Raw genomic sequence first — 56,130 nt, forward strand, 5'->3', positions numbered from 1 at the left:
AGCTCTGCATTTTTCGTGCGCTGCGGAAACGTGAGTGCGCCGGGCCACAATCCCCCCTGCATCTGTGGGGGTTTTCGGGAAAGGAAATGGGCGCGATTGTCGGTGCCTGATGAAATCCACACTCCTGTCTGTCGTTCTTTTCGCCACCGCGCTGCCAGCCTTCGCGGAGGACTCCACTACTTCGAAAACCTCCACTGAAGCAGCCGCTTCGCTGTCGAAGGAGTCGGAAGACTCCGAAAATGAGGAAGAGGCCAAGAAGGCTGAAGAAATGAAGAAGGAGGAAGAGTCGAAGCGAGAGGAGTCGGAGGAATCCAAGAAAGCTGACGAAGCGAAGAGGGCCGAAGAGGCCAAGAGGGCTGAAGCCGCCAAGATCGCAGCCACGAAGGCGGCGGATGACGCGAGGAAGGCCGAAGTCGCCAAGACGGCTGCGGCGAAAGCTGCGGATGAAGCCAGGACTGCGGCAGCGAAGGCGGCCGAAGATTCCAGAAAGGCCGAGGAGGCCAAGACTGCCTCCACAAAGGCGGCGGATGAGGCCAGGAATGTGGCCGCGAAGTCTGCGGATGAAGCTAAAAACGCGGCATCGAGGGCCGAGGATGAAGCCAAGAAAGCCGAAGAAGCCAGGATCGAAGCAGAGAAGGACCCGAAAGACACCAGGAAGGCGGATGAAGCCAAGGTGGCAGCCACAAGGGCGGCGGATGACGCCAGGATGGCCGAAGCCGCCAAGGGGGCAGCCACGAAGGCGGCGGATGATTCGAAGCGGGCCGAAGAAGCCAGAATGACGGCCACGAAGGTGGCGGATGACGCCAAGACGGCGGCAGCACGGGCTGAGGACAGCGCCAAGGAAGCCGAAGAGGTGATGTTTGCCGCAACGAGGGCTGCGGATGACGCCCAGAAGACGGCGGACTCGACGATGGCGGTTTTCCTGGCGGCTGCGGGCGCAGGCTGGACTTCGGGTGCTGGCACGGCGGCTGACGCGACCCTGGCCACCTCGGCGGTGGGTGCGGCTCCGGGCGCACCGGCTCCTCCGGTGGCGCTGCTGGCGGCCTTTGCCGGCGTGCTGGGCCTGCGCCAGGTGCGCACGCGACTGCGCAAGGCGGCGTGATTTTGCTGCGGTGAGTTTTTAAGCTGATGTCACATTCTACTTTATTCTACCACATCATGACTTTTCGTTTTTCATCTGCCGGCGTTCGAACGGGCGTGGCGGCCGCAGTGGTGGCGGGTGCGGTGCACCTGGCGCAGTCGCGGGATGTGGTGGTGGACTTCACGCGCCCGCTGGTGCTGGGGACGCTGAGGTGGTTTGGCAATGAGGCGGTGGACTGCGGGGAGGAGCTGCGGGTGGGCAGGCTGCTGGTGCCGTGGACGCGGGACTGCGCGGGGATCAATCTGCTCTTCATCCTGCTGGCGCTGGCGGTGTGGGTGAACCGCAAGGAGAGCCGCGCGTGGCGCTTCTGGCTGTGCATGCTGGGCATGGTGCCGGCGGCGGCGGTGGCGAATGTGCTGCGGGTGCTGACGCTGCTGGCGTACCGCACGGTGGCGTATCCAGGGGTGGAGAGTCCGCAGACGCATTACTTCATCGGTTTCATCTGGCTGGTGCCGTTCATCTCGCTGATCACGCCGCGTGACGGGCGCGCGCTGCGGGCAGGGCTGATGGAGACGCTGCATGCGGCGGCGGTGGTGGCTCTGCTGGCGCCGATGGCGGGCACTCCGAATGCGCTGCTGCTGACGCTGGCGGCGGTGGTGGGCCTGGCGCAGTGCCGTGTGCGCGATGATGCGGCGCGCGCGCGTGCGTGGCCGCTGGCGGCATGGGTGACGGCGGGCGCGGGAATCGCGGTGGTGGGCATGGAATCTTTCTGGCTGCCGTGGCTGCTGCTGTGCCCGCTGCTGGTGCAGCCGCGCTGGATTGTGAGCGTGCCGGGCCTGGCCTGCGTGGCGTGCACGAATTCGCTGGTGGTGATGCAGCCGTGGTCCTGGGCCGTGGCCGCCGCTGGCGTGGCCTGGGTGATGTTTTTCGGCGAGGGCGCGGAGGAGACTGCGAAGGCGGCTGCGAGCGCCAAAGCTGCTGCGGGTGACCTACAGGCTGCCGATGACAGGGTGGCTGCGACCGAAATGGAGACTGCGGATGACAAGGCGGCGGCGAGTGACCTGAAGGATAAGTCCGCTGTGCCTCATACGACTTTTGAGCGTGCCGCTGCGAATGCAGATGCCGCTCTGCGCAATGAATCTGCGGCCGCAAGCAGACATGATGCCGCTGCGCGCAGTGCGGCTGAGGTGGCTGCTCAAAAGGCGGATGCCTGCGCTGCTGATGAAGCCGCCGCCGCAAGTGGGCATGACGCCGCTGTTTTGACTGCGGATGCCAACGCTGCTGCGCCACGGACACCTGGGGGCGTGATGAGGCCACGGCGGCTGGGCTGGGCGGTGCAGGTGGCCTTTTATGCCTGCCTCACCTTCCCTTTCCTGGCGTCCACGCTGCTGGCGATCGGTCAGACGAGCTGGGAGCCGCCGGCGGGCGTGATGTCGCGGTGCATCTCGCCGAACTGCTTTGAGGTGCGTCTGCACGGTCAGCCCAAGGAGATCGGGCTGGCGTGCTACAGCTCCGCGAGCCGCGACCGGCACCACACGCTGGAGGTGTGCCTGAAGTACCGGGGCATCGAGCTCAGCGCGGTGGAAAACTGCCCGCAGGTGATGACGGACGGCAAGCACTGGTTTCGCGAATTCTTCATGCAGGACGGCCACATGCTGGCGGACTACCCATCCTACGTGCGCAGCACCTTCTGCCCGTGGAGAGACCCGGGAGTGCACCTGATCTTTGTCTCCGCCAACGAGGCGCACAGCGCCGCCGAATTCAACACGGCCTGCGAGGCGCTGGCGCAGCGGTTTTTTGAGGAGTGTGCAGGCGACACGGATGCGCGGGTGGCGGTGGTGAAGGAGTGATACCACAGACATTTGAAAACGAGTCTGAGCATCGTCAAAGGCAGGCGGCTGGTGTCGTAGGACGGTTGTGGCGACAGCCCGCCCGTCTGTGAGCGTACTGCAAACACTCCGGCTTGCGAATGCCCTCGCAGTCGGGCGGTTTGGCGAACAAGGCGGTGGAAGATGGCATGGTTTCGACGCCAAACACACCCAACCTACACCCGGGCGCCGCGCTGCCCGCCTGTTCGAGAACAGGTCTGCTGAGACCGGATGACAAACCTGATTTCAACAGATCATGGCATGAGTAGAGCGGGCGAAGCCAAGTTGTCCAGTTACGCCGTAACGGGAGTGTCGGCGAATTTTTGGAGAATGGCCCCGGTTATTTCGACCCCAGAATACGCTGCCAGATTTTCATCAAGCTGCAGGAATTGCGGCCAGAATATTCTGCGTATGCTCCACCTCCCGCTGCCGGTCCAACTGCTGAAACCCGGCCAGCGAGCGTTGCAGGATTTTCCACCCTTCCTCCCTCTGCCCGGCGGCGCAGAGGAGTTGACCCAAATCCAGGCCCACAAAGCAGATGCCGTCCAGGCGGCCCAGTTGGAGATTGATGGTATAAGACTCGGTCAGCTTCTCATAGGCGGCCTTCCATTGCTGCTGCTGCATTTCGATCTTTGCTACTGACCAAAGAGTTTGGGCCTTTTCACTGAGGTCGCCCAAGAACTCGAAGATACCGAGTTGTTCCTCGTGCAGCTTGAGTGCGGCATCCACCTCACCCTTGGCCGCGCGAATGCTCGCGATGTCCCCCAGCGTGACCGCGCGCGAGCGCTTGTCGCCCAAGTCTTCGTAAACGGCCAGCGCCTCCTCCTCCAGCTTGAGTGCGGCGTCCACCTCACCCTTGGCCGCGCGAATGCGCGCGATGTCCCCCAGCGTGACCGCGCGCGAGCGCTTGTCGCCCAAGTCTTCGTAAACGGCCAACTCCTCCTCGTGCAGCTTGAGGGCAGCGTCCACCTCACCCTTGGCCGCGCGAATGCGTGCGATGCCCCCCAGCGTGACCGCGCGCGAGCGCTTGTCGCCCAAGTCTTCGTAAACGGCCAGTCTTTCCTCGTGCAGCTTGAGGGCGGCGTCCACCTCACCCTTGGCCGCGCGAATGCGTGCGATGTCCCCCAGCGTGACCGCGCGCGAGCGCTTGTCTCCCGAGGCTTCGTAAACAGCCAGTTCCTCTTGGTGCAGCTTGAGGGCAGCGTCCACCTCCCCCTTATCCGCGCGAATGCGCGCGACCTCTCCCAAGACCACCGCACGATTTTTCTCTGTTGTGGCGAAGCGGCGGGCCTCTTCAAAGTAAGCCAAGGACTGCTCGATTTCACCAAGTTGCTGCAAGGCTCTGGCGTGAGCAAGTGACAAGGCACCTCGGTCAAAGTCTGACACGACAGCCCCCTCTCGCAGCAGGTCGAAAGCACGCTCACGGTACTGCGCGGCTTGCGCGACCTCTCCCACTTGTTCCACGCTTTCAGCCGCCACGTGCAGCAGGCGCACCGAGGCGGGCACGCCTGCCGCATCCAAAACGGACATAATTTCCTGGGCCCAGACCGCCGCTACTCGATATTCAAACTGATGATCCAAAGCTCGCAGCGCATCAACTCCAGAACAGGCCAGCACGCGGGGTTCTGGAGCCTGCAGGGCTAGTCGGGTGAGTTCCAGGTCCTGGGAATACTGACGCTGGTCGGCCTCAGCCTCCGCGCCCCAGGCCTCAAAGAGAGGCAGGCTGGCGGTGGCGGCGTGCTGGCGCTGCTCATCAGGTGTGAGATCGTCCACGATAGGGCGCACCAAGGCATTGACGGCGAGGGCGCGCTGCTGGGGATCGTGCAGGTCTTCGTAGGCTTCCCAAAGGCCGAGTTCCAGCAAGCGGGCGATGGCATGCTGGTCGCTGCCGATGGCGGGAGAATGCGCCAGAGCTGCCATGACGGCCACGGGCACGGGAAGACGGAAGAGGGTGGAGGCGCGCAGCAGGTTGCGCACGGGCGGGGTGAGGAGGTGCAGCAGGCCGGTGATGGCGAGGTTTTCGAGGAACTGGCGCAGCCGGTCGGCATCGGGCTCGTGGCCGGTGGCGCTGTAGGCGGCCATCTGCGCGAGGCAGGTGTCGCAGGCGGCGGGGTCATCGAGGCAGAGGCTGAAGAGGAGATCCTGCAGGCCAGGATTTCCCAGGGCGGCGGCCATGATGGGGCCGAGGCGCTTGTGCAACTCGGGCAGATTTTTGGTATGCTGCTTGGAGAGGTGGGTCTGCTGGCGCAGGCGGGCGAAGGCCTGCTTGTGCGCCTCGCGGTCGGTCATACCATGAAGTGGTAGTTCGAGCAGGCGGTCGGTGAGTTCCCTGCCCTGGCTGTCTGGCAGGGTGAACTGGAAGCGGCTGGTGAAGAGCAGGCGGGAGTCGGTCTCGGCCTGCTGGAAGGCGTGGATGAGGGCGCGGGTGCTGTCCACAAACTCGGGCCTGACTTGATGCCGGGCATCGGGCTGGGGCAGCAGCGCCTGCTCAAAGTCATCCACAATGAGGAGCACGGGACGGTGTTTTTTGGCGGAGTCGGGCTGGCTGCAGGGGCCTGTGAGCAAGGCGTGGAGGGCCTGTCCCAGAGCGCTGGGGTCCTGCTCAACGCGGGGCAGGTACTCGGCCACGATGGCGGCGACTTCTGCCGTGCCGATGCGATCGCGCAAGGCGGTGAGAATGGCAGGGGCATCGTAGCGACCGAAGAGGACGACGACATCGTAGCTGTGCTCCAAGCGGCGGGCGACGCGAGCGGCGAGGCTGGATTTGCCCTGACGGCCCATGCCATGGATGATCACACCAGCGTGGCGGTCGGCGGTCGGGGCGCGGAACTCGCGCAGGATGGTTTGCACCTCCCGGCGGCGGCCAACGAACTCCAGATCTCCGGCCACGGGCACCTGGCTGCCTTTGACATCGAGGAAGGTCTTGGAGGCCTGCCCCTGCCCCGCGAGCCGACGCGGCCCGCCGGCGGTGGCCAGCACGCCGCCGCCCCGGGGCGCGAAATACAGGCGGGCGAGATGCCAGTGCCGGGCACGGGGGCTGCCATCGGTGGTTTCTTCCAAGCTAGCGTGCTCTGCCAGCGCCCGGCGTGCGTAGGCGAAGGCCTGGGGCAGTGCCACGCCCTCTGAGAGGTGGCTGAGAAGCAGGGAGCTGAACAAGGTGGCCTCATGGTCCAGCACGGAGGCGGCCCAGCCGAGGAGGGCCTGCGCGCCGGAGCGCACGAGGTCCTGCGCCAGGGAATTGAGCTTGGCATGAGCTTCTGCGGTCTCGCAGGCGGAGAGAAAGAGCAGGCGGGGCTGGTGGGCGGCAAGCTTCTGGATGAGCTGGTCGGCAGGGACAAAGGCCAGGTCTCCCACATCATCCTCCAGCAGGAGGCCGGGGGTGGGCTTCAGGGTGCCGTGGCAGGAGATCTGCACGACGTCGGGCTTTTCACGCGAGACGCAGGCGGCGAGGAGATCGAGCGTGCCGCTTTCCTCCACGACGAAGTCCAGGGGCATGGCTTGCGTGGCGTTGAGGATGGCGGTTTCCTCGGCCTCCCAGTTGAGATTGTCGGCGTTGCGCGGGGCGGCGGCCATGAAGACGACGCCGAGACGATGCTGCGAAGGCGGGGGCGGAGGCTGCGCGAGACCGATGCGGCGGATGACGGTGAGCACGACGTCTGCACGCAGGGCAAGGTGACGATCATGCCCCGGCAGTGCGAGCAATTCCCAGGGCGCGTCAAGAAAAGCACGGGCGATGTCCGTCTTGTCCATGCGGCCGATGCAGCACTCCAGAACCAGCGGAACGTGGGCGGCTTCGAGGAGGCGGGTGAAGCCGGAGCTGGCACTATCGAGCCATTTGCCCATTTCCTGCCCCAGAGCCAGCAGGGCCGGCGCGGTGGCGTCATCATGCTGGCTGGCGAGCAACAGGTGCCGGGAGGCCCACTGCTGAAACTGCTGCACATCGGCATCGGTCAGGGCGCGATCTTCGCGGACATTTGCGTCTGTGTACCGCAGCTCTAAGCGGCTGTCTTTGAGCGTGAGGGTGGCAAGACTGAAAAGCGGAGAGGGATTCATGGCCAAAGCGAACCTAAAAGATGCACGCGATATACCGATGGATCTTTAGGAGGCAACCTCTGGTCTATGAGGTGTCGCTTAAAACGCCAGAGTGAAACGCCGCGATACGGATGGAGCGCAGCGGGGACGCCTTCGCGGCGAATCCGGGCTACTTTGCCTGAACCGCTCAGGGCGGTGTGAGGAGCTGGGCGTCTTCGAGATTGAGCTGGAGCTGGCGGACGCCCTGGGGGGTGGTGATGATGTCGATGCGGGTGATGGTGCCGCTCATGGTGAGGGTGGCGCCGAGGCCGGCCTTGGCGATTTCTGCGGCATTGGCGGTGGGCATGTAAAGATGCACCCAGTGCTGCTGGAGGGCGGGGTATTTGCCGCTGAGGAGGCCGGGGGCGGCGCGGATTTGGAATCTCTCTGGGCTCTTGGGGAGCGCGGCGGCGGCTTCGGTCTTGAAGGTGAACTTGAAGGGCTTGCGCAGGGCGAGGGTGGAGAGGGCGGCATTCAGCGCGGGGATGGAGTCGGCGGCCAGCGGTGCGGTGCTGAGGGTGGCGCGCGAGGCTTCGGGGAGGGCATCGAGGATGCGGTCGAGCGGGTAGTCTGCGGTCTGGACTGGGGCAGCCGGCACGGGTGCGGGCACCGGTGTGGGCATGACGGCGGGAGCGGCGGGTTTGGCGCCGGGCTTTTCGGCGGTGGCTTTTTCGGCCGCGCCTTTGCCGTTGTTCATGACGGGGACGATGAGATCGACATTGAGCCGGGGATTGTCGATGGCGGTGAGTTCGGCGCGGTTGACCGTGCCGGTGACGGTGATTTCATCGCCGAGGCGGATCTTGGGGATGAGGCCCTGGGGATCGGTGTGGACCATGACCCAGGAGAAGACGAGGAGGGTGTCGCCACCGCGTTTGAAATTTTCCTCCACGCCGAGACGCCAGCCGACGAGGTTCTCATTGCGAAAGGAGTAGGGGTCGAGCTTGGTGACTTTGCCACGGTAGGTGCCGACTTTGCCAACTTCCTTGGTCTCGATCTGCCGGGTGATGCTGAGGGCGACCTCGGCTTTTTTGTCGCTCCAGAGTTTCAGCATCTCCTTGGCGGGGATGTCCTTGAGCATGTCCTTGAAGGCGCGCACGCCGCCGGCGTTTTGCGCACGGGCGTCATGCAGCATGAGCAGCGGAGCGAGGAGGACGAGAAGGAGGCGGGCCGGTTGCTTCATGCGGGTGTACTAGGTGGGAAACACGTACGCACAACGCGTATCGCCAGAATGATTGATGGTTCGTTTTCCTAGCGCACGCTGTTTCAGTGGCGGCTGCGCGGCAAGCAGGCAAGGGTGTGCGCGGCTTCTTAAAGGAAACCGGTCACGCGTGTCCCCTGCCCTGGGCCTGCCTGGAACTTCACAGTCCGCCGAACCAGCGTTCGATGGTCTTGTCCTTGGCAAGAGAGGCAGTGAGGACCAGGAAGAGGCCAAACAGGCCGACAAATAAGCGCGGTAATAGATCAAGCTCGATAGGAGTCATTGCTGATCCTAAAGTAAACATGGAACCAATCGCGCCTCCTAATGTTCGTAGTATAATCACGCTTATAGGATGAGCCCTAAATTCAAATTTATCAATACAAATTTCTTACAATATTGAATAAGTGTTGAAATCTTCTCTGGGTGAATGATTTAAGCGTGAACGAGTATTAAGGCGCTGTGGCGGTGGGCGCGATTGAATCCTGCTGAAGCAGGCGGATGCTGCGTGTTGGGGGGATCTGGCCGGGGAAATTTTAGACGCTGTGAGGGAGCGAGGACTGGCGTTTCAGCGGGTGAGCGGGCGATGCTGCTGTTCCGGTATTGAGCGCGGCTTTTCCTGAGGCCGCTGCGGTGGCATTCGCGCTGCTTGCTCGTGCTGCGCTGCCTCAGAGCAGTCGGGGATCAAACGAGAAGGGCACGGGCTTGCCGATGACGATTTTCTTGAAGTCGGGGTGCGCGGGATTGAGGAGGTAGTTGGGCTCGCCGGGGATGATGGCGCTGGGGAGCTCCAGCACGGCGGAGCGGGCTTCTTTGGCCCAGAGATCTCCCAGCGCACGGGTGGAAGGAGGGGCTGGCGAGAGCGCCCAGCCGGGGGGCAATGCGGTGACTTTTTCCACGAGCGCGGCCTCGAACTCGAGCGGGATGGCGGCGTAGGTGAAGATGACGGGCGGATTGAGATGCACGAGGGACTCCAGCGCGGCCAGCGCCTGGGTGCTGCTGGTGTACACGAGGCTGACGCCGGGGGAATTCCACCGGCCGCCGTAGAGCCGCGCGCCTTCGCCGCTGAAGGCGGTGGCGGCGTGCTTTGCTTTCACGATGCGCCAGGCCTGCAGCTTCATGAGTACACGCTGTATTCAATGCGGCCGAGGAGATCCTCCACTTCACGGGCGCCGACCTCTGTCTCTGCGTACTCCAGCGGCACCGCACCACCGAGGCCGCGCTGCGCGGAGGTGAGCCATGCACGTGCATTCTCCACGGACTCCATGACCTCCACGGCCTTGCCCATGAGCCGGGCAAAGCGCACGACGCGATCTGATTCTGCGGGATCCAGCCTGCCTGCCGCCATGCGCCGGTGCAGCGTGGCCTTGGAGATGCCGAGCATGGGCACGAGCCTTTCCATGGAGACGTCCAGGCAGCTGCGCAAATCATCCAACTCCTGCACGGGAAGCCCGATCTTGAGGGACTGGATGAGCCGGGCCGTGGTGAACTCAAACGGTGCATGCCTGCCTGCAGCGCCATGCGCCAGGTAAGCCACGATGCCGCCGCCGACTTTCCGCGCACCCACGCCGCCTTCTGCGCGGGCGTGATACACGGGGGCGATCTCTTGGACGAGGGTGGAGTCTTTTTTCATTTGATACTTATTTATGTATCATTTGACACCAAAGTCAATCACGTTTTTGAGGCACCACAGGGGCCTTGCCTTCTGGCGGCGGAAGGGGGCAGCATGGCCTCACGGTTGTGGTGCATCCACTGGTACTCGGATGATGTGGGATCGGGAGCTTGGGGTGAAAATGCAGGGGGTTTGAACCGCTGATGAGACGCTGACTTGACGCTAATACTGAGCCGAGCGAAGCGAGTCAGACGACCGCAGGGAGCCCGAAGGGGGCGCGAAGCGAATCAATCCGGAATCCGTCATTTCTGACTTCAACTATCAGCGTCTTGTGAGCTTCACGTCAGCGGTCAGGGATCTTGGTTCGGCAGATGGATCCTGCATGCGCAATCCACGCTTTGACTCTGATTCAGGCTCTCTGCTCCCTCTGCCTCTTTGCTTCTCTGCGGCAAAGACGAGCGTCCCTGCCGTGGGCTAGCAAACAGCGGGCGCAGGCGGGTTTCCCCTGCCCTGCCTCCGACGGTCTAGGCGCGGTGGGCTGGAATGAGGGCTGGTGTTTTTCCCGCCGGTCAGGTAAAAGGAGCATCACTTATGAACGGCTTGTACCTGGCTTCATCCATGGCGGCGGCGGTGTATCTGCTGTGGGTCATTGTGTGGATGAAATCGCGGGTGTGCCTCCCGGCGCTGGTGCTCGCCTTGATGCTGGCGGTGCATGTCTCGCGCATCCTGGGGGTGATTGTCACCCACAAGACGTGCGATGCGTGGGACGTGGCTTTCAATGCGGCCTACGCGGCGCTGGCTTTCGTGGTCGTCTGGGTCTTCAAAAAGCAGCAGCGCATTTGATTCAAGCTGGTGGGGCGCGTCGTGGAGTGCGTGAGGTGGATGATTCTGCAACGCAAGGCGGGCGCGCTGCGGGCCGCCGTGTTGTTGCCTGACCCCTATTGCGGCCAGCAGATCCTGCGGGGCGGCGGTTCATTGTAGGGTTTCACCCCATGGTGAAGGCCGCGCGGGCTTTGTAGCATCCGAGGGTAAGCAACGGGGATCGCCCCCGAAGCCGGCCCTGAATCAGCACTCTCCGCACATGAACACATTCGCCCCCACTCTTGCCAGGAACAACGCAACACAGCAGTCTTTGGCTCCCTCTTTCAGCCCTGAAAGCCCGCAGCCGCCTGACGAAGAACTCATGGCCGCCATCCAGCGGCGCGATGCCTCGGCGCTGGAAACGCTGATCGAGCGCCACCGCCGCATGCTCAAGAGCGCCATCCTGCGCACGGTCGCGGATGAGGCGGGTGCAGACGATGTTTTGCAGGAGTGCTTTCTCTGCCTCTGGCGCCAGGCCCACCATTACTCCCCCGACAAAGGCCGCGCGCTGGCCTGGCTGACGACGCTGTGCAAGCGCCGCGCGATCGACCACGTGCGCCGCTCCATGGCCTACTGCCGCGCCGTGGGCCGCATGGAGGAAGAAGTCCAGCAGACCGAGTCCTACTCCCAGGGCCGTGCGGATGAATGCGTGCAGGCAGATCTGGGCCGCGTGCTGGGAGAGCACCTGACGCTGCTGCCCGTGGCGCAGAAAAAAGTCATCGAGCTGGCCTTCCTCCAGGGCATGAGCCAGCGCGAGGTGGCCCACACCATGCAGACGCCGCTGGGCACCGTGAAAACCCGCATGGAGCTCGGATTGAAACGGCTGCGCCAGGTCTTCCGCACACGCAATGCCATCCACAGCCTGCAGGCGGCGTGATGAGACTGGCGGATGCCTGCCGTCCGCCGCGCTCATGCAAGCCCCTCCCCTCACCCGCCCGACGCCCTCGATCCACCTCATTTTTCCTCCCGCACGGCCCGTCCGCTGCACCCTCATTTTTTCACAGTCACCCCGCATCCAAACACACACCCACCACCTACTACCATGAAACCTTATCTCCTCCTCGCCCTCGCCCCTTTTCTCCTGATCGCCTGTGACGCACGGGTCAACACCTCCGCCCCCGGTCCGGACAAAGTGATCGAGAAAAACACCACCATCGTCACCCCGGCAGCGGAGAAGACCGTGGAAAAAACCACCGTCGTCACTCCCACCGCCGAGAAGACCACCACGACCACCACCGAAACCAAGAAATAAATCGTCCACCTCCATGAAACACCACCCACTCTTTTACGGCTGCCTCGCCGCAGCCGCCTTCACCACCCTCTCCAGCTGCGACACGATGGACGACGACGATGACCGCCGCCCGCCGCCCACCACGATCACCACCACGGAAGAAACAACGACCACCCGGATGCCCATGTCCCAGGTCCCCGTTTCCAGCACGACGGAGACCACCACCACCCGCTCTTACTGAGCGCCGTCCGTCGCTTTGGGCCGGGTTGTCTTCCTCTGGAGGCATCCCGGCCTTTTGCTGGGCGCATTCCGTGGTATTTACTGGTAGCGTCAGGCGGTGTGGATGGGTGCAGCGGGGAATGGCGCGGATGCCAGAGAAGGCATCGCGGGATCAAGTGCCGAAGATCAAAGCGTCCAGGAGCGCGGACTTCAGTCCGCAGCACTCCGCGAAGACACATGGCTCCGCACCTCCCTCGAGTTCGCTGCACCGCATGCACGCCGAATTCCGAAACGGCCCTCCGCCCCTCGCTTTCACGTGCCGAAACACCCGCGTTTGCGAACTTCCACCTGCAGCGACATGCGCTTATTGAGACTTGCTCAATAGACTGACGCACTTGTCTTGAAGGCCAACGGCCTTCCGTCATACAGCCCAGGGGTGCCGAGCATTAGCGAGTGCTCCCCTGGGTTCTGGCAGCCAGGCTGGGAAGCAAACCCAGCACTCCGCCACACTTCAAGCCTGCCAGCAGCGTCTGCAATGAGCCCCGCAGCAAGTTTGCCGCATTCAGGCACCGAGTCCACTTCCACCAGGAACGCTCTTCTTGTCAGTCAATTGCGCAAGGCTCAATAGTGAAAGCGACCTGCTGCGGACTGGAAGTCCGCGCTCCGGGGGCGCTCTTACTGAGCGCCGTCCGTCGCTTTGGGCCGGGTTGTCTCCCCTGGAGGCATCCCGGCCTTTTGCTGGGGGTGTGCCGTGGTATTTAGTGGTAGCGTCAGGCGGTGTGGATGGGTGCAGCGGGGAATGGCGCGGATGCCAGAGAAGGCATCGCGGGATCAAGTGCCGAAGATCAAAGCGTCCAGGAGCGCGGACTTCAGTCCGCAGCACTCCGCGAAGACACATGGCCCCGCACCTCCCTCGAGTTCGCTGCACCGCATGCACGCCGAATTCCGAAACGTCCCTCCGCCCCTCGCTTTCACGTGCCGAAACACCCGTGTTTGCGAAATTCCACCTGCAGCGACATGCGCTGAGTGAAAGCGACCTGCTGCGGACTGGAAGTCCGCGCTCCGGGGGCGCTGTGGCCTGAGGCGCTCTAACCACCCGCTCTTACTGAGCGCCGTCCGTCGCTTTGGGCCGGGTTGTCTCCCCTGGAGGCACCCCGGCCCTTTGCTGGGCGCATGCCGTGGTATTTGGTGGTATCGTTCGGCCGAGGGTGTGTGATGGGTGCAGCGGCGGGTGGATGACAATGCCAGGCATGAATGCCCCAAGGTCGGGTTACACCCCATCGCTATTCGTCTCCCGCTGGCACAGAGTGGTGGCATGCGGATCCGCGAAAATTCCGGCCGCAGAACCACCCACACCCAACCCACACGACCATGACAACACTCGAAATCAAAGGCGACTGGAACATCATCAAGGGCAAGCTGAAGCAGAAATGGGCCACGCTCACCGATGACGATCTCCAGTTCATCGAAGGCAAGCAGGATGAACTGGTGGGCCGCATCCAGAAGCGCACGGGTGAAACCCGTGAAGCCGTGGAACAGGCCATCAAGGGCACCTCATCCAGCTGCTGCAATTGAGCGCGCAGCACAGAGCAAACACATGAAACCAGAGCCACCAGCAGCCGAAAAGAAACTCGGCACCGATCTGAAGACGTTTGAACAACTTCCCGCCAAGACCAAGGAATTGGAACTGCTGCAGGATCAAGCGGAGAAGACGGCCGGTCCGGAACACACCGCCCTGCATCAAAAGATACGGGACAAATCCAGCTAGGCACGGCATACCAGCGGATGCCACGCCGGCAGGCGGCGCCTGGGCCTGTGCACCTCACGGCCCAGGCAAAGCCCCCTGCCCGCACGTGCCCGGTGCCAGCGGGACTCGACGTCCTCCCAAGGAAAGAAAAACATCCACTTCTTCAAGGGGCCGGCCCCACGCGGGTGTTTCACCCGATGGCCGCCTGATGTCATTGCGTCCTCCCTTCAAACCAAAGTTTCTCATGAAATCCATCCTCATCCTCCTCTCCAGCCTGTTCCTCGGTGCTGGCATCGCCTCTGCCATAGAAGGCGTTCCTGCCACCTACCCGCTCAACAAATGCGTCGTCTCAGATGAAGATCTTGGCGGCATGGGCAAACCCGTCAAAGTCACGCACGATGGCACGGACGTCTATCTGTGCTGCAAGTCCTGCCTGAAGGACTTCAACAAGAACCCTGCCGAGTATGTGGCGAAGGTGAAGGCGGCGCAGAAGAAGAAGTAATCGCGGCAGCGAACTGTTTGAAGAGCGTCCATCGCGGGATCGAGCACCGCAGATCAAAGCGTCCAGGAGCGCGGACTTCAGTCCGCAGCACTCCGCGAAGACACATGGCTCCGCACCTCCCTCGAGCTCGCAGCACCGCATGCACGCCGAATTCCGAAACGGCTCTCTGCCACTCGCTTTCACGTGCCGAAATCCTCGTGATTGCGAACTTCCACCTGCAGCGACATGCGCCGAGTGAAAGCGACCCGCTGCGGACTGGAAGTCCGCGCTCCGGGGGCGCTGTGGCCTGAGTCGCTCTATTATGCGATCCGCTCCTTCCCCGAATGCCATTCATGCCTGGCCTTCTATAAAACATCCCGCTTCCAATCATGCATTCCCCACGGGCTTGAAGCGACGAACTCAAAACAACTCACGGATCGCTCTTCCACCATCTGACAGAGGCACGGCGACGCCGTTGGGCCTTGCAAGGCGCTGGTTCTCGCTGAAGCCGAGTTTGCGGTAGATCGTTTCGGCGTAGTCGTAGGGCGTGTAGAGGGCATCGGTCACATCGCCGCCTTCGCGGTCGGTGGCGCCGATGACGGCACCGCCGGGACAACCCGCACCGGCAAAGGCGATGGACATCGCACGCGCCCAGTGATCCCGCCCGCCGTTCTTGTTCATGCGCGGGGTGCGGCCCATCTCGGTGACGAAGCACACGAGCGTTTCGGCCAGCAGGCCGCGTTCATGCATGTCTTCGATCAGCGCGCTGAAGGAGCGGTCCAGACTGGGCATCATCACCGGATGCGGCAGGCCGTAGCGCTCCTGATTGCTGCTGCCCTGCGGGCCGCCGCAGGGGCCGTTGTTGTAGATGCCTTCGTGGTGGTCCCAGTTCAGAAACACACCGCCCGGCTGGCCGATGCCGGGGCGCTTCACATGCTCCGGCGGCTGGATGCACGTGACGGTGACAAAGCGCACGCCGGACTCGATCAAACGCCGCCCGAGCAGGTAGCAGCTGCCGCGATGATCGCGCCCGTAGCGGTCGCGCGTTTTCTTGGACTCGCGCGAAAGATCAAACGCATGCTTCGCTTCGTCGCTCGTGAGCAGATCCAGCGCATGCTTGGTGTGCCCCTTCATCAACTGCCCTGCGGTCGATTGTGCGATGGCTCCTGCATCGAGCGATTCCAGCAGGCGGTAGCGCTCGAGCAGCCGCTCGCGCCCGAGCCCTGCCTGCAGTTCCAGGGAGCGCACCTTCCACGCGGGATCGCTGAGGTCTTCGCCGAGCTGTTTGGTGCCGAGCTTCCAAGGCGCGCGGCTCGCGGGCAGAAACCCGGTGCTGGTGATGGCATTGGGCATGTTGATGCCCGGGCAAAAGATGTAGCCTGGCATCTCGGGGCGATCCGTGCCCATGAGTTCCGTCACCACCGCGCCGATGTCGGGAAAGTCGAAGGCATTGGTGTTGCGGTAGCCTTTGAAGAATTCCTGGCAGCACTCCTTGTGCCCCGCCGTGGGCGCGGATGTCATCGAGCGCACAACGGCGAGCCGATGCGCCTGCTTGGCCGTGAGCGGCATGAGTTCGGAGAAATGCGTGCCCGGCACGCTCGTCGGGATCGGCTTGAACGGCGACCGGTGATCCAGCAGCGCGTCCGGCTTCGGATCAAACGAGTCCATCTGGCTGATGCCGCCCTCTTCATAGATGACCAGCACGCGCTTCGCCTGCCCTGCTTGAACGGCACCGCTCGCATTGCCCGCCCTCGCCTGCAAGGCCAGCCACTCAGGCAATCCCAGCCCGAGCACGCCCGCCGACATCGACTTCAAAAGCCGACGCCGATCAGGACAAAGCGCCGGAGCGCTGCGCTGCTGGAACCAGAGGTTCATGGTGTGAGTCCTACAGCGGCAGAGCGGGTGATGTTGCAAAACGGGGACGGATTCGTGGCGGGAAGGAAGCGGAAGGTGGAGGCGCGGGCGTGGGGGGAGGCCCTGTCATACGGTCATGAGGTCATAGGGAGACAGACATGTGGGCGCAGGATGAGAGCCGTGGAGATCATGAAGAAAGAGGCCGGGCATGAATGGCGCTTTGTTAAGGGCATGCATCATGGGTTTTGAAGTCTGGCCAGTCGATCAACGCGGCAGCGTCTTGGACTGCGGTGGCAGAGATGCACGGCGCAAGCCTGCATCGGCGACACCGCTTTCGCGAGGTGTGGCATGTTCTTCGGCCTTGGCACACCATCCGGCCTGCAAAAGCGGCGTCGCGCCCAGGCTTGCCGCACGCACTCCAAGACGCTGTCGCGTTCGCGTGAGCACTGGGCCTCAGAACACTGCCAGCAGCCTCTCCAAAAAATCACGATCTCCCCCCTTAACCAAGTGCCATTCAGGCCGGGCATGAATGGCGCACGCTTAAGACGGGGGCGTCTTTTGTGGGCCAACGGCCCGCAGGAGTCAGCCCAGGGCGCCGCGAGGAACGAGCAAGCCCTGGGTTTGGTGACAACGCGCCGCCTCGCCCAAGGCCGCGCTCTGAAGGAGCGCAGGAGAAGTGGCGAACGGTCTGCACCGTGCATGGCCGCTTCTCGCGTGTCGCACGCCCTCCCGCGCCCATTCAGGGCGCGCCCTTTGCGTGAGACGGTCGGTGTGCGCAGGTTCCCAGGGCAGCACTCGCCAAGGCTCGGCCCGCCCTGGGCTGACTCCTTCGCGCCGTTGGCGCGGCAGCAGGCTCGCGCGCCTCAGGGAAAGACCGTTTCTTCAGCGATGGCTGGCCTTAATTGAGTGCCATGCGTGGCAGGCATGAATGGCACTTGGATTCATGAAACTGCGATCCCCCCCTAGGCGGTCTTGCCCCGCTCCCGGAGAGCCGTAGCGAAGCGAAGACAGCCGAAGGCAAAGCACGGAAGGCAGCCGGTGGTGAAGCGAGAACCACCAGATCACGCGAACCCGCCCCCAAGATCAAGGGCGCAGGCCGGAGGTATGCGAGAGGCGTGCGCGGGCTCCTCGTTGGCGCTGCGCGGTTGAACGCTTCCTTCGCTAGAACACTCCGAAGCAGTAAAAAGAGAGCGTCACCAACGGCGGGGTAAAAGGAAATGAATCTGTCATGCTTGACACATTTCCCACTGACTCAATCCCTGCATGACCAAAACGGTGAGGCTGGGGCCCACTTGATAAACAGCCTCATCCTCGACGCCGGAGTTCATTGTAAATCTGCCATTTGCATCAATAAGGGCACCATCGTGGAAATCTTTGCGAGCGAGATCCCCACCAGATTAAACCAGAGTTGCGCAAAGCTTGATCTGTGGCACACTTTGGCACACAATCACCCATGCCAGCCGCAGCCATCCATCGCCGATCCGACCGTCTCGTTGCCCGCGTTACACCGGAAGACAAGGCTCTTTTGGAGCGTGCCGCAGGGCTGGAGGGATGTTCCGTGGCAGTTTTCGTCGTATCTCATGTTCGGGCGGCGGCTGAGGAAGTGGTTCAGCGCCACAATGTTGTCCGGCTGAACCAAGCTGAATCTCAGCGTTTTGTGAAAGCACTCACCAGCCCTCTCAAGCAACCCACCAAGCGGATGCGAGAGGCGTTGGCACTCCATCGCGCATCGGTCACCGAGCGTTGATCCATCCAGCCGCCTGTTTCATGGGCAAGAACATTCGATCAGCAGTCAGCGGCTGAAAACCAAAACTGGCATAAAACTGCCGGGCTTTGTCATCCTTCGGATCCGTGACGACCGCCCAGGATGCCACCTCTTGAGAAGCTGCAACCGAACGACGCAGCATGCTGGCCATCAGGAGCTCGCCAATATTTTGCCTCTTGAATCGAATATCGCGAGCAAGCCGGCCAAGCAGCGTCGAAGGAAGTTCTTCGTAACGCGGCAGCTTTTTGGTAAGAGCCTCCGGCAAAGCGGTACGAACCACCGTCGCCGCAGAAAGTGTATAGTAACCCGCTATCATACCAGGATCAGACTTCGGCACGATGACAAAGCACGCTGACGTTCCGGCATCCATCTCCTTGCGCGCCCGTGTGCGCAGGAAATCATTCAGTGCAGGGACTCCACAATCGAACTCATCCCGGCGATGGATCGCAGGGTTGAGAGTTTCGATGATGAAAGCTGGCTTCTGGGGTGTCATGGGTAATTTTTATTCTAGTCTCCTGGACATCAAAACCAAAGAAATTCCAGGTGTTACATCCACGGTTGACACAGATCCCGAGAATACTCACGGGTGAATGAGAAGCGCTTCAAAATCTCTGGATCGATGAGTGGGCCATCTTCACTCCAGAAGGTGGGGTGAATCGGTGTTTCTCCCCGGCGATGATGAAGATCATCCCCCTGCCCCCCCTTCACTTCCCCGGCTGCTTCAACTGCTTCGCCAGTCTCTCCCCCATCTGCGCGAAGCCTTGGTCATTCGGATGCACCGCAACCGCGTCAAACAGCTTGGGATCATGATCGATGAGATCAAGCCCTTCGATGAGGTGGAGGTTCGGGTCTTTGCGGGTGAGGACGATTTCGCGGGCGACCTGGCGGTAGGCTTCGAGGTCGGTGATCTGGGACTTGGGGCTCCAGGCGGGGGGCACCCAGAGGGAGGTGATGAAGTAGATGGGCACGGTGGGCTGCACGGCGCGGAGGGCATCGAAGAAGCCCGTCATGTTTTTGCGGTAGCGCTCCACGGGGCCGCCGCCCTGCCAGTCGTTCACGCCCATGAGCACGGTGATGACGTCGGCCTTGAGGGTTTTCAGGACGTGGGCATCGACCACGTTGGAGGCGCGGCCGCCGAGGCCGAGATTGATGAGCTGCCAGCCCCTGTTTTGAGCTACCAGATACGGGTAGGTTTTGTCGATGGCGCTGGCGGTGAAGCCGTGCGTGACGGAGTCGCCATAGGCGACGTAACGAACCGCGGGTGCGGCGGGCGGTGGCTGCATCTTCGCGGCGGCATTGACCGCCAGGCCCTGGAAATCGACGGCGTCGCCGTAGGGCAGGACGATCTCGTAATCGTGGAATCCGGGGGCGACGGCGGGCATCTGCACCTCCACGGTTTCGGGGGCGCGCTTGGGCGTGGTGGCCTTGGTGTGAAAGGTCCACGCGGGCTGGGTGGCGCCGTCGATGAGGTAGATGCCGTGGCTGTTGCGGGCGCTGGCGGAGATGTGGAGCTCATTGAAGTGGAGCAGCGCCTTGATGTGCGTGGCATCGGTGCGGAAGCGGATGCGCGCGCCGGGGTTGTCCCAGCGGTAGCCTTTGCCGGGGATGTCGAGCATGCGGTCAAAGCGCGCGATCTTGGGGGCGGACAAGAGATCCTCCTTCACGTACGGCACGAACTCCATGTGCACGTAGCCGGAGTAGCCGATGCTGGTATCATCTGCTGGGATGAAAGCCTGTGCTGTGCTTTGGGCCTGCTGCGCGGCCAGCGGCGCGCTGAGGAGGCTGAGGGAAACGAGGAGGCAGGTGCAGCGAAGAAGATGGCGCAGGGAGAAGCGGCTGCGGCGTGGCTGAGACGCGGGTGGCTGGGTGGTGGGCATGGTGTGCCGCAGACTGGCCTGCGCGGGTGGGACGTCAAATTTTTGAGAGAGAAGGGGGCTGCAAATAGTTAGCGGAGGATTGGTTGACGAAAGCGAATCAACAGAAAGAGCGCAGTGAAGGCGCAAGAGAAGCTTTCACCCCCTTTCCCGAGCTCTGAACAATTGACGGCACCACTCTCAGCTTTGTGCTAATTTTTTCATAACGTATATTTTTTAGCACATAATTGTTGTTCACCTCTCATTTTTGCGGTAGATTTTTTGTGCGAATACATGGAACTTTACAATACAATTAGCACAAAGCTCATTAGCCAATTACTCTTGAAACTTGTTGAGGAGGGGTTGGCAGGAAATACTCAACGCCTTGAGTTGCTTTCGTTAAATGCGGTCAGGGCTTTGAAATCCGAGGCACCGGACCTGGCTCAGGCATTGGGAACGCTAGTCGCTAAATTCGCTGGAAACAGCTCGGCATTGCGCCTGCGAGGGGCCAGTCCTCCACCAGCTGACGCGGATGCCGGTTTGGCACTGCTTCGAATACAGCCAGTAGATGACGCCAAGGAACCAGTGCTCGCCCAGTCAACACATTGTCAGATTGAGCGCTTTTTAATTGAGCGCATTGAGTGCGACAAATTGCTCAAGCAGGGCTTTACTCCACCAAGAAGCTTGTTGCTACAAGGCAGACCCGGAACAGGAAAAACGATGCTAGCGAAATGGATGGCTCACAAGCTCGGCTTGCCGCTTGTGGTCCTCGATCTCGCAACGTCAATTTCAAGCTTCCTAGGAAAAACCGGGTCGAATCTCCGTCGCAGCCTAGACTACGCTAGAGCAACACCATGCGTACTGCTGCTGGATGAATTCGACGCCATCGGCAAGAGGAGGGACGATTCCACCGAGGTTGGTGAATTGAAAAGGATCGTGAATGTTCTCCTCAAGGAGTTGGAAGATTGGCCGTTTCATTCAGTGCTTGTGGCCGCCACCAATCACCCCGAACTCCTCGATCCTGCCATCAACCGTCGATTTGATGTTGTGATCGAACTGTTGTTGCCCGGCCAAGCCGAGCGTTTAGCGATACTTGAACGAGCCTGTGGCCAGTTCACACCAAACTTTCCAGAGGGTTTCCTTGCAGCGATTTCTCGTTGTCTTGACGGCTGCAACGGTTCTGAGATCGACACGCTCTCTCAGTCAGTTGTCCGCCGCCATGTGATTGAAGGCAAAGAACTGGCCCTGCTTTTTACTGATGCCGTCGTTTCACGCAAACAGGGAATGCGGAAGGAAGAGTCCGCCTCGCTGAGCAGACTCCTCAAAGAAACAACCAACCTTACCGTCAGAGAAATCGGCCATGTTGTGGGGAAAAGCCCATCAGCAGTTCAATATCAACTAACCAAAAAGCGCAAGCCAAGGGGAAAGCAAAATGCCTGAACAACCAAGACGTTTGATCCTTGCCAATGGCGAGCTGTATTTGACCCAGATCGAAAAGCCAGGGCACGGCAGACCCGGAGAACTGCCGCGCACTTACGAGGATGCAAGATCTCTAGTGAAGAGTGAATTAACTGCGTCGTTGGAAAAATTCGCCTCTCTCCCCGAACGGAAACGTTACAACGATGAGGCTGTATTCTGCCTTCGTCTCCATCCCGACCGCATGGCGAAGACGTATGATCCCAAGGGGCTTTTCGCCACCGTCCGCGATCTGGAAAATGTAGGCTCTCGAAACTACAAGGTGGCAGCTCGGGATGTCGCACAAACTAAACGGATCAAGAAGCAGCTTGAATCGAGTATAGAGGAGGTCACTGGACGGTTGGTCTTCGTCCGCAGCAATGATGCAGGATTCAAGCGCCTGCTTCGAATCCTCGATCAACCGGAGAACCTATTACCTGAACCCTTTCGAACTGATATTCAGGGGATCGAGAGATTTGATTTGCTTCACCCAACTGAGCAACTCCAATTTCCAACAGACTGGGGTGGTGGCCGAGTCGAGCTCGTTTTACACCCCACGCTGCATTCGCAAGCTGAGCAGATGGATTTCCTGCGCAGCCTATTCGGCAGGAAGGATGCGCCAAAGTTTCGGGCTGCACCATATCCAAACGGCCCCACCTTCATTTCGTGTGTTCTGACGCAGGAGGCTCTCATTGCGGTCACCAACGCAAATCCGCTTCGGTCGGCCCACCCTTTGGTGCTTGGAGGCCTCGAAGATTTGAGAGCAGCTCCTCACCTTCCATCACCACCTCCGCCAATAAGTAATAAGCCATCAACAATCCGAGTAGGCATATTCGATGGCGGAATCGACACTTCACATCCACACCTGAAACACCACGCCGAGCAAGATGAACAACTATCCATCGACACGCCTCCAAACGCACATTGCATCGCCCATGGAACGGCAGTCGCTGGCACAGTTCTATACGGACCTCTCAACGACCGGCCGACCAAGGAGCCACTACCTACGCCTCATGTTTCTGTAGTCAGTGTTCGAACGCTTCCGACTTCGTCGGTCTCTGATCCCGACCTCTATGAGTGCATTGATGTCATCGAAAATGCCGTCCCTATAAGGAATGATGTGAAATTTTGGAACATCAGCTTTGGCCCTCGGGGCCCGATCATGGATGATTCCATTTCTCGATTTACATATGCACTGGATACGTTGGCGGTAGAGCACAAAGTCGGTTTCTGTGTTGCAGTCGGCAATGATGGGGATGCCGGAGAGGAATTGAACCGAATTCAGGCACCCTCCGACCTTGTAAATGGTCTTGGTATTGGCGCTCACACCATCATCAAAAACGCCATCACTCACGCGCCATATTCTTGTCAAGGTCCTGGACGTGAGTGCGGCAAAGTGAAACCAGACGTCACTGCATTCGGAGGCTGTGACTTGAATCCGATTCATCTGCTTTCATCCATAGCCCACCAAAAAGTCTTGAAGCAAGGCACTAGCTTTGCATCGCCGCAAGTGGCTTCACTTGCCGGGCAAGCATTTGGATACATTGATCGAGCATCTTCTTTGCTCGCCAGAGCGCTTGTGGTTCACACAGCGAAGCATCCGGCAGCCAAGCCAGACAATCAACTGGGCCATGGTGTGGTTGCCACAAACTTTAATGAACTGGTGCGGTGCGATACGAATCATGTTTCCGTTGTATTTCAGGGATCTTTACCTTCTACGCGTCATATTAAATTACCAATTATGCTTCCAGAAGGAGTCGTAACGTCTGGAATCGTGACTATTTCATGGACGATCGCGTGCCTGCCACCAGTCAATGCATCTCATCCAAGTGATTACACTTCTTTGTGCGTTGAGGACATATTCTACCCGGACAGCTTGGTTCATCGTTACACTCCGCCTAAGACCTTGATAGGTGCCAAGGAAAAGACCCTCAACTCAAAGCATGATGCTATTGAGATAAAACGATTGCTCGCAGAAAAGTGGAGGCGGTCCTCGCTTCCAGTTACGGCGTCCCCCAAATATCGAACCGAGGACCAACAACGATCTTCGGAGCAAAAGTGGGAACCGCTCGTGAAACGAGTAGTGAGAAAACAGGCGGACTCACTCAATTCACCGTTCCTGATTCTCCACGCCATACCTCGACAGGGAGCCGGAGACCGTTTGGACTTTGCAGCCGTTGTCAGCATCTCTGCCCCAAAGTTTGATGGTGATCTCTATGACATGACTCTTCGCAAGTATCCCGCCCTGCAACCAGTCCGCCTCCGTGCCGAAGCAGAGCTACGAGTTCAGATTCAATAGTTTTTCCATTGAGCCTCGAAGTGTTGCCAGGATAAGCCTTGTCATTTTAATCGCCGTATGGAGAGAAACTAGGTGAATGCGTAAAGTGGGAGGGATCAGGGCGATCCATCGCAAGGTGGGTTTGTATGAAGAGTGCGCCTGTGTCAATGACGGCGCTCACTTCTCAATCCGCACCCACAGATGCCCCAGCGCTTTCTCCCCACGGGCGTTCACATGCTCCACGCTGACGATGTAGTCGCCGGGCTGGGTGAAGGTGTGGTGGGTGATGGCGTAGCCGTCTTTGGCGAGGGCTTTGGCGTTGCCGTCGGAGGTGACGCTGACGGTGGGGGTGCCGTCGCCGAAGTTCCAGGTCTCGCCGCCGGCATCGCGGAAGGTGCGGACCTTGAAGGTGATCTCCTGGCCGGGCTTCAAATGGGTGGTGGGGTGGAAGCTGGGATGGATCGCGGGCGGGATGTTCACGAGGTCTGCGCCGATGACCTGCACGATGGCGAAGTCGTAGCTGGTGCTGCCTGCGGGGCCGGTGATTTTGAGGATCTCGCTGTAGCTGCCGGGCTGGGTGTAGGTGTGCTCAAACTTCGCGGTGCTGCTCTTCGTGCCGTCGGTGAGCGTCCATTCGTAACTCGCGATTTTTCCTGCGGCGGCCCATGACTTAGAGGCGTCGAGCGTGATCGTCTCGCCAGCGCGGATGAGGTGATGCGGACGCGCCACGGCGATGAGGGCGGGCTTGTTCTCGCGCACGTAGCTTTCCCACGCGAAGGCGTAGGCCTCCTGCGTGCCCCATTTGCCGGAGGGCTGGCGGCTCTTGATGCCAAAGTGCAGGTGCGACCACCCGCCGCTGGCGCCTTCTTTGCCCAGCAGGCCCATGCGCTGGCCCATCTTCACCCGCGTGCCGGGCTGGATGGCGTCATCGATGCTGTGGAAGTGGCTGTAGCGATAATACCAGCCTCTGGCATCGAGCACGTACACCACATCGTAACGCGGACGCACGGGCGTGAGGGAGTAGCCGTCCAGCGTCTTGTCGCGCGCGCTGACGACGAGGCCGTCTGTGGCGGCGACGACTTCCACGAGGCCTTCGCAGCCGCCGAAGTCGAGATCGTTGTGGTAGTAGATTTTTTTGCGGTCGGGCTTGTCGCCGCCGTCCACGTAGGTGGGCTCATTGGAGAACTGCGTGCTGGTGGCAAACCAGCGCTGCTTCAGCGGATAGACGAAGGTGCCGGGCTCGATCCACGCTGCGCCCGCAGGCCAGAGCCGCAGCCGCGCATCTTTCTCCAGCCCCCAGGAGTCCTCGCCGCTGCTGGCATTGTAGCCGCGCGTGATGGGGCAGTCGATCTGCACGCCGCCGACGCTTTGCGGCAGATGGTAATTGGCGCTGGTGAGCCAGGCCTCCGCGCCATTCACCTGCACTTTCACTTTGGCCTCGCGCACGGCTTTGGAAAGGGTGTCGGTCTTCTCCTGGAGATCGAGCAGTGTCACCTTCGCGGTGCTGCCGTCCGCGAGTTTCACCTCGGCGGCTTCGCCGATGCGCAGATCCACGGCGCGCAGGGCGGGCTGCTGCGTGGGCTCAGGCGGTGCGGCGTGCAGCTGGCAGAGGGCGGCGGCCATGAGGGCCAGTATTTGGTGCGATGTTTTCATGGAGGAGGTTCGTTCAACGGATCTCGCGCGGCAGATCCTGCATGCGCGGATGCAGGGCGGCGGCTTGCTCAGGGGCTTTCAAGCGCTTCGCGCCGAAGATGAGCTGAATAAACCCAGCGCGTACTCGACAAAGGACACAGGGACCGAATAGTACCAGCCTCACCTCACGCATGCCTTCTCCTTTTTCCCTGCCTGGCACTTTGTTCTTTGGCCTGCCTTTGATGGCGGCGGCGGCTTTCATGGCGGCGGATCTGCTGTACTTTCACCACACGCGCGAGCTGAGCCGGAATGATCTGGTGCTGGTGACGGGCACGGTGGAGCGCACGGCCTATGCGCCGGCGCCGGAGCGGGGCTGGTCGCGCAGCACGCCGGAGCCGCATGTGGATGTGTGGCTGGCGGGCCGGGAGCATCCTTTTCGCTTCGTCGGTGCTGCGTGGCAGAGCCTCGCCAGCCTGCCCCACGGCGCGCCTTTGACGCTGGGGATGGCCCCGGATGCGATGCAGAAGCCGCTGAAGCCGGGCTTTCTCTTCCCCGCCCCGTTTTACCGGCCGCTGACGGTGCAGCTGCAGAACGGCTGGCGGGATGTGCGCCTGGCTTATGAAAACCGTGTGGCGAGATCGAACCTGTGGATCATGCCCTGGCTGAGCCCGCTGCTGGCGCTGCTGGGCTTTCTCCTGAGCACGCGCCGCTGCATCGGCTGGATGGCGGCCCGCTCCAGCCGCCGCTTTGCGCCGACACGCAGGCCTTTCAAAGAACGCCTGAGCCTGCGCCTGCTGAAGGATGACAGCCGCAAGTAGGAAATGCCAGATGCTGGTTCCCGGCATGGCCATTTCCAAAACTCATTTCCTTTCCCCATGGCGGCTGTTTTTTTTGCGCGAACGAAGAGCCCCGTGCTTCCTTTTTTTTCGCTAAAATATAGCCACGAAGGAAACGCCCGCGGCGGCTGGCCGATGGAGCACCGCCAGCCCTGCCTGCTGGAAGCAGCAAGGGCAATCCTGCCCGTGAATGGCGCGCGCTTTGCGGGCAGATCGCCCGCGCCACCCCGGCTCAGCTCAGCGCAGCGGCAGCACCCGGCGAGAGTGAAAGCCCTCGGCTGCTTTCTCCGGGGTTCGCACCCAGGAAGTGTGAAAGCAGCCGGGGACTTCGACCGGCTCAGGCGGCGGACTTGAGGACGAAGGATTCGACGACCTGCCAGTTTTTCGGTCCCGCATAGACGACCTTGCCTTCGATGTCGGCGCTTTCCAGCAGCCGCACCTGGACGGCACGCCATTCCGGCGCCTGCGGGTGGGGTTCGCCGATGTGGGGTGGGGACTTGAGGACGAGGGGTTCGGAGGAGGGTTTCATACGGCTTCTTTTTGCACACCTTATCTAATCTGCATCACCCGGGCACTCAATAAGCTTTTCACTTATTGCGCCCTAAACCTTTAAACCGGGGGCAGCGGCCGGGATGTGGCACCAGCGCAACGGGGTGCGAGGGTGGCTTTTGACATCAGGCCTTTGAGGGCGGAGATGCGGCGGATGAATTTTCCTTTGTGGCCGGAGTGGAATTCTGCCGCCTGATGTTCTGCTCCGAAATTCCTGCATTTTATGGCGCGTCGAAAAAAAGCGCAGAAGGAAAGAGCTGATTGCCCGTTTTATTGTTTGTTATTAGTCTTTTGCTCCTGATGTACCAGGCGTTTGATTCTTCCATTTAATCAGATGTCGTAAACTTGAGGATGATTATGAAACCGTCTAATGATGCAAACACGATACCTGAAGCCTCTGCGCCCGGCCCTTTTCAGCCAAGGCTGCTGGCGGCGCGGCTGTGGGTGTTTTTGAAGGTGATGATCGTGTGGGTGTTTGATCTTTTGAGCTGGATGTGGCTGCTGCGCATTCCGCTGCTGGGCATCTGCATCCTGCAGCTGCTGGCATGCATGAACCGGGTGAATCTGATCCGAGGTGCGTTTGAGGCGAAGAGCGCGATGACGATGTTTTGGATGAGCTTCATCGTGTACTTTTTCGTGTGGGCGATGCGGATGGTCTGCTGCCTGACGGTGCGCTATGGACCGCAGCGCTTTGATGTCTCCTACCTGAAGGCGCCGGCGTTTCTGCCGGCCATGACGGTGAATGGGCCGGGTGTTTTTCTCTGGTCTCTGGTGGGTGTTTACCCGCTGTATGTGTGCTGGCAGGTGGGCTACGAGGATGCGCCGGGAGGGCCGCCGGCGGGCTGGGCCTGGTGGGCGCCGTGGCTGGCGATGCTGGCGGGCTGGGCGGTGGCCTACGTGCTCTATGCGGCGGTGGTGCTGCTGCAGCGGGTGGGGCAGGTGAAAACGCCGCCACGGCCCAAAGGAGCGCGGGCGGTCGAGGAGCTGGAGGGGGAGGTGTTTGACCTGTGGCTGCCGGGCGAGCACCTGAAGGCCCTTTACAAGCGGGCGAAGGACTACACGCTGGAGGATCCGCCGAAGTGGCTGAATGTGCTGATGGACGTGTGCCTGTGGATCCTCAACCTGATCCCGCCGGAGTTTGGCCGCGGCCTGCTGTATTATGACAAGGACAACAAGGTCACTGCGGTGGCGCCCGGGATCATCGCGGCGATGGCGGCGGGTTTGGTAGGAGCGCTTATCTTCTGGTGGTTCCATGGCTATGTGGTGTGGATGCGGGATCCGCCGCCGGCGGTTTTTTATGTGGTCTGGCTGCTGGCGGTGCTCTGCTGGCAGTTCGGGTTTGTGGCGTTTATGCTGGACCGCTGGCGGCTGCCGAGCGTGTGCATTTTCATCGGCTTCTTTTGCTGGCTGGGGCACACCAACACGACGGACTACACCTTTGTGGTGCAGCGTACGAAGGCTGAGCCGCCACGGGCCGGAAAAATCCTCAAACGCCAGATCGAGCAGGCAATGGCAAAAACGAAGGAAGGTGAAAAGACGAAGCCGCGCATCATCCTGGTGGCGGCGGAGGGCGGCGGCATACACTCGGGCACGTGGGTGACGCATGTGCTGGGGAAGCTGGCGCAGATGTACCCTGCCAAGCCGGAGAACCCGCAGGACAATCCGTTCAAGAACTCGATCATCCTCGTCAGCGGTGTGTCCGGCGGCTCCTACGGCCTGATGTACTGGCTGGACAGCTACATGCCTGACTACGATGACGCGCCTGACATCCATGATCCGCACTGGCTCGCCCGCAGCCCGACCAACGGCCCGGTGAAAGGCACGACCACGCCTCCGGTCCCGGTCAAAGAGTTGAAGGAAAGATCTGCCGGACTGGCCGCCATGAGCCCTGCTGAATGGCCGGTGGCAGACCTGGTGAAACGCTTCGGCGCCGAGGTGCACTTCCTGCCGCGCACGCATGCGCAGCGGGACAGTCTCGGCACCACCGTGCAGGGCCTGTTTTTTACGGACCTGTGGGTGAACACGCCGCTGAAGTACTTTCTGGGGGTGGACCGTGGCACCGCCATCCAGGAGCGCTGGGCAGAGAAGCTGAATCCGGAGAGCAAGCAAAGGAGCCTGACCGACTGGCGCCTGAGCGAGTGGGCGGAGCTGGCGGCCAAGGGGAAAATGCCTGCGGCGCTCTTTAACAGCACCAGCCAGGAAACCGGACTGCCGGTGGTCTTCAGCACCAGCTCTTTCAGCAGTCAGGAAGAGGATGAGCGGGAGTTCCGCAACCGGCGTGTCAAAAGCCCGGCGGACCCCAAACTGAAGGCGGAGTGGTGGCTGGACACATCGGTGGCCGCAGCGGTGCGCATGTCATCCTCCTTTCCCTGGGTGCTGCCCATGGCCAGGCCGGACGTGGGCAGGGAGAGCCAGAACGATCCGCTCCCCATCAATGTGCAGCATCTGGCGGATGGCGGATACTATGACAACTTCGGCATGTCTTCACTGAACCGCTGGCTGGACAGCGCCCTGCGCGACTACGAGGCAGACCCGTGCGTGCTCCTGGATGAGCCTTTGGAAATCCTGGTGGTGCAGATCTGGGACGAGCCCACCACGGGGCAGAAGGCGGCCGACACGAGGCCCACAGACCATGGCATGATCTACCAGGGAGGCGGGCCGCTGTTCCTGCTGGTCAACCAGCGCTCCTACTCCCACAGCGTGCGCAATCTGCAGGAGTTCAACCTGCTGCACGACAAATGGGAAAAGGCGGGCGTGGCCAAAATCCACACGGCGTGCTTTGAATTTCCGTATGATGACGCCGCGCTGTCATGGCACCTGACGGACAAACAGCTGCAGCAGATCATCCGCATCCCGCTGACGCTGGAGGAGCAGGAGAACGGCGCCAGTGAACCCCAGTGCCACTGCCTGGTGAATGAGCTGTACCAGAGCCTGGACAGCATCTCCCATGAGCCGATGTGCAGCCAGGGGAGAAACCAGGCCGTGGTGCTGCAGGAATGCCGCGAGAAGCTGATGGAACGGCTGCAAAAGCTGGATGCCGCCACGAAGACCGTCAAAAGATACATCCAGGACGGCACGCTGCCGCCCCCGGAGACGAAGGCGAATTAGGATGCGGCAGATGGATGGTGACCAGGCCTGCGTGAAATCCCGACAATGGTTTGCAGGGCATTCAGATTAGGCAGCATCATCCGTTTATATTTGAGACAAGCATTTAGAAATACTGATAATAACCGCGCATTACTATTTTATCCTTACTCCTAGTTGAATATTGCAATGCAAAAACCATTCCGCTAAAAAACGATGCGTTAATCAAACAATGGTGGGGCGCTCGACAGACCAGGCTGCAGCCACCGCTCCTTCTTTCCACCCCCCTGCCCTCCATGATCCACCGTCTCCACCTCCCTGCCCTGGCGCTGCTGGGCTGCCTCTCTCTCAGTGCATGCAAGCTGCCGGGCACCTTTGTCTCGTATGCGCAGAGGGAGCGCACAAAAACGGGGGAGTACCAAAATGCGACGCAGGATGCAAAGCTCTCTGACGCGCTGGCCTTCAACTACGCCAACAGCGTGGCCTCCATCTTCCAGGCCCGCGCCACGGGGGAGCGCTACAACCGGGCGACTTCAGACACGGCGCTGGCGGGGCTGGCGGCCTTCACGGCGGCCTCCCAGACCTGGACGGTGAGCAAGCACACCCTGGGCGTGCTGGGACTGACGGGCGTGGGCATCCTGGAACTGCGCAAGATCTTTGACTCCAAGGCGCGCGCCACGGCCTACCTGGAGGCCTCCCACCGCATCCGCTACGCGATGAAGGACTTCCGCGCCTACAACCTGAATGCGGAAAATTCGGACCAGCTTTCCCCCAACGGCTGGATTTTGGCCAACGTGACAATGGCGAACATCCAGATCGTGGAAATGCTGCTGGAGGGCCGACTGCCCACTCCGAACGACCTGGAGCAGGCCAGCGAACCCATCACGCCGGAAGGTGCCGGCCTGGGGAAAAACCGCAATCAGGTGCTGAGCAATCTGCCGGCCCCCTCCCTGGTGAGCACGGCCCCCCGCCGCAATGAAGCGGAGGCGCGGCTGATGGCTTCGCAGCTGGAGCTGCTCCGAATGCAAAAGGCCACCGCCGAGGAGATGGAGATTCTGAAAAAACAACTGGCGACGAACAACGAACACCTGCCGAACCTGAAGGAATTCGCGACCTCGATCCGAGAGGTGAATGACGCGGTGAAAAATGCCAGCCCCGAGGAGCAGAACAAGCGGTGGACTGAGGTGGCGAGCGGGGCGGGACTGGCCGGAAAAATCAAGGGCAGCGGCCCGCCACTAAAAGCGGGTGGTCCGGCCACGATCACAGCCGTGGACATTCAGACCTATTACGAACATGGCACGGTGGCTGAACAAAAGGCCCTGGCGGATCGCATCAAAATGTACGCGCCGCCAGCCATCACCCTGCCCCCGCCTGCCACGGGCATGTGACGCCCCCTTCCCCCATGCCGCGTGCGAGTTTCCTCGTTTCTTCATTCCCACCCTGCACCTGACACTGCCCTCTTATGCCTGACATCGCCCCACTCAATCCTGCCGCCTCGCTGCCGGAACTCGACACGGAACTCAATGACTGCGAGGATCTGAACCACGAGGTGCTCAGCCTGGCCCCCATTGCCCTGGGAAATGACCGGATGAACCGGGTGGTGACGCGCATCTCCATGGATGCCGCGAGCCTCCCCGACTTGTTCACGGCGGAGGTTCCCGCTGGCGCACGCCAAAGTGACATTGATGCGGCGACCACCGCGCAGGGGAAGGCGCAGGCGCGGGAGGCCTTCCTGACCTTTGCCACAGGCCTCCTCATCAACAATGATGTGCTGTGCTATGCGGAGGTGGCGATCGGTGCGGACACGAAGGAGATCCTGCTGCTGCGCAAACCACCGCCGGCAGCGGAGCCTGTGCTGCCGCGTACTCCGGCCAAGGAGCAGCCGGAGGCGGTGAATGAAAAGGCCCCGATGCCTGCGGACTCCAGCGCAAAGTTTAAAAAGTTCATGCCGTTCATCTTTCAGTGGGAAGGCGAGACCTATGAGAACGACCCGGATGACCCGGGCGGGGAGACGAAGTTTGGCATCGACAAACGGAGCCATCCGAATGTGGACATCAAAAACCTCACCAAGGAGGTGGCCACGGCCATCTACTGGGAGGAATGGAAGGCCGATGGCTGCACCGGGATGCCCAGCCCCTATGCCGAGGTGTTTTTCAACTGCGCCGTGAACATGGGCCTGGGCCGCGCCAGGCAGTTTGGCGCCGCCTCTCAAGCAGACGCCAACACCTTCATCGGCCTGCAGGAGGCGTTCTACAAGCGACTGGCCCAGCAGCCCAAGCGCGCCAAATACCTCAAAGGCTGGCTGAACCGCACCACGGCGCTGCGCGCCCGCTTTGACATTTACTGAAGCTCATTTGCCGGAGAGCATCCGCGCACCCGCAGAATCGAAACCGAGCAGGATTCGCCCGCCCGCCGCAGCGACTCATTTCAAAATCGAGCATCGAGCATCGAGCATCGAGCATCGAGCATCCAGCATCCAGCATCCCGCATTCAGCCTGCCCTTCGAAGCTCGTGTCCTCCGCAGCTTTAGCAACGTGTCCTCCGTAGCTCGCAAGGCGAAGGAGGAAGGAGAATGAGCGAAGAACGGGCCCTCACGCGTCCTCAAAGTAATCCGAGTCCACCCGCTTGAGCGCGATGGTGCGCACCGTGGACACGCCGACGCCATGCTCGATCATGAGCTCCGCCAGCCGCTGGCCGTTGATGAGGATGATCTTGTGCGTGACTCCCTTCGCGTAATCGAGCGCGTTTTTGTGGAAGTCGCTGGTGGTGATGAAGACGCCCTTCGTCGCATGCTTCCCCGCCAGCGCGCCCACGAAACTCTGGATCGGCTCCCGCCCCACCGTGCTCTGCCAGCGCTTGGCCTGCACATAGATGACGTCCAGCCCGAGGCGGTCCTCGCTGATGATGCCGTCGATGCCGCCGTCGTTCGACTTCTGCGTGACCTGCGCCGCCTCCGCCCGCGAGCCGCCATAGCCCATCGCAAAGAGGAGATCGACCACGAGCTGCTCAAAGCGGTAGGGATCCATGCGCGACATGAGGTCCAGCAGATCGGAAGAAAGCTGCGCACGGAGCTTGAGCTCGGCCTGTTCGATCTGTTCAGTGGGGGTTTGTGAGCTGGGTGAAACCGGCACGGGCTCTGGTGATGTCCCGCTGGTGGGAGCTTTGGTCATCTTTTCCACAAAGCTCGGATACGCCGAGAGCACCTTGCTGTCGATGGCCGCTGGATTCGTGGCGAGGAGTTTTCTTCCCTCCTCGGTGATGCGCAGGTGGCCCTTCTTCGGCTTCTCCACCAGCCCCGCCTGCTGCATGTACCACCCGGCCCAGCCTGCTCGATTGAAGACATACGTCTGCATCCCACTGGGCAACCGCTCCTCCCGCTGCTCCTCCGAAAGCCCCAGCGCATCCGCCGTGAGCGCGCTGTATTCTTTTTGGTGCAGCTCTTTCCCTGCGGCGTCGAGCACGCGCAGGAGTGGCAGCATCATTTCTTGGTAGGTGGGGATGGGCATGGGGGGAGACATGGATGCGCGAACACGTCGAGTAAAGTGGCAGATGGAATGGTAAGCCCAATTTACTTAAGAAAACGGTTTTAGACGCCTACAAAATGGATTTGACGCTCATACTCCGCAGCCGAACATCGGCCCCTACTCCCGCCGCATGCCCGTCGCCAACCTCGCCCAGCGCCAAGAAAATCTCGCTCGTCTATGCAGCGCGCACTCCGCCCATTGTGAGTGTGATGCTGCAAGGGCCGGTGACGCGAAGGCGATGGCAAACAAGCTGCCGCTGAGCCATGCGGCGGGTGAGGACACCATGGTCAGGATTCTCCAGTCAGGAGCCTTGCTCTCGCAGACCGCTGTAGGGCGCGCGCCGGGCGTGGCGGAAGCGGCTCTAGACACGGCAGATGACGTCTTTTTCTACCTCGGGGCGTTTGCCTACCCGGACACCGAGTGCGGCCTTCTCTTCCTGCCTGCCCTTGAGGCAGATCATCAATCCGACGGTGTCTCCACTCCTTTCGACTCCGGAGCGCTCGTGAACAAGGTCAGCCCGCCGTCGGCTTATGCAGGCAATAGGGTCGGCTTCGTGCGCGCTCACGAAATGCCCGTTTCAGCTTATCGGGATCTGCTGGGCCGGGTGATCGCGGATTATGCACGTGCATGCGGGGTTTATCTCCGGGCTCCAGAAGAGTTTAAGTGTGAGTGCGGATTCGTGCGGGAGCATCCCTTTGGGATTACCGGCGGGGACTGGCGCGCAGCCACCTTTGAGGTGCGCATCCCCAGGCAGGTGCCTCTCAGCCACCCGCATCTGCATGCGGTGTTTGTTCGCAACGGGTTTGAGCCGCGTGAACTGGCCCCCCTGCGCCGCGCCGGGGTCAGGATCGAGCGGTTTGAGCCCGACCCGGGGGCAGATTCTTTTGGTGCATTGCGCGAAGCCTGCATTAGCTTTATTCAGGAAAAACTCCTCAAATGACGACACAGACGTTTGACCTCGATGCTTTGGAGATCATCGGCTACGCCAGCAAGCTGGAGACGCCGACGCTTCCTCGTGTGCTGGCCCCGGTTTTCCGCGTGCGTGCGGAGGAGGATTTGATCCTCTTTCCCCCTTTCACGATTCTGGCAGCAGAGGTCTTAAAGGCCCACCAAGGAAACAGAGCTGAGTTTCAGGAGTTCATCGCCAAAGGCAAACTCACGCAGCTACCCACGACTTATCAGGCCAAGGTTCAGCACGATCTCTGGGTCAGTCCTGAGGGAAAGGTGTCCTATGCGCCCAAGGCGGAGGTTAAAAAAGCCTTCGAAGAACTGTATGCGAAGCACCTGAGCCTGGCCGAGGCGAAGCTGGCAGAGAAAGACTTTGAGGCTGCCGCCCGTCACGCTGCCGTGGCCCGGTCAGTCGATCCCGGAAAGCTGGATCCCCTCATCATCCGGGGCTTTACGGAGTTCGCGCTGGAAGACCAGTCCTACTATGAGTTCACCCGGGAACTGGCCGAGAAGATTGTGAAACCGGCTGAGTTTGACCGGTTGGTTCAGGCTCGTATGCAGGAACGCAGTAGAGTTGAGGTGACCCCGGGAAGACAGGCTGTACCTGAACAGTCGGTTCAAGTTCATTTGCAAGACCGTGCCGAGGGCTACTGCATCATTTCTATAATCGCCCGGGATCGAGGTGCACAGGTCATGGACGGCGCGATTAATAGAAGAACGCGTTACCACATTCCCACTGCCGTCCGCCCTGCGACATTCCTCCCTGTTACCGCTGGCTTTAGATGAGCTTTCAACCTCGCATCTTCACTTTTTACAGCTACAAGGGTGGCGTGGGGCGCAGCATGGCGCTGTTGAACATGGCCTACTACCTGCAGGCGCGGGGAAGGCATGTGCTGATCGTTGATCTCGATCTGGAGGCTCCCGGTGCCAGCGGTTTTTTGCATCGCTCCGAAGAACTGCTGCCCCGGGAGAGCACGGGAGATGTAGTGGACGTGCTTGCGGCAGTGGTCGGCGCCGTGAAGCAGGCATCATCCGCCGGGACGGAGTCGCAGTTGCCAGATCTACAGTTGAAGGATTACCTTCGCTCGGTGGACCCCGATGAGTACGCCACCGCCGTGCACCCGAAGGCACCGCGCGCACGGTTGGATGTGCTGGGGGCGGAGCAGGAGCAGGACTACACCGCAAGGTTCAGTGCCTTGGAGTTGTCCAGCCTTTCTGCCCAACAAGTCGGCGATGCCAGCGACCTGCTGCGAGGCCTGCTCATCCAGCACATCTTTCCCTTCCCGCAGCCTTGGCAGGAAGAAGGCGCAGCGCCTGAGCCCACACACTACGACTACATCCTGGTGGACAGCCGCACGGGGCTCAGCGAGATCGGCGGCCTGTGCATCGGCCCTCTGTCTGATCGCCTCATCGTGCTCTGCGGCCTCAATGATCAAAACATCGAGGGTACCCGGCAATTCATGAAAGTCGTGGGTCTGAAGCCCAAGGTCCGCCCGGCCGATGCCGAGGCTTTTGATGATGCTGATCTCCCAGCCGAAGACGGCCAGCGCCCTGCCACTCTAGGCCCCAAGCCCACCCTCCTAGTGGCCTCTCCCGTGCCCGGCGGTGAGATGATGTATAAAAAGGAGCGCATGAAGGTGCTGGAGAAGCAGCTCGGCATGACTCCTGTGAAGCTCTCCTACCACCCGCACATGGCACTCATGGAGACCCTCTTTGTCCGCGATCATGCGGATGAGTACCTCGCCCTCGAATACGCCACACTGGCAGAGCGGCTGATGAGCATGGTGGGAGACACTGTGCAGCAGTTGATGGCCCCCATCCAACGTCTTCTGGCCAGCCGTCCAAGCGTGGGGGAAACAAAATCCACGAGCACCGTGTCAGGAGCCGCGCAGCCCATGGCGGAACCTATGCTTCGGCTGCTCGCCCCCCGCACCAGCAAGAAGAAAGAGGAGAAACCGGATGCAGAAGATCTGCTGAAGCGTCTAGCCCGCAGCGCTCTCGCCGGTGGTCAGAATGACTTTGGCCTGCTCCCTTTAATGATCAGTCGTCTTGATCTGCCAGCCGAAGCCCGGGCCAAAATCTGGCAGCTACTGATCAATCTGGCACCAACGGATGAGCTGGCAGCCCAGCGATGGCTCGATTGGGCGGATGACATGGATACGGAGATCGTCCGGAAAACTGGGAATCCTGCGGACTTCCAAGCCATAGAAGACAAATACCAGAAAGCTGTAACGCTAAGTCCTCAGTTCCATCAGGCATTTAGCAACTGGGGCGTCGCTCTCTCGCAGTGGGCGGTTTCCAAAGTAGATGCGGAGGCGTGCATTTTGTTTGCCCAGGCTTGTGAGAAGTACCAGCAGGCAGCGGCGATACAGCCAAATAACCACGTAACAATTCATAATTGGGCCCTCGCCCTCTCACATTGGGCCAAAACGGAAGCCGGAGTGGAGGCTGACGCGTTGTTGGCGCTGGCTTGTAAGAGGTATCAGCAGGCGGCGGCCATTCAGCCGAGGGACTACGATACGCTTCATAACTGGGGCACAGCTCTCTCGCATTGGGCAAATACAAAACAGGGGGCGGAGGCTGAAACCTTGTTTGCCCAAGCTTGTGAAAAGTACCAGTTGGCGGCTGCTATTCAGCCTAGGGACCATGACACGTTCTATAATTGGGGCCTCGCTCTCAACGGGTGGGCAAATACCAAAGAAGGGAAAGAGGCTGAAACCTTGTTTACCCAGACTTGTGAGAAGTACCAGCTGGCTGAGGCTATTCAGCCGAGGGACTACGATACGCTTCATAACTGGGGCACAGCTCTCTCGCATTGGGCAAATACAAAACAGGGGGCGGAGGCTGAAACCTTGTTTGCCCAAGCTTGTGAGAAGTATCAGCAGGCAGAAACCATTCAACCAAGGAGGCATGAGGCGCTTCACAACTGGGGCTCAACCCTCACTGATTGGGCCAAAACCAAAAAGTCCCACGAGGCTGAAGCATTGTATGTCCAAGCCTGTGAGAAGTTCCAGAAGGCGGCATCTTCTCAACCAAATAACCATGCAACGCTTTATAACTGGGGCACAGCCCTCTTAACTTTGGCAAATACCAAATCAGGGGTGGAGGCTGGCGAATTATTTGCCCAAGCTGGAGGAAAGTTCCAGCAGGCGGCAGCGATCCTACCGAACGACCATGTAACGCTTCACAACTGGGGCGTATCTCTTTTGAACTGGGCTAAAATCCCAAAAAACAAGGAGGCTGACACCTTGTTTGCCCAAGCTGGTGAGAAGTTCCATCTGGCGATAGCTTCCCAAACGAACAATTTTGTAACCCTTCGCACTTGGGGCAATGCCCTTTTGCAGTGGGCCAAAACCAAACAAGGAGCAGAGGCTGATGCCTTGTTTGTCCAGGCTGGTGAGAAGTTTGAAAAGTTGGTGCTCATTCAGCCAGATGACCGATCAGCGCTTTACAATCTTGGATGCATCGCCGCGCTGCGCGGCAAGGTGGAAGAAGCCGTAACGGCGCTCGAAAAATGGAAGACCTCTGATCCTGAAGCCAGCAAAGCCAAGCTGGATGAAGACACCGATTTTAACCTCATTCGGAATGACCCGCGCTTTCAGGCGCTTCGGGATGGTCTGGCGGGCTGAGGGCGAACTGTGTTGTAACTGAAATATCCTGTCTCTGCGGCAACAGTGGCTTGCCAAACATGAGGCGAAACCGATTCCCGGGATGGAGTTGTTCGATGAGTTTCCTGGATTCCACGCGCTCGTTAACCGTTGATCCGACTGCAAATGCGCCGCTGCTCCACAGAGAGGGTGTCTCCGGTGATGGCGGTGGGACAACCGGTGCGGAAGTCGAATTCGTATGGGTCGAGTGGATGGTCATTCAAGGGCGGAGTCGGAAGAGTCTCGTTTGACAATGTACGCCTGGCGGGTGTCAATCATGCTTGCTGTTTTTCAAGCGAGCATGGGACGTGCCATAGGGTGAGGGGGACGCCATGCAACCGGTCGCGGGAGAAATGACCGCTTGCATGGGCTTTTTTGACGGTTCGGCTCGTCGGAACGTCTGGATAAGCCAAACAAGGCCAGAAAAGGACTCGAAAGGACTCAAACAGACTGTAAAGTTGAAGTTGCTTACCCCGAACCCGACACCCGAACTGAATCCCACCCTTGGATGCCCATGACCAGCGAGGAGATCATCACCCCATCAGGAATCAAAGTGGCCGCTCGCGGGCAGATGCTGCAGCGGCGGTTGCGGAGTTCGCGCGTCGCTGCCGAGACCTTGACGCAGGAACAGGCGCACGCACAGATGCGGCGGAATGGTTCGGTTTCCAGTCCCAATCCCTATTATCGTGGGCCCGAGAAACGGGGTGGCTCCTTGACTCGGCTGAGTTCGAACGGCTGACCTCGCATCTGTAACGGTACGAGGGTGGCACGGAACATCTGGTGATGTTTCGCCGCGAAGAGGGACGGGTGATCAAGGTGACGAAGAATGCGCCGTGCTTCGGGCTGCGGGGCGATTTGCAGGACTACCTGCGCAACATCCAGTGGGCCAACCTGCTGTTTGATGACGACATCCAGCTGGCGGGTGTTCTTGAGCTGGAGGGGCTGGCGATGATGGTGATCACTCAGCCGTTCATTGTGGGACGGAATCCCACGGATGCTGAGGTGGCAGAGTGGTTCACGGCGCAGGGCTTCGTGAAAAGCGGACACCTGAAGTGGCGGCACCCGCTGTCTAAGTGCGAGATCGCGGATGCGCATTCGGGGAATTTTATCGTGGATGAGGAGCTGGTGATGATGCCTATCGACCTGCAGATTCTGCACCCTGGCATCGATGTGCTGGGGGATGAGCCGCCCGCAGGGAGGGATGTGTGCTCTGTGAGCCTGCCTGCGAGCTGTGGTGCCAAGCCTGCCACCTGAGACCGGCTTTTCTGGTGATCTTGACCTGCTGAGGGAGCACTCAAACGATGGGCAACCGTATTTTCCCTCGGTAAAATGAGTTTTACGGAGAGGACCGCGCACAAAGCTGCAGAATGGTCACTGGTGATGAGCAAATCTGCCCCGCAAGGATTCGAACCTTGATGGACAATCGTTTGACGCTGGGAAAGCGCGACGAGTCTCTATGGCTACAACATCCGCCAATCCACCTTCGCGGCCTCGGTCGCGGTCATGCCTTGCTGCTTCAGTACACGGGCCAGGAGGCGAGCGTCGAGGTCGTCTTGCTGGACGGGGGTGAGGGCGGCCCATTGCTTGGTCACGCCGTGGCGGGAGCGGCAGAGGCAGTCGTAGCGGGCGAGGGCTTCGACGAGGGCGGTGGCGCTTTTATACCCTAATTCATTGGCCCTGAGTTCGAGAGCATCGGCAAGGGAATGACTGAGACGGAAGGTTTTGGTTCTGGAGGCGGCCATAGGAGTTATTCACATTGGTTGTAATACAGGCACGGTGTTGCGTCATGCGGTTTTAAGCGGCATTTTGTTCGCATGAACAGCTTTTATACATTCGGCGCGGGCGAAACTTTCGGCGTGGCCCGGCGGGCAGCGAAGGGAAATGGCGGGGGTGCCGGGTGGTCGGAGCCGCAGCGGGATGCGGCGGCGGGCCTGGGCGGCAATTCGGCGGGCAAGATGGGGCGGGGCATTCTGCCGCACTTAAGAGGTGGAATCGGGCACGATAAAATATTCTGCGGGCGTGTGGCATATTTTTTCTTTTTGGCAGGTTCGACTGAATCTTTTTTTAGCCCGGTTTTGACTCCGGCGCTCCGGGCGGCACGGGGGCGCGGTCGCGGGAGGCTTTCACGGATGTTGGGGCGGTTTCTTGGGTATTTATTCACACTTTTTTCTTATCGTATCTTCGTATAAATCTATGATATTTTAGATGGATTGACGCCAGCATTTTACTTTTCACCATGCTCATATGAAGACAATTTTACCCTCTTCTATTTCAAAGATGCTGACTTCTGGCAGTTTTCGACCTAGGCAGATGAAGGAGAGGCATCTCCACCATCCATGCCAGGAGCTGCTCAGGCGCCGGGCCGATGCGGCTGTGCGCGGCGGGCTCTCTGAAGGGCAGCGCGTGCGCGGCATGGCGGCTGGGGTGCTCTTTGAGGGGTTGTCTTCCGCTGCTGAGGTGCGCGCTGACGGGTTCGCCGACGTGTCTCCGCACAGGCCGTGGGTGGGTGCTGCCGGCTGTGCAGATGGGCGCGGGGCCGGGCGCTGGCATAGGGACTGCCCTGCGGGCGCGGCTTCCTCAGTTTCTGCCATGGCCTCTTCCCTTCCCTGCTCGCTCTCTGAGCCGCCCGGGGCCGGGGGCCATCGCCGCATGGCGAAGGGCTGGGCGGGCGTGGTCTGCGCTGCCTGGGCGTGCTGCGGGGCTGCCCTGCCCTATTTGCCCTCCGCGCGGCGCGGGGCCGGGGGCCGGGGTGCGGCGATGGACGGGAGGGAGGGGCGCAGGCGGATCACTTTTTCGGCTTTGCCGCGCTGCGGGCCTTCGTGGGGCTTTGCGTAGCCTCGCTGAGGGCGGCTTCGTACAGGGCGCGGATGTACTCGGCCTTGCTGGTGTAGCCTTTCTGCACGGCGAGCCGGGCGAGAGCTTCGTCTTTCTCGGCACTGATGTAGGCGCCTGCCAGCTTGGTTCCGATTTGTCTTTGGTTCGGCATACTTATGAAAAACAGGGAAAAACGAGTCGAGGGTGATTAACACCTAGAATCACCCACCCATGGTTTAATTCAACAGATTTTAATTTGACGGGTGATTATCACCCGTGCAGAATGGGTGATTATCACCCGCAGCAAGGAACAGCAATGAAACTAGCAGGAGCATACATCAACGATGACACGTACGGGCGGCTGGTGGCCCTGGCGGCGGCGAACAATCGCACGCTGGCTGGCCAGTGCCGGCACCTTTTTGACCGCGCGCTGCGGGGCGAGCTGCAGGTGCCGGAAGGCCCGGGCACGCTGCCCCCGCCGCAGCACGAGCCGCTGAATCACGCGGCGGGAATGGCGAAGGCGGCTGCGGCGAAACCCTGGCAGCCCTCGGTGAAGCCAGCGCCGGTGGCCGAAAAGCAGCCGCTGCGGGCGGTGCCCCGCGCCCTGGCCGCGCTAAACGCGGGAGCGAAGCCGGGATCTCCGGCGAATCCGCAGCCGAATGCCGCTGCGGATGCCAGCGCCGGGGGAAATCCGCAGCCAGGGGTGAATGGCGCGCTGAATTCACCAGCGGTGGCGATGGCAAAAGTGAATCCGCAGCTCGCAGCCAATGTCGCGCTGTATCCGCAGCTGGTAGCAAATACCACGCAGAATCCGCTGGCAGTCGCGGGCAAGGGTTTGAATCCGCTGCCGATGGCCGATGCGAGGCTGGCCGGTGCGGCGGCGGCAATGACCGAGGCGGTGCCCCACGGGGCGGCGCTGCGCGGATGTGAGAATGTGCCAGTGGCTGGTGTGGACGTGGAAATGGGCAAGCCGGTGGGGATCGGCGTGATGTGTGCCACGTCCGCCTTGTGGCCAGCCACTGGCCAGTCTCTCCCCGTGCGGTCTGCTTTCTACACCCGGCCTGGCGGAGGCGATGAAGAGGGCAATGGAGACGAGGACGGCGAGGAAGACGGTGAAGAGGACGGCGAAGAAGTCGGGGACGACGCCCGCCGCAACGATGACGCGAGCTTTTTTCAAACGAACCCCATGCCAATGCCCATGCCAATGCCCATGCCGAACCCAAACACGAAGACGAAGACGAATCCAACTGCGAACACGAACACGAGCCTGAACCCGAACCACCCACCACCACCATGCCTGCACCCCAAGCCAAGCCCCCTGCCCCGCACCGCGCCACGAGACCCAGCGGCGCACGAACCCCGAAACGCAGCACGGAGGATGCCGCAATGATGTCAAAGCACTCGCTCCCGGAGCTGCTGCAAAAGTCCGCGCAGGCGCTGCCACCGCAGCGGCCGGGGCGCTTCCGCCCGCTGCTGCCGCTCTTCATGGCCATGGCGGAGAAAGGCCACACGGCGGGCAGCATGGCGGACTTCCTCATCGAGCAGCGCGAGGTGCTGCCCGTGCAGCGCCGCAATGCCGCCAAAAGCATCCGCAATCTCCTCGCCCGCCACTGCTCATGACCTACGCCGTTTCTTTGATGATCGTGCTGCTGGCCGCGGCGCTGCTGGCCCTGGGCTGGCGCGCCTGGCAGAACCACCTGGAGATCACCCGACTTCGTCGGAACGGCCACCGCCGCGTGGCCTTCCGCCAGTATCGCCGCGGGGCGGTGCACCCGGACTTCCTGCGCGGACTCGCGGAGCTGCTCGTGCTTCTCCTCCTCCTGGGCGCCGTGCTAGGCTGGCTGGGCGCAGCGGACCCGCCGGGCTGGTGATCTAAAAGCGTTTTTATACATACCATTTTGTGCTATCTTCTACCGTCTAGCGACGGGGGAAGCATGCGTGGGCCATGACTGAGCTGGCGGGCAATGACTAGTGAGGGAAATCCGAATGACGAATGAATGTCCAAATCCAAACGCTGCGTCCATCGCGGCACCCCTGCGGGGGATGGGCGCGCCGCCCGTCGCTCTGCGGTTTGCGCGGAAGCTGGGCCGGCGGTTTGTTGCTCTGTGGTTTGCGCAGAGGATGGGCGGGCGGTTTGTTGCTCTGCGGCCTGCGCAGAGGATGGGCGGGAGGCCCGTCAAGGAGCTGCGGGGCCGTGCCACCCAGCGCTGTTCCGTAGTACCGCCTTTAGGCGGCTCTGGGGCGCAGGCCGCAAACGGACCGCTACCAGATCCAGAACCGCCTAAAGGCGGTACTACAAAAGGTGCTCTCAGAACTTCGCCGCGATGGGAGCTTCGCGATGCCCGACGCCGCACCTTCCAGCACTCCAGCATTGATTCGCTGCGCTCACCCTGCGGGCTCACTTCGTTTGTCTATCTCGCTTCGCTCGGTGCCACCCCAGCAGTCATCCTGAAATTCTGCCATCCTGTTAATCCTGTCCATCGACACCGCTCCGCACCCGCTTCGTGCCTGCAGTACGCCATGATCAAGGACGAATCCCAGAGCCAACTCACTGAACACTGACACCACCATGAAAACACACGACATCGACGTCCTTCTCCACGTGATCAAACCGGACGGTCACGGCAGCAATCCGCTGGCCACGGAGCTGCACCGGCTGGCCTGCGCGCTGCAGGAGCAGACGGACAAGGTGCACGCCGCGCTGGACACCGTGCGCAATCCCAAGTTCAAGGGCGATGTGGCCGGCGAGCTGGCCCCCTGGCCGGGTCATTTCCCATTGGAGCTGGATCACTCCGACGACAGCCTCAATGACATCCTCGTTCGCGGTCAGTCCGTGAGCGAGCACCTGGCCCCCGGCCTGTGGGACGAGGCGGAGGCCTATGTGCAGGAGCGCTTCGGCGCGGAGCTCAGCGAGAGCACGCGCCGCGTGATCGCCCGCATGGATGCGGCGGACCTCCGCAGCGCCCGCGCCGCGTGAGGCTGGGTCATTGGCTGGTATCTTCTTTCTTTTTCTACCATGTTTTGCCAGATGAGAGCGCCCAATGCATGCGAAGGCGGAGGCCACGCCGCAGCCGCCGCTGGCCGTGCGCCGCCCCCACGTAGGACAGGCGTCCCGCCCGTCAGCTGTCCGGGGCCTCCGGCCTCGGTGTGGCGCGGGCAGGAGGCACGCTTTCCCAAGACAAGCAGAACACCAATGATCCGCAGCGCGGCACCGCCTGCACGGAGCAAAGGCGTCCCGCTTGTGGGAGTACTGCGGCTTGCTCGTAGAAAAGGCGTCTCGCCTGTCGGAGCGTTGCGGCTTGCCTGGAGGATGGACCTTCGTCTTGTCAGGGAGCTGCGGCACCGTGCCACCCAGCGCTGTTCCGTAGTTCCGCCTTTAGGCGGTTCTGGAACGCGCGGCCCACACCGCTCGCAGCCGGAACCCGAACCGCCTAAAGGCGGAACTACAATACGTGGTCTCCGGACTCCGCCGCAGCGGGAGCTTCGCGATGCTCGATGCTCGTGCGCGTCATTCGTCATTCGTCATTCGTCATTCGTCATTCGTCATTCAAGCCCCAGCGACGCGGCAGGATCGAGGACGAGTAGGAGAACGAGGACGAATCCCAAACCACCACTGACCGCGCACTCACTCCACCACTCCACCTCCCCCCGCTGATCGTCTCCTCAAGCCGCATGAACTCCAAGCCCCCGAATCCCAACGACACCAGCTCCGACACCACGACCACGGCCTCTGCCACGCAGGCGGCTTCCACGGCGGTTCGAAAGGTGATCGTGCTGCCGGATCACGACGGCAGCTTTGCACCCACGGGCGCGGAGTGGCGGGGCATCACCTGGCTGGATGTGCCGGGGCACGACGTGCACATCAAGAAGCTGAACTTTGCCCTGCTGAAGCGCGGCAAGCTTGACCGCTACAAAGAGTGCGCCGGACTGCACGGCGCGGCCCTGCGCCAGCGGCTGCATGACATCAGCGAGCGCAATCGCGACAACAGCCGCAAGCGCCAGGAAGAGACCCGCCTGCGCCGCAAATCCACCCCGCGCCCCAAGCCGCCATGAAGACATGCGATCCGAACAGGGATGGCCGCAAAGAGGCGCAAAAAAGTGGCAAAAAGGGACTGGGAAACCGGGGCCTGCAGGGTGCTCCCGTGCACTGCGGCAATGGTGCACCGCGCTCTGCGGAGATGGCGGACAGGCCACATCGAGTCTGTTCGACCTCTGATGCCCATTTCGCCCATGGCTCAAACCAACCGCATGCGCCGCGAATCTCCCGCCACGGGCCCAAGCCACCCGCCTGCACGCGGAAACGCCACCTCTCCACCTCTCCACCTCTCCACCTCTCCACCTCTCCACCTCTCCACCTCTCCACCTCTCCACCTCGCAGCCTCGCAGCCTCGCACCGCATTCCGCATTCCGCATTCCGCATTCGTCATTCCGCCGCCTGACCCACCCCTGATGCCAGAATCCACCATGTTCTCCCACTTCCCCCTACCCATCCCCTTCCCATGAGCGTTCGCATGATCGAAAGCATCAAACGCCTGCGCGTGACGCCCACGCAGAAGCTGGTGCTGTTTTGCCTGGCCGACTGCCACAATGGCGACACGGAACGGTGCGATCCCTCCTACGCGCACATCATGCAGATCACCGGCCTGTCCAACCGCGCAGTGGCCACGGCGCTGCAGGCGCTGCGCGACGCCCGCGTGCTGCAGTTCGACAGTCGCAACGGCTGGCGCACGAGCTACCAGATCACCCCGCAGGGATTTGATGCCGCAAATTCTGCATCGGCGTCTTCAGCAGGATCGCCTGCCGGAGTGCCTACTGGTGCTGCATCGGCGTCTTCAGCAGTTGCCGCTCGCTCGGTTTCACCCTCGGCAGCGCATGCGATTTCACCCGCTGCATCTATTGCAGCTTCGGCAGCACCGACACCACCGCCGCCGCCCATGATGGCCGCCACGTTTGCGGGCGGTGAACAGGCTGCGACGCACCCTGTGAACGTGGTTCACAACCAAGGGCGCGCCACCCATGCACGTGCCGCCACTACTTGTGAGCATGGTTCACAGCCACCTATGAACGTCCTTCACAGCCTAGAGCACACCACCTGTGAACCAGCTGCCGCTCCTTGTGAACGTGCTTCACAGCCCCCTGTGAACGTCCTTCACAGCCACGACCGCTCCACCTGTGAACCTGCTGCCGCACCCTGTGAACGTGGTTCACTGCCGCCTGTGAACGCGCTTCACAGCCATGGCAGCGCCTCAAGTGAACCTGCTGCGCAAACCTGTGAACCTGGCTCACGGCCACCTGTGAGGGAGGTTCACATAAACCGGAAGGTATCGGAAGGAACCGGAAGTACGGGCGGCAGGCCGCCCCGGACTGACTCCCTCTCCGAGATGGCAGCACCTGCTGCCCCGGCGGCTGCGGTGGAGCCGCCGCCGCAAAACCTGAAAACCCGCCGTGAGGACTGGCGGGACTGGCACCGCCAGCAGGCCCGAAGGGCCAATGCGGTGAGCGCCCCGCTGCACGCTCCGCCCGAGTTTGCGGAATCGTGGACGCGCTACCGCGACTACCGCACCCGCCGCGCCACGGAGGCGCGCATCTCCTCCGAGGCCGTGGCCTGGACGCTCGATGCCGCCGAGGCCGCCCTGCGCCTGTGCGAGCGCCACGCCGCCACCCATGGCTGGTCCGCCGTGGCCGCCCAGGTGGATGCCGCCATCCACGCCCGCTGGCAGGGCCTGCATTTTCAAAACTCCACCCCTCACCCATCCAAATCCCATGCCCATGGCCACAACCGCCCCAGTCCAACTCCCGTGCGCAGCGACAGCGCCAACGCCCCCGGCCGGTATGCGTGAAGCCGCCTTCACCGCCTCCCGGCCGCTGGCATGCAGCGCATCCGCCTTCCCGCAAGTTCATCGCGGTTCGCAGACTCATGTCCGCATGGCGAGCTGTTTCTTGCTCGAGGACCGTGGGCTTCCTTCTTCGCTAAAGCTACAAAGGACACGTCGACGGCGGCGGGCTGAGGACAGCCCGCCCCACCTGCCCTGGGCATGCGAACGCCCGGCGCGAGGCAGGGCTCTTGGTCCTCCAAGCGCCGTCGAGCGTCTCCACGCTCGCTCTCCGGCAATCCGTCTTGGAAAACACCGCGCCACCCAGCACGCACGTGCCACCCAGCGCACGTATTGTAGTACCGCCTTTAGGCGGAATCTGGGAGCGCCTTCGCGGATCGCCGCGCCGCGCATTCCAGAACCGGCTGCTGCGAAGCCGCGAAGCAAACGCGGCACTACGGAACAGCCCTGGATACACGGAGGCATTGGCGCTGCCAAACGCTGCTCGCACCAGCGCAGTCTCGCCGCCCAGCACCTGCCCGCCACCCAGCGCACGTATTGGAGTACCGCCTTTAGGCGGAATCTGGGAGCGCCTTCGCGGATCATCGCTCCGCGCATTCCAGAACCGGCTCAAGCCGGTACTACAATACGTGCCTGGATACACGGAGGCGCTGACGTCTTGACACCACATCCCATCATTTCCTACCACACTCGATCCCTTCTCAAACCATGAAGCCTCAATCCATCTCCCGCGTGCTGCACGGGGCAGCAGCAGCCCCGGACCGCCAGCAGGGTCTGCTGGCGGATCTTGATCTTTCCCCTGACTCCGCGCCCGGCTCCGCAGAGCTGCACCTCCACCCGCACGTGGCCGCGTGGCCGTGGCGGTTTGAGGTGTATCACCCCGGGCTGCGCGAGGTTCTGCCGTCGGTGCAGGCCTTTTGCAGCGCCGTGATCCGCCGCGAGCAACCCCGCCGCTGGGTCTCCCTGCTGGGCCCCTCCGGCGTGGGCAAGACGCACATTTTGAAGCAAGCCCTCGCCTGCCTGCAGTCCGCCGCCGCACGCGGCCACTGGAAGATCCCCACCCCCACCGGCCATCGCGGCCCGCAAATCGCCCACCTCATCCCCGCCGTGGACCTGGAGGACTTCCGCGCCGCCCGCGACTACGCGAAGTACGATGTCATCTACATCGAGGACATCGGCAGCGGCGCCGCCCTGGACAAAGGCGCCGGTGCCGTCACCCGCAACCGCATCGCCGAGCTCCTCCAGCTCCGCTCCGGCAAATGGACCCTGCTGGATGCGAACCTCTACCGCCGCGAGATCGAACAACAAATCGACGGGCGCATTGCGTCGCGCCTGAAGCGCGATGGCAGCTGGATGGTCGAAGTGCCGCAGGAGGTGCCGGATTTTTGGGATCGGTGAGGGTGATGCAGGCCTATGGGGTGCATCAGCCTCCCATATTTTGTCAAGAATTTGCACACTGACCCCATTTTTAGGAATCGGTTGAATTTGGCTTTTCAATGCCATGCTGAGGACGAGTCTCCACCTATGGGGAGGTGTGCGCGGGGCGTTTCTGACCGTGCTTCATCAGTTTTTCCAGCACTCGGGCCAGTCCGTTGGCGACGGAGTGCCAGCCGTCTGCGGCGGGCTTCCATTTGTTCAGAGCCTTGGCTTTTTCAGGCAGCGCATTCAAGGTGCCCAAGGCGGTTTTTTCCCAGCGGCAGGATTCAAGAACGACGGGCACGACGATGGTTTCTCCCTTTTTATGCAGCTCCAGTGCCTTGGGGATTTCGTGCTGGGTGATGTAGTCCGTCGCCAGCGCGGCGGTGCTGGCCAGGATGATGATCACATCGGCCTCGCGCAGCTCGCGCTGGATCGTTTCATCCCACTCGTCCCCGGGGTCGATCATGCGGTCGTGCCAGTGGCGTTTCAGCAGGCCTTCGTTGTGCAGGATCTTGAGTTCCAAATCCAGCCGCTTGCGCTGGGCGAGGTTCTTCTTGGAGTAGGAGATGAAGGCGGTGGGCTTCCAGATCTCCTCCTGCCGTGCAGGGAGTGTGGAGAACTCATCGTTCGGCCCCTTGGGGTCGATCATCACGGTGCCCTGGCTTGGCACGGGCACACCGGTCTGTTTGCGGTTGCGCTCATCGGCAGACAGGATGGCGGTGGACACCCAGGCTCCTTGCACCCTCGTTTCTTCCTCGGGGTTTAGGCCCGGAATCTCGGCATTGATGTCTCGCATCTCCGTCTGGCAGAGTCCGGCCAGTTGCTGCCGCGCCTTGGCCGGTCCGGTGACGGTGATCATCACCTGCAGCGGCGTCTCCGCACGCAGCAGTGCGCGGGCACCCTCACGCGCGAGCACCGCCCCGCTGGCCCATTGCTGCGGCTTGCCGTTCACTTCTTCGATGAATTCATGCAGGCGCACGATGGCGCGTGCCACCAGTCCTTCCGGCAGCGCTTCATAGGTGTAGCGGAGGTGGGTGGCTTCCGCCGCCTTGGCAAAGCTTTCCACGCCTTTGGGCTGGCCGATGGGCAGGGCCTGCGGCACCAGCCACATACCGCTGCCGGAGCTGCGCGGCACGTAGGCGATCTCAAAGCGCTTCATGATCTCCACCAGATACTCCCGCATCTTCACGTCCTTTTCCTGGGCCAGCACTGCGTCCACATCCGCCTGCTTGAGCACGCCGGATTGTTTTTCGGCACGGCGCACCAGACCGTAAACGTTCTTGGTCAGCCAGAGCGGTTGCAGCACCGTGGCCTCGCGCAGGCGGGGGTCGTTGCGGTAGTTCAGTGCTGCGCCCAGGTTGTGCAGGATTTCTGAGAGCGAATCCTGTTCCCCGGAATCCGTGACGCCGTGACTGGTGCAGAGCGCACGATACTCCGCGTAGGACAGGTGCGCGCGCTTCCGCCGCCCGGCAGACAGCGCCTTGCGCACGGCCACCCACTCGGGCTGGAAGGGCTCGCGTATCCACTTGAGTTTGCTCACCTCTTGGCACAGGGCCTTTTTCAGCTTGGCCACGCCCTTTTGGGTCTGGCAGTCCATCTCCACAAAACCGGCGATGAAGGGATAGCGCTCCTGGAGCGCCAGGCGATCCACCTTGGGGCGGCAGCCGGGCACATCCCATTGGTTCAGGACCACGACCACGGGTGGTCCCTTGCCAGTCTCTTTGTCCGTGCCAAAGGCGCGGATCAGCCGCAGCCAGTATTCCGCGTCTTCCCGTTCATTGTTTTCCCGGCCGCTGAGCACCAGCACATACACGCTGCGCACGCTGAAAAAGAACTGGTGCAGCGAATGCGTAATCACCTGCCCGGCAAAGTCCCACACATGCGCCGTCACCGACCCGCCCTTGCAGTTGCCCATGGGCCAGTCGCACAGGGCGATGCCCGGCGTGCTCTTCTCATCCTTGTCAAAGGGCTCACCTTTCAAGGCGCGCACGGTGCTCGTCTTGCCCGCGCCTCCACGTCCTACCAGGATCAGCTTCACCTCGTTCAGCGGCTGGCTGTTTTTCGCCCGGCTGCCGAAGTAGTAGGCCAGGATTGTCTGCGGATTGGCTGGCGTTTTCTTATTTTCATCGACCTCCGATTTTCGTGGTCCCAGCACTTCTGGGGACAGGTTTAGCCGCGGATTGTCATGAAGGTACAACTCCTTCAAACTCTTGAGCTGCCGCATCTCGTGGGGCAGTCTGGCGAGCTGGTTCTTTGCGAGCGATAGCTTCCTGAGCTTTCTCAACGAGCCTATGAACCCAGGCAAGTAGGTAAGGCGATTGGCTCCCAGCCAAAGTCCTTCCAAGTTTTCAAGTCCGGCAAACTCAGAGGGAAGAACTGTAAGTTGATTTTCATTCAGGGAAAGAACTGTCAGCTTCTTGAGCTGGCCGATCTCCACCGGCAGCGATTTGAGCTTATTATTGGGAAGAAAAAGACTGGCGAGAGCAGATAGTCGACCGATTTCTGGCGGCAACGAGCTGAGCTTGTTGTCCTCGATGTAAAGCTCGATGAGAGCCGTGAGCTGACCGATCTCCGACGGCAGCGCAGTGAGCCGGTTGCCATAGAGATCGAGGAAGGTGAGAGCGGTGAGCTGGCCGATCTCCGGCGGCAGTGAGCTGAGCTCGTTGCTGTATAGAGAAAGAGAGGTAAGAGCGGTGAGCTGGCCGATCTCGGGCGGCAGCGAACTGAGATGGTTTGCTTGGAGATCAAGCTTGGTGAGAGCGGTGAACTTACCGATTTCCGGCGGAAGCGCGCTGAGCTGGTTGTGACTGAGATCAAGCTCGGTAAGAGCAGTGAGCTGGCCGATCTCGGGCGGCAGAGAGGTCAGGCCCAGAACGCCCAAATTTAATCTGGTGCCTCTTTTTCCTTTCTGAAGGCAGGCTTGAATCCTCTTCAGCGCCTCATCATAGTCCTGCTGTTCTTTTTGAGTCATCTTGGGCATCGGCATGGCGGAAGGTGACGGGCGAATGTGGAATGTCGAGGCGAATGCTGCGGAAGGCAGGGCGGGAGTGGTAAGAGCGTGGTCTTGGGGCGGGGCTTTCCAGAGCCGGTTGCAAACCGGCGCTCCCAGTACGGACTGCCGCGCTAGGCTGGGTGCTGTGGCCGGGGGCGGGGATTGCGCGGGCGCGGGGGTGGTGGTAGGGTCGGGGTTATGAAGAGATCCTGGGGATTTGGGCTGGCGGTTTTTGCCGGGTTGTTTTTGGGCGCGCTGGTGCTGGCGGATCTGCCTGCTCCTGGCAAAGCGTTGGACATTCGATTCGGTGAATGGAAACCGGTGAAGGTGGTGGGGATCACGCAGGAGGGGCGGGCGAGCTTTGAGGGGCAGCGGTCTGAGGTGAGGGCGAGGCTGGTGGCGGACGGGGAGCCGAGTGGGCATCTCTTTGTGTGCTGGCGTGAGGCACGCTCTGGTATTTTGTGCTTTGGTGAGGCATCGCACTTTTATGTGTGCCTGGAGGACCGGGTGATCGGCCTGCCGAAGGAGTTCATGGGGAGCACGACCTGCATTGAAGTTTACGAAAGGAAGGTGGCGCTGGAAGATTTCACGAAGACGAGGGACGAACTGCAGGCGGTGGAGGTGTGGTCGGGCCGTTCGTTTTTGGATTACAAAGAATGCCTCACTCTGAGGGAGGCCGTGGGTTTGGACTTCTTCGATCCCACCCATGCCGGCGAGATCAAGAACGTGAGCATCGATGAAGTGACGCTGGCGGGCGAGGAGATGACGCTGCATTTGACCAATCATGTGAAGACCAAGGCGCAGGTGACTTTTTCAGCGCGGACGCTGAAGCCTGTGAGAGCCCACGTGGAGGGGGCGAGGTGAACGCGTGAGCTGAAGGTGGAGGCGGAGGTGGATGTGGTCCCCGCCCTTCGCTGCGGCGAGTGGAAATCTGCGTGGCGACGCCGGAGGGCGTGAAACGGCACAGCCGCATGTGGACGCTTGATTGCCCCAAAGACTTCGCCGAATGGGTGGCTGCGTTTGGAACGCTGCTGTGATGATGAGACTTATGCCTGACGAACTTGCCATCAAGCGCCGAGGTGAGGAATTGACCGCCAAGATTGACCGTGAGTTCAAAGCGTTTTCTGCGCGCAAGCCTTCCAGCCAGCGGGAGACAATCCTGAAGGAGCTTGAGCACGAACGGAATGAGGTGCTGCGGAAGTATTCCGTGGGCGGGGTTCAACTGGAGCCGAAGTGACCGCCCGATGCCCCACCCCATGAACCCGGCTCCCGAGTCTTAGGCGCAGATTGTCAGAGATCTGGCGCTGCTGCGTGCCACGGTTTCCACGGCGTTTGAAAGTGGTGCGGAGGGGTTGCACTTGAAGTTCAAACGTGACTGTGCGGCGAAGGGGGTGAGAGTTGCGGACATGCCCAGGATCACCTGCACCTGCGGGCAGGTGCAATGAAGGGCGGGCGCCGCAAACGGACCACGCTGGAACAAAACGGATGCAGGCGGCGGCTCGCTGGGCAACTGTGGTGTTGTCCGCGCTTTCCGCCACGCAGACGCGTGATCCGGGGCGTGAGGCCATGATGCGGAGTCCCTATTTGTGAATCGTGCGAGGAGTATCACCGGAGAAAATCATTGAACCATGGAGAGCTGCCCTTTCTGCCGCATCGCGGCATGCGAGACTGAAGCGGTCCGGATCCTTGAGGATTCGGCGACCGTTGCCTTCCTCGACCTGAACCCTGTGAACTCCGGACACACCCTGGTCATCCCCAGACGACACGCCTCTTCATTGACGGACCTGACTGGCGGGGAGATCGCCGCAGTGATGAAGACCGCGCAGCGTGCCGCCGGGGTTTTGCGCGACACCCTGCCCGGCTGTGCCGGCATCACTTTGTCGCTGGCAGATGGCGTGGGCGCCGGGCAGGAAGTGCCACACGTGCATGTGCATGTGATTCCGCGTTTTACTGGCGATCAGTTTGGATGGCGGCGCTACGGCATGGCAGCAGACCCCGCTGTTTTGCGCTCCATCGGCTTGCAGCTTCGCGAGGCCCTCACGGCTGATCCATCCGAGCATCCGTGAACGACCCCGGAAGAAACTCAAGGCCGGGCAAGACGCTGCCGAGGTGACGGAAGATCCGGGGCATTTCCTGTGCGATCTGGATGATCCCGCGTGGGTGGAGAAGGCTGCGCTGCCACGCGGCAGGGTGATGCGCTGGAGGCCGTGGTGCTTTGCCACGCGCCTGCAGGTGGTGCTTCAGGCGGAGGATTTCCACACGCTGACCACGGCGGCGGAGCGGCCTTCACGGTGGCGGCGGCTGGTGAGGGGAATGATGCGATGAAACGATGTGTGACGGGCAGGCCGACATGCAATCGGGTTGCGCAAAAGTTCCCGACGCCGATCTTCGCCCATGAACTCCGAACACCTCCCCACCGCCCCTATGTGGAGACATCGGCTGCCCTTTGGCGCAGGTGAGGTTCAGATTTGTGGCCGCTCCGAGCGCCCCACGGAGGAGCAGCAGCGGCTTCTGGCGCTCTTTCTGCCGCTGCTGCCAGCGCTGACCAAGGAAGTGCTTCAGAGGCTTGAGCCTCCCGAGGGCTTCTGCAAGTCGGACCTGCCTGAGGAGCTGGAGCTGTACGAAGTGCGCTTTGAATCCTCGGGTGATGTGGAGCTGTTCTTCGAACCCAGCCTTGAAATCGAAGGCTATGATGCCTGTCCCATGGCCACATGCTCTGCGGCGGGCCACCTGCTGTCCGTTTGCTGGACAGTCTGAGCCTGCGCCAATCTTTCGAAACCACACACCATGAAAACATTTCTGCTATCGGCACTCCTTGGGGTGCTTTTGTCTGTGGCATGCCTGGGGCTGGAGGGCGGGCTGGATTTTCTGAGCGGCATCCCGGAGCTGCGCGGGCTGTCGCTGAAGATGTCTGAGGATGAGCTCAAGACTCAGGTGGAAAAGCACGGGCTCTATGCCAGGAAGGAACAGCAGAAGGAGCGGGTGTCGTACTGGGTGCTCACTCCCGCAGGCGAAAATGTCATCGTGAGTTTTGCCGCTGGGAAGTGCACGGGGATTCAGAGGATGCAGCCGGTTCCGAAGCAACTGATCCATGAGCAGACGGGTGCCGAGCACGGGGCCTGGATGGCGCGGAGTGCCGGAAGCAAGGGGGGCACGAACGGGAGCCCGCCGTTGCCCACCCCTGCGCAACTCGCCGCAGACGAGATGAACGCGGAACAAGCCAGGCAATGCCGTGAACACTTCACGAGCTACCTTTCCAAGTGCCCTGAAAATGAGATTCGCTGCCTTTGGTTTGTGCGGGATTTAGCCGATGTGGGGATGATCATGCAGATCCAGCTTCAGGAGTCGAAGGTTTACACCGTGCGGGATGCGTTTGACTGGGCGGAGCAGAATGCGAAGACGCGCGAGATGAGCCACTACCAGATGGTGGTAGCGAAGGAGCTGCTGCCGGACCTCCCGGCCAGCACGCCGGGTGTGCCGTTTGCCGAAGGGCTGCATCTTTCGTTCTGGCTGGGGAAGAAGCTGCACACCGTGACCTACAGCAGGAAGGCGGTGCCGCTGCTGGTGCAGCGCCTTTATGATGTGGGCGGCGGACCTGCTGATTTCACGTATGCGAAGTAGTTTCACTCGATCGAATCGCCTGCCGTCGGGTCATTAGCGGCCATGGCCCTCATCATCGTCATTTTCTGCGCCTTGTTTTGCGCCTTGTTTTGTGCGCCCGGGGCGGTGGGGTTTTATACCACGAGCTATTGAAAACGGGTCTGAGCAGGTTTGTACGGGTAGCGTGGCGCTCCGGTCGTAGGTTGGATGTGTTTGGCGTCGCAACCGCTTCTTCGCTCCACAACTCCCTCCGCCAAACCGTCCGACCACGGGGGTGTTCGCACGCCCCGATGTTTGCGGAACGCTGATGGACGGGCGGGCTGCCGCCACACCCATCCTACGTATGGCGGGCATGCAAGCATCGGCTGCCCGATTTGCCTTGAAGTCTCCAACTGAAAACAAAGTCTCTCCTTCAGAGCCGAACTTTCATCGGCTCCGAAATAGACCCGTTTTCAATGTCTTGTGGTATTACACGCGGCGGGCGTTTCGGCGGGAGCACGCTGGCGGCGCGTGGCGGGTGTTTTTTTTTTGCGGGATGGCAGGGCCAGGATTTTTTGCCGGAAATTTGCACACCGCTCCGCAGTCATTTGTTGAATTTTCCCCGGATGGAGGAGCTGGATGTTTCGGGCTTTGACAGGGGCTGGCGCTGCCTGCTGCTTCTTTTTTCCACGTTTTCCATGGTGGATCTCATTTCAGGGTCCTCACGGAGGGTTTTCTTTGCCTTTGGCGGTGCGGGCGGCGGCGGCTGCTGCTCCATGATGATGATGTTCTGGGAGCCTGGGGGCGGCGGCTGCTGCTCCATGATGATGTTCTGAGAGCCTGGGGGCGGCTGCGGGTGCTCCATGATGATGTTCTGGGAGCCTGGGGGCGGCTGCGGGTGCTCCATGATGATGATGTTCTGAGAGCCTGGGGGCGGCGGCTGCTGCTCCATGATGATGTTCTGGGAGCCTGGGGGCGGCTGCTGCTCCATGATGATGATGTTCTGGGAGCCTGGGGGTGGCTGCGGGTGCTCCATGATGATGATGTTCTGGGAGCCTGGGGGTGGCTGCGGGTGCTCCATGATGATGATGTTCTGGGAGCCATGGGGTGGCAGCGTGGTGCGCCTCTGCGGCACCCTTTGTGCATAATCCGGGTCGCTGAAAAAGGTGCCCAGGTGGGGGTAGGCTTTCTGGGCCGCAGGGTCCGTTTTGAGCAGCCGCAGATGGTCTTCGTCCAGCAGGACGTCCACGGGGTCCTGCTGATTGGAGGTCTGGATGGACTGCAGGGCCTGGGCGTGGCGGGAGGGGTCGGCGGTGAAGAAGCTGACAGAAGGGCCGCCGCAGTGGTAGGTGTCCAGCGGGGTGTGCGTGCTCATGTGTGAGCTGCGGTAGAACGGGGGGCGGGAGTTGAAGCCGATGATGGAACTGCGCACCACCTCCCCGACTCCCAGCACGAGATTGGCCTGCTCATCGGGGGAGAGGTACTCCTTTTCCTGCGCGTGCTGGAGCACCTGCGCGCGGTGATTTTCCTGGAAGCTCTCCAGCATCTCCAGCACGGGCTGTGGCGGCGGGGGCAGCGCTGTCTCCCGCCCATGGCGGTCCTGCAGCTTCATGCCGTCTGCTTGCTTGGCCACGACGAGCTTGCACACGGGATTTTGCTGAATGTCTGCGGTGCTGCGGTCCAGCGTGTGCGCGCAGGGCA

At 61.3% G+C, this 56,130-nt stretch carries 50 protein-coding genes and 1 pseudogene (1 of these 51 only partly in view); 34 read left to right on the top strand and 17 right to left on the bottom strand.

The window, feature by feature from the left end; all coding sequences use genetic code 11:
- The first annotated feature begins 109 nt into the window (after positions 1 to 109).
- Both AC24GY_RS24910 and AC24GY_RS24915 read left to right on the top strand, forming a co-directional pair.
- Positions 110 to 1,102 carry a PGAP-CTERM sorting domain-containing protein gene (locus AC24GY_RS24910; protein WP_487688501.1) on the top strand — a complete coding sequence of 331 codons (993 nt, stop codon included), beginning with the start codon at positions 110 to 112 and terminating at the stop codon, positions 1,100 to 1,102.
- Between the two features lie 56 nt (positions 1,103 to 1,158).
- Positions 1,159 to 2,931 carry an exosortase/archaeosortase family protein gene (locus tag AC24GY_RS24915; protein WP_487688504.1) on the top strand — a complete coding sequence of 591 codons (1,773 nt, stop codon included), beginning with the start codon at positions 1,159 to 1,161 and terminating at the stop codon, positions 2,929 to 2,931.
- A gap of 393 nt (positions 2,932 to 3,324) precedes the next feature.
- Here AC24GY_RS24915 and AC24GY_RS24920 read toward each other — a convergent pair whose 3' ends face one another.
- The 5 genes from AC24GY_RS24920 to parS all read right to left on the bottom strand — a co-directional run bounded on the left by AC24GY_RS24920 (position 3,325) and on the right by parS (position 9,848).
- Positions 3,325 to 7,002 carry a tetratricopeptide repeat protein gene (locus AC24GY_RS24920; RefSeq protein ID WP_487688506.1) on the bottom strand — a complete coding sequence of 1,226 codons (3,678 nt, stop codon included), beginning with the start codon at positions 7,000 to 7,002 and terminating at the stop codon, positions 3,325 to 3,327.
- 166 nt (positions 7,003 to 7,168) lie between these two features.
- Positions 7,169 to 8,200 carry a hypothetical protein gene (locus AC24GY_RS24925; RefSeq protein ID WP_487688509.1) on the bottom strand — a complete coding sequence of 344 codons (1,032 nt, stop codon included), beginning with the start codon at positions 8,198 to 8,200 and terminating at the stop codon, positions 7,169 to 7,171.
- Between the two features lie 178 nt (positions 8,201 to 8,378).
- On the bottom strand, positions 8,379 to 8,501 hold the full coding sequence (locus tag AC24GY_RS24930) for a hypothetical protein (RefSeq protein WP_487688511.1): 123 nt from the start codon (positions 8,499 to 8,501) through the stop codon (positions 8,379 to 8,381).
- A 382-nt stretch (positions 8,502 to 8,883) separates the two neighbouring features.
- On the bottom strand, positions 8,884 to 9,336 hold the full coding sequence (locus AC24GY_RS24935; protein ID WP_487688513.1) for an RES family NAD+ phosphorylase: 453 nt from the start codon (positions 9,334 to 9,336) through the stop codon (positions 8,884 to 8,886).
- Positions 9,333 to 9,848 (bottom strand): type II RES/Xre toxin-antitoxin system antitoxin, encoded by a 516-nt coding sequence (gene parS / locus AC24GY_RS24940; RefSeq protein ID WP_487688515.1) that lies wholly within the window; start codon positions 9,846 to 9,848, stop codon positions 9,333 to 9,335. Before parS ends, AC24GY_RS24935 begins: the two co-directional genes overlap by 4 nt.
- Before the next feature lie 570 nt (positions 9,849 to 10,418).
- Here parS and AC24GY_RS24945 point away from each other — a divergent pair.
- From AC24GY_RS24945 to AC24GY_RS24975, 7 genes are all read left to right on the top strand, one after another.
- Positions 10,419 to 10,670 (top strand): hypothetical protein, encoded by a 252-nt coding sequence (locus tag AC24GY_RS24945; RefSeq protein ID WP_487688517.1) that lies wholly within the window; start codon positions 10,419 to 10,421, stop codon positions 10,668 to 10,670.
- Between the two features lie 238 nt (positions 10,671 to 10,908).
- A complete protein-coding gene (locus AC24GY_RS24950; RefSeq protein ID WP_487688519.1) occupies positions 10,909 to 11,565 on the top strand; it encodes an RNA polymerase sigma factor in 657 nt (218 codons plus the stop codon).
- A 165-nt stretch (positions 11,566 to 11,730) separates the two neighbouring features.
- On the top strand, positions 11,731 to 11,940 hold the full coding sequence (locus tag AC24GY_RS24955) for a hypothetical protein (protein ID WP_487688521.1): 210 nt from the start codon (positions 11,731 to 11,733) through the stop codon (positions 11,938 to 11,940).
- Between the two features lie 13 nt (positions 11,941 to 11,953).
- Positions 11,954 to 12,160, top strand: a complete 207-nt coding sequence (locus AC24GY_RS24960; RefSeq protein WP_487688524.1) for a hypothetical protein — start codon at positions 11,954 to 11,956, stop codon at positions 12,158 to 12,160.
- 1,349 nt (positions 12,161 to 13,509) lie between these two features.
- On the top strand, positions 13,510 to 13,713 hold the full coding sequence (locus AC24GY_RS24965; RefSeq protein WP_422321301.1) for a CsbD family protein: 204 nt from the start codon (positions 13,510 to 13,512) through the stop codon (positions 13,711 to 13,713).
- 22 nt (positions 13,714 to 13,735) lie between these two features.
- Entirely contained in the window at positions 13,736 to 13,906 is a 171-nt protein-coding gene (locus AC24GY_RS24970) for a hypothetical protein (RefSeq protein WP_422321300.1), read from the top strand.
- A 223-nt stretch (positions 13,907 to 14,129) separates the two neighbouring features.
- Positions 14,130 to 14,387 (top strand): hypothetical protein, encoded by a 258-nt coding sequence (locus tag AC24GY_RS24975; RefSeq protein WP_487688527.1) that lies wholly within the window; start codon positions 14,130 to 14,132, stop codon positions 14,385 to 14,387.
- Between the two features lie 399 nt (positions 14,388 to 14,786).
- Here the strand turns inward: AC24GY_RS24975 and AC24GY_RS24980 are convergent, their stop codons facing one another.
- Both AC24GY_RS24980 and AC24GY_RS24985 read right to left on the bottom strand, forming a co-directional pair.
- Positions 14,787 to 16,241, bottom strand: coding sequence for a DUF1501 domain-containing protein (locus tag AC24GY_RS24980; RefSeq protein ID WP_487688530.1), 1,455 nt, complete (start codon positions 16,239 to 16,241; stop codon positions 14,787 to 14,789).
- Positions 16,242 to 16,484: 243 nt separating this feature from the next.
- Positions 16,485 to 16,667 carry a hypothetical protein gene (locus tag AC24GY_RS24985; RefSeq protein ID WP_487688533.1) on the bottom strand — a complete coding sequence of 61 codons (183 nt, stop codon included), beginning with the start codon at positions 16,665 to 16,667 and terminating at the stop codon, positions 16,485 to 16,487.
- 1,006 nt (positions 16,668 to 17,673) lie between these two features.
- On the opposite strand from AC24GY_RS24985, the gene AC24GY_RS24990 reads away from it, so the two are divergent.
- Entirely contained in the window at positions 17,674 to 17,967 is a 294-nt protein-coding gene (locus AC24GY_RS24990) for a type II toxin-antitoxin system TacA family antitoxin (RefSeq protein WP_487688535.1), read from the top strand.
- On the opposite strand, the gene AC24GY_RS24995 is transcribed toward AC24GY_RS24990, so the two are convergent.
- Together AC24GY_RS24995 and AC24GY_RS25000 are read right to left on the bottom strand one after the other, a co-directional pair.
- Entirely contained in the window at positions 17,954 to 18,478 is a 525-nt protein-coding gene (locus AC24GY_RS24995) for a GNAT family N-acetyltransferase (RefSeq protein WP_487688537.1), read from the bottom strand. The two genes, AC24GY_RS24990 and AC24GY_RS24995, sit on opposite strands and share 14 nt — an antisense overlap.
- A 211-nt stretch (positions 18,479 to 18,689) precedes the next feature.
- The gene (locus AC24GY_RS25000; protein WP_487688540.1) at positions 18,690 to 19,862 is read right to left on the bottom strand and encodes an SGNH/GDSL hydrolase family protein; all 1,173 of its coding nucleotides are present in this window, start codon (positions 19,860 to 19,862) and stop codon (positions 18,690 to 18,692) included.
- Positions 19,863 to 20,132: 270 nt separating this feature from the next.
- Here AC24GY_RS25000 and AC24GY_RS25005 point away from each other — a divergent pair, with 270 nt between their 5' ends.
- Together AC24GY_RS25005 and AC24GY_RS25010 are read left to right on the top strand one after the other, a co-directional pair.
- Positions 20,133 to 21,278, top strand: coding sequence for an AAA family ATPase (locus tag AC24GY_RS25005; RefSeq protein WP_487688543.1), 1,146 nt, complete (start codon positions 20,133 to 20,135; stop codon positions 21,276 to 21,278).
- The gene (locus AC24GY_RS25010) at positions 21,271 to 23,592 is read left to right on the top strand and encodes a S8 family peptidase (protein WP_487688545.1); all 2,322 of its coding nucleotides are present in this window, start codon (positions 21,271 to 21,273) and stop codon (positions 23,590 to 23,592) included. Before AC24GY_RS25005 ends, AC24GY_RS25010 begins: the two co-directional genes overlap by 8 nt.
- Positions 23,593 to 23,748: 156 nt before the next feature.
- On the opposite strand, the gene AC24GY_RS25015 is transcribed toward AC24GY_RS25010, so the two are convergent.
- Positions 23,749 to 25,224, bottom strand: coding sequence for a PKD domain-containing protein (locus AC24GY_RS25015; RefSeq protein ID WP_487688548.1), 1,476 nt, complete (start codon positions 25,222 to 25,224; stop codon positions 23,749 to 23,751).
- A 170-nt stretch (positions 25,225 to 25,394) separates the two neighbouring features.
- Between AC24GY_RS25015 and AC24GY_RS25020 the strand changes: the two genes are divergently transcribed.
- Positions 25,395 to 26,021, top strand: coding sequence for a hypothetical protein (locus AC24GY_RS25020; RefSeq protein ID WP_487688551.1), 627 nt, complete (start codon positions 25,395 to 25,397; stop codon positions 26,019 to 26,021).
- 355 nt (positions 26,022 to 26,376) lie between these two features.
- Here the strand turns inward: AC24GY_RS25020 and AC24GY_RS25025 are convergent, their stop codons facing one another.
- Positions 26,377 to 26,568 (bottom strand): hypothetical protein, encoded by a 192-nt coding sequence (locus tag AC24GY_RS25025; RefSeq protein ID WP_422321205.1) that lies wholly within the window; start codon positions 26,566 to 26,568, stop codon positions 26,377 to 26,379.
- Between the two features lie 377 nt (positions 26,569 to 26,945).
- On the opposite strand from AC24GY_RS25025, the gene AC24GY_RS25030 reads away from it, so the two are divergent.
- The 3 genes from AC24GY_RS25030 (at position 26,946) to AC24GY_RS25040 (ending at position 32,019) form a co-directional block, all read left to right on the top strand.
- On the top strand, positions 26,946 to 29,696 hold the full coding sequence (locus AC24GY_RS25030; RefSeq protein ID WP_487688553.1) for a hypothetical protein: 2,751 nt from the start codon (positions 26,946 to 26,948) through the stop codon (positions 29,694 to 29,696).
- 272 nt (positions 29,697 to 29,968) lie between these two features.
- Positions 29,969 to 31,060, top strand: coding sequence for a hypothetical protein (locus AC24GY_RS25035; protein ID WP_487688556.1), 1,092 nt, complete (start codon positions 29,969 to 29,971; stop codon positions 31,058 to 31,060).
- 74 nt (positions 31,061 to 31,134) lie between these two features.
- Entirely contained in the window at positions 31,135 to 32,019 is an 885-nt protein-coding gene (locus AC24GY_RS25040) for a glycosyl hydrolase 108 family protein (protein WP_487688558.1), read from the top strand.
- A 244-nt stretch (positions 32,020 to 32,263) separates the two neighbouring features.
- On the opposite strand, the gene AC24GY_RS25045 is transcribed toward AC24GY_RS25040, so the two are convergent.
- The gene (locus tag AC24GY_RS25045; RefSeq protein WP_487688561.1) at positions 32,264 to 33,190 is read right to left on the bottom strand and encodes a restriction endonuclease; all 927 of its coding nucleotides are present in this window, start codon (positions 33,188 to 33,190) and stop codon (positions 32,264 to 32,266) included.
- Positions 33,191 to 33,326: 136 nt separating this feature from the next.
- On the opposite strand from AC24GY_RS25045, the gene AC24GY_RS25050 reads away from it, so the two are divergent.
- From AC24GY_RS25050 to AC24GY_RS25065, 4 genes and pseudogenes are all read left to right on the top strand, one after another.
- Positions 33,327 to 34,136 (top strand): hypothetical protein, encoded by an 810-nt coding sequence (locus AC24GY_RS25050; protein WP_487688563.1) that lies wholly within the window; start codon positions 33,327 to 33,329, stop codon positions 34,134 to 34,136.
- Positions 34,133 to 34,930 (top strand): hypothetical protein, encoded by a 798-nt coding sequence (locus AC24GY_RS25055; RefSeq protein WP_487688565.1) that lies wholly within the window; start codon positions 34,133 to 34,135, stop codon positions 34,928 to 34,930. The genes AC24GY_RS25050 and AC24GY_RS25055 overlap by 4 nt, the downstream gene beginning before the upstream one ends.
- 56 nt (positions 34,931 to 34,986) lie before the next feature.
- The gene (locus AC24GY_RS25060) at positions 34,987 to 37,773 is read left to right on the top strand and encodes a TPR end-of-group domain-containing protein (RefSeq protein WP_487688750.1); all 2,787 of its coding nucleotides are present in this window, start codon (positions 34,987 to 34,989) and stop codon (positions 37,771 to 37,773) included.
- 792 nt (positions 37,774 to 38,565) lie between these two features.
- A pseudogene (locus AC24GY_RS25065) lies at positions 38,566 to 39,045 on the top strand (putative polyvalent protein kinase domain-containing protein); the annotation flags it as partial.
- A 206-nt stretch (positions 39,046 to 39,251) separates the two neighbouring features.
- Here the strand turns inward: AC24GY_RS25065 and AC24GY_RS25070 are convergent.
- Positions 39,252 to 39,533 carry a hypothetical protein gene (locus AC24GY_RS25070; RefSeq protein WP_461528324.1) on the bottom strand — a complete coding sequence of 94 codons (282 nt, stop codon included), beginning with the start codon at positions 39,531 to 39,533 and terminating at the stop codon, positions 39,252 to 39,254.
- Between the two features lie 72 nt (positions 39,534 to 39,605).
- Between AC24GY_RS25070 and AC24GY_RS25075 the strand changes: the two genes are divergently transcribed.
- Positions 39,606 to 39,980 carry a hypothetical protein gene (locus AC24GY_RS25075; protein WP_487688568.1) on the top strand — a complete coding sequence of 125 codons (375 nt, stop codon included), beginning with the start codon at positions 39,606 to 39,608 and terminating at the stop codon, positions 39,978 to 39,980.
- A 596-nt stretch (positions 39,981 to 40,576) separates the two neighbouring features.
- Here the strand turns inward: AC24GY_RS25075 and AC24GY_RS25080 are convergent.
- Complete coding sequence (locus AC24GY_RS25080; protein WP_487688571.1) at positions 40,577 to 40,777, bottom strand: hypothetical protein; 201 nt, start codon at positions 40,775 to 40,777, stop codon at positions 40,577 to 40,579.
- A 144-nt stretch (positions 40,778 to 40,921) separates the two neighbouring features.
- Here AC24GY_RS25080 and AC24GY_RS25085 point away from each other — a divergent pair, with 144 nt between their 5' ends.
- From AC24GY_RS25085 to AC24GY_RS25115, 7 genes are all read left to right on the top strand, one after another.
- Positions 40,922 to 41,995, top strand: coding sequence for a hypothetical protein (locus AC24GY_RS25085; RefSeq protein WP_487688574.1), 1,074 nt, complete (start codon positions 40,922 to 40,924; stop codon positions 41,993 to 41,995).
- Positions 41,992 to 42,225, top strand: a complete 234-nt coding sequence (locus tag AC24GY_RS25090; RefSeq protein ID WP_487688577.1) for a hypothetical protein — start codon at positions 41,992 to 41,994, stop codon at positions 42,223 to 42,225. The genes AC24GY_RS25085 and AC24GY_RS25090 overlap by 4 nt, the downstream gene beginning before the upstream one ends.
- Entirely contained in the window at positions 42,222 to 42,476 is a 255-nt protein-coding gene (locus tag AC24GY_RS25095) for a hypothetical protein (protein WP_487688580.1), read from the top strand. Before AC24GY_RS25090 ends, AC24GY_RS25095 begins: the two co-directional genes overlap by 4 nt.
- 698 nt (positions 42,477 to 43,174) lie before the next feature.
- Entirely contained in the window at positions 43,175 to 43,582 is a 408-nt protein-coding gene (locus tag AC24GY_RS25100) for a hypothetical protein (RefSeq protein WP_487688582.1), read from the top strand.
- Positions 43,583 to 44,277: 695 nt separating this feature from the next.
- Positions 44,278 to 44,658 (top strand): hypothetical protein, encoded by a 381-nt coding sequence (locus AC24GY_RS25105; RefSeq protein WP_487688585.1) that lies wholly within the window; start codon positions 44,278 to 44,280, stop codon positions 44,656 to 44,658.
- 446 nt (positions 44,659 to 45,104) lie between these two features.
- Positions 45,105 to 46,445: a helix-turn-helix domain-containing protein gene (locus AC24GY_RS25110; protein ID WP_487688587.1), complete on the top strand. Its 1,341-nt coding sequence runs from the start codon at positions 45,105 to 45,107 to the stop codon at positions 46,443 to 46,445.
- A 702-nt stretch (positions 46,446 to 47,147) separates the two neighbouring features.
- Positions 47,148 to 47,837, top strand: a complete 690-nt coding sequence (locus AC24GY_RS25115; protein WP_487688590.1) for a P-loop NTPase family protein — start codon at positions 47,148 to 47,150, stop codon at positions 47,835 to 47,837.
- A gap of 124 nt (positions 47,838 to 47,961) precedes the next feature.
- Here the strand turns inward: AC24GY_RS25115 and AC24GY_RS25120 are convergent, their stop codons facing one another.
- Positions 47,962 to 50,739, bottom strand: a complete 2,778-nt coding sequence (locus tag AC24GY_RS25120; RefSeq protein ID WP_487688592.1) for a leucine-rich repeat domain-containing protein — start codon at positions 50,737 to 50,739, stop codon at positions 47,962 to 47,964.
- 309 nt (positions 50,740 to 51,048) lie between these two features.
- On the opposite strand from AC24GY_RS25120, the gene AC24GY_RS25125 reads away from it, so the two are divergent.
- On the top strand, positions 51,049 to 51,714 hold the full coding sequence (locus AC24GY_RS25125) for a hypothetical protein (protein WP_487688595.1): 666 nt from the start codon (positions 51,049 to 51,051) through the stop codon (positions 51,712 to 51,714).
- Between the two features lie 184 nt (positions 51,715 to 51,898).
- Positions 51,899 to 52,087: a hypothetical protein gene (locus tag AC24GY_RS25130; protein ID WP_487688598.1), complete on the top strand. Its 189-nt coding sequence runs from the start codon at positions 51,899 to 51,901 to the stop codon at positions 52,085 to 52,087.
- A gap of 39 nt (positions 52,088 to 52,126) precedes the next feature.
- Here AC24GY_RS25130 and AC24GY_RS25135 read toward each other — a convergent pair whose 3' ends face one another.
- Positions 52,127 to 52,258: a hypothetical protein gene (locus tag AC24GY_RS25135; RefSeq protein ID WP_487688600.1), complete on the bottom strand. Its 132-nt coding sequence runs from the start codon at positions 52,256 to 52,258 to the stop codon at positions 52,127 to 52,129.
- A 220-nt stretch (positions 52,259 to 52,478) separates the two neighbouring features.
- On the opposite strand from AC24GY_RS25135, the gene AC24GY_RS25140 reads away from it, so the two are divergent.
- The 4 genes from AC24GY_RS25140 to AC24GY_RS25155 all read left to right on the top strand — a co-directional run bounded on the left by AC24GY_RS25140 (position 52,479) and on the right by AC24GY_RS25155 (position 54,471).
- Positions 52,479 to 52,916, top strand: coding sequence for an HIT family protein (locus AC24GY_RS25140; RefSeq protein WP_422321853.1), 438 nt, complete (start codon positions 52,479 to 52,481; stop codon positions 52,914 to 52,916).
- A gap of 43 nt (positions 52,917 to 52,959) precedes the next feature.
- Complete coding sequence (locus AC24GY_RS25145) at positions 52,960 to 53,175, top strand: hypothetical protein (protein WP_487688603.1); 216 nt, start codon at positions 52,960 to 52,962, stop codon at positions 53,173 to 53,175.
- A 69-nt stretch (positions 53,176 to 53,244) separates the two neighbouring features.
- Positions 53,245 to 53,607: a hypothetical protein gene (locus tag AC24GY_RS25150; protein ID WP_422321852.1), complete on the top strand. Its 363-nt coding sequence runs from the start codon at positions 53,245 to 53,247 to the stop codon at positions 53,605 to 53,607.
- 30 nt (positions 53,608 to 53,637) lie between these two features.
- A complete protein-coding gene (locus AC24GY_RS25155) occupies positions 53,638 to 54,471 on the top strand; it encodes a hypothetical protein (RefSeq protein ID WP_487688607.1) in 834 nt (277 codons plus the stop codon).
- Positions 54,472 to 55,033: 562 nt separating this feature from the next.
- On the opposite strand, the gene AC24GY_RS25160 is transcribed toward AC24GY_RS25155, so the two are convergent.
- On the bottom strand, positions 55,034 to 56,130 hold the 3' portion of the coding sequence (locus AC24GY_RS25160) for a hypothetical protein (protein WP_487688610.1). The gene runs 1,033 nt beyond the window's last position; 1,097 of the gene's 2,130 nt are visible here — the last part of the coding sequence; the start codon falls outside the window, past its right edge; the stop codon is at positions 55,034 to 55,036.

It is taken from the genome of Prosthecobacter sp. Pr1 (assembly GCF_057652315.1).

What these genes read in the sequence shown, in the direction of transcription:
- AC24GY_RS24910 (WP_487688501.1), top strand. Translation starts at nt 110, where the DNA reads ATGAAATCCACACTCCTGTCTGTCGTTCTTTTCGCCACCGCGCTGCCA.
- AC24GY_RS24915 (WP_487688504.1), top strand. Translation starts at nt 1,159, where the DNA reads ATGACTTTTCGTTTTTCATCTGCCGGCGTTCGAACGGGCGTGGCGGCC.
- AC24GY_RS24920 (WP_487688506.1), bottom strand. Translation starts at nt 7,002, where the DNA reads ATGAATCCCTCTCCGCTTTTCAGTCTTGCCACCCTCACGCTCAAAGAC.
- AC24GY_RS24925 (WP_487688509.1), bottom strand. Translation starts at nt 8,200, where the DNA reads ATGAAGCAACCGGCCCGCCTCCTTCTCGTCCTCCTCGCTCCGCTGCTC.
- AC24GY_RS24930 (WP_487688511.1), bottom strand. Translation starts at nt 8,501, where the DNA reads ATGACTCCTATCGAGCTTGATCTATTACCGCGCTTATTTGTCGGCCTG.
- AC24GY_RS24935 (WP_487688513.1), bottom strand. Translation starts at nt 9,336, where the DNA reads ATGAAGCTGCAGGCCTGGCGCATCGTGAAAGCAAAGCACGCCGCCACC.
- parS (WP_487688515.1), bottom strand. Translation starts at nt 9,848, where the DNA reads ATGAAAAAAGACTCCACCCTCGTCCAAGAGATCGCCCCCGTGTATCAC.
- AC24GY_RS24945 (WP_487688517.1), top strand. Translation starts at nt 10,419, where the DNA reads ATGAACGGCTTGTACCTGGCTTCATCCATGGCGGCGGCGGTGTATCTG.
- AC24GY_RS24950 (WP_487688519.1), top strand. Translation starts at nt 10,909, where the DNA reads ATGAACACATTCGCCCCCACTCTTGCCAGGAACAACGCAACACAGCAG.
- AC24GY_RS24955 (WP_487688521.1), top strand. Translation starts at nt 11,731, where the DNA reads ATGAAACCTTATCTCCTCCTCGCCCTCGCCCCTTTTCTCCTGATCGCC.
- AC24GY_RS24960 (WP_487688524.1), top strand. Translation starts at nt 11,954, where the DNA reads ATGAAACACCACCCACTCTTTTACGGCTGCCTCGCCGCAGCCGCCTTC.
- AC24GY_RS24965 (WP_422321301.1), top strand. Translation starts at nt 13,510, where the DNA reads ATGACAACACTCGAAATCAAAGGCGACTGGAACATCATCAAGGGCAAG.
- AC24GY_RS24970 (WP_422321300.1), top strand. Translation starts at nt 13,736, where the DNA reads ATGAAACCAGAGCCACCAGCAGCCGAAAAGAAACTCGGCACCGATCTG.
- AC24GY_RS24975 (WP_487688527.1), top strand. Translation starts at nt 14,130, where the DNA reads ATGAAATCCATCCTCATCCTCCTCTCCAGCCTGTTCCTCGGTGCTGGC.
- AC24GY_RS24980 (WP_487688530.1), bottom strand. Translation starts at nt 16,241, where the DNA reads ATGAACCTCTGGTTCCAGCAGCGCAGCGCTCCGGCGCTTTGTCCTGAT.
- AC24GY_RS24990 (WP_487688535.1), top strand. Translation starts at nt 17,674, where the DNA reads ATGCCAGCCGCAGCCATCCATCGCCGATCCGACCGTCTCGTTGCCCGC.
- AC24GY_RS24995 (WP_487688537.1), bottom strand. Translation starts at nt 18,478, where the DNA reads ATGACACCCCAGAAGCCAGCTTTCATCATCGAAACTCTCAACCCTGCG.
- AC24GY_RS25000 (WP_487688540.1), bottom strand. Translation starts at nt 19,862, where the DNA reads ATGCCCACCACCCAGCCACCCGCGTCTCAGCCACGCCGCAGCCGCTTC.
- AC24GY_RS25005 (WP_487688543.1), top strand. Translation starts at nt 20,133, where the DNA reads ATGGAACTTTACAATACAATTAGCACAAAGCTCATTAGCCAATTACTC.
- AC24GY_RS25010 (WP_487688545.1), top strand. Translation starts at nt 21,271, where the DNA reads ATGCCTGAACAACCAAGACGTTTGATCCTTGCCAATGGCGAGCTGTAT.
- AC24GY_RS25015 (WP_487688548.1), bottom strand. Translation starts at nt 25,224, where the DNA reads ATGAAAACATCGCACCAAATACTGGCCCTCATGGCCGCCGCCCTCTGC.
- AC24GY_RS25020 (WP_487688551.1), top strand. Translation starts at nt 25,395, where the DNA reads ATGCCTTCTCCTTTTTCCCTGCCTGGCACTTTGTTCTTTGGCCTGCCT.
- AC24GY_RS25025 (WP_422321205.1), bottom strand. Translation starts at nt 26,568, where the DNA reads ATGAAACCCTCCTCCGAACCCCTCGTCCTCAAGTCCCCACCCCACATC.
- AC24GY_RS25030 (WP_487688553.1), top strand. Translation starts at nt 26,946, where the DNA reads ATGAAACCGTCTAATGATGCAAACACGATACCTGAAGCCTCTGCGCCC.
- AC24GY_RS25035 (WP_487688556.1), top strand. Translation starts at nt 29,969, where the DNA reads ATGATCCACCGTCTCCACCTCCCTGCCCTGGCGCTGCTGGGCTGCCTC.
- AC24GY_RS25040 (WP_487688558.1), top strand. Translation starts at nt 31,135, where the DNA reads ATGCCTGACATCGCCCCACTCAATCCTGCCGCCTCGCTGCCGGAACTC.
- AC24GY_RS25045 (WP_487688561.1), bottom strand. Translation starts at nt 33,190, where the DNA reads ATGTCTCCCCCCATGCCCATCCCCACCTACCAAGAAATGATGCTGCCA.
- AC24GY_RS25050 (WP_487688563.1), top strand. Translation starts at nt 33,327, where the DNA reads ATGCCCGTCGCCAACCTCGCCCAGCGCCAAGAAAATCTCGCTCGTCTA.
- AC24GY_RS25055 (WP_487688565.1), top strand. Translation starts at nt 34,133, where the DNA reads ATGACGACACAGACGTTTGACCTCGATGCTTTGGAGATCATCGGCTAC.
- AC24GY_RS25060 (WP_487688750.1), top strand. Translation starts at nt 34,987, where the DNA reads ATGGCGCTGTTGAACATGGCCTACTACCTGCAGGCGCGGGGAAGGCAT.
- AC24GY_RS25070 (WP_461528324.1), bottom strand. Translation starts at nt 39,533, where the DNA reads ATGGCCGCCTCCAGAACCAAAACCTTCCGTCTCAGTCATTCCCTTGCC.
- AC24GY_RS25075 (WP_487688568.1), top strand. Translation starts at nt 39,606, where the DNA reads ATGAACAGCTTTTATACATTCGGCGCGGGCGAAACTTTCGGCGTGGCC.
- AC24GY_RS25080 (WP_487688571.1), bottom strand. Translation starts at nt 40,777, where the DNA reads ATGCCGAACCAAAGACAAATCGGAACCAAGCTGGCAGGCGCCTACATC.
- AC24GY_RS25085 (WP_487688574.1), top strand. Translation starts at nt 40,922, where the DNA reads ATGAAACTAGCAGGAGCATACATCAACGATGACACGTACGGGCGGCTG.
- AC24GY_RS25090 (WP_487688577.1), top strand. Translation starts at nt 41,992, where the DNA reads ATGATGTCAAAGCACTCGCTCCCGGAGCTGCTGCAAAAGTCCGCGCAG.
- AC24GY_RS25095 (WP_487688580.1), top strand. Translation starts at nt 42,222, where the DNA reads ATGACCTACGCCGTTTCTTTGATGATCGTGCTGCTGGCCGCGGCGCTG.
- AC24GY_RS25100 (WP_487688582.1), top strand. Translation starts at nt 43,175, where the DNA reads ATGAAAACACACGACATCGACGTCCTTCTCCACGTGATCAAACCGGAC.
- AC24GY_RS25105 (WP_487688585.1), top strand. Translation starts at nt 44,278, where the DNA reads ATGAACTCCAAGCCCCCGAATCCCAACGACACCAGCTCCGACACCACG.
- AC24GY_RS25110 (WP_487688587.1), top strand. Translation starts at nt 45,105, where the DNA reads ATGAGCGTTCGCATGATCGAAAGCATCAAACGCCTGCGCGTGACGCCC.
- AC24GY_RS25115 (WP_487688590.1), top strand. Translation starts at nt 47,148, where the DNA reads ATGAAGCCTCAATCCATCTCCCGCGTGCTGCACGGGGCAGCAGCAGCC.
- AC24GY_RS25125 (WP_487688595.1), top strand. Translation starts at nt 51,049, where the DNA reads ATGAAGAGATCCTGGGGATTTGGGCTGGCGGTTTTTGCCGGGTTGTTT.
- AC24GY_RS25130 (WP_487688598.1), top strand. Translation starts at nt 51,899, where the DNA reads ATGCCTGACGAACTTGCCATCAAGCGCCGAGGTGAGGAATTGACCGCC.
- AC24GY_RS25135 (WP_487688600.1), bottom strand. Translation starts at nt 52,258, where the DNA reads ATGTCCGCAACTCTCACCCCCTTCGCCGCACAGTCACGTTTGAACTTC.
- AC24GY_RS25140 (WP_422321853.1), top strand. Translation starts at nt 52,479, where the DNA reads ATGGAGAGCTGCCCTTTCTGCCGCATCGCGGCATGCGAGACTGAAGCG.
- AC24GY_RS25150 (WP_422321852.1), top strand. Translation starts at nt 53,245, where the DNA reads ATGAACTCCGAACACCTCCCCACCGCCCCTATGTGGAGACATCGGCTG.
- AC24GY_RS25155 (WP_487688607.1), top strand. Translation starts at nt 53,638, where the DNA reads ATGAAAACATTTCTGCTATCGGCACTCCTTGGGGTGCTTTTGTCTGTG.